We start from the raw sequence: 56,286 nt of genomic DNA on the forward strand, positions 1-56,286 counted from the left end.
GTTTACCAAGGAGTTTTCCGTTTCGAGTGCGCCGGAAGTGGGGCGAATTATAGACGTCCAGAATCTGCCGTCAACACTTAATTTAGTTTTTCTATCCTGACGGGTGTAGGCGGCCGATCAGGCACCCTAATCCGTCTGGTCCCACTACGCTTAATAGAGTCGACCCAACGAGCTCCCCGCCATGAAGATCTCCCTGAAGCTGGCCGTGTTCAGCATTGCGGCAATCCTGGTCTATCTCGGACTCGCCATTCTGGGACTGGGTGGCTTTACCGCGTTTTTCTCACATCCAGCCCTGGTGGTCATTGCCCTTGCGACGCTGTTGATGGTGGGACTTTCGCTGCTCAGCGAAGTCAACTTGAGTTCCGGGGTACGTGAAGACCGGGCCAACCGGTGGGTGCTGCCAGTATTTGGGGTGATTGGTCTGTTGTCCGCGTTCGTACCGGCCTATACCGATCGGATAGACGTCTGGACCTTTGATGGCGAAGGCATACGCTGGGTTGGCGCGGCACTATTCATCGCGGGTGGCGCATTGCGGATCTGGCCCGTTTTTGTACTCGGCAAACGCTTCAGTGGCCTGGTCGCCATTCAGCCCGGGCATACGCTGGTGACTGACGGTATCTACCGAACGCTGCGTAACCCGAGTTATCTCGGTTTGCTGATCAACGCGCTGGGCTGGGCGCTGGCCTTTCGCTCCAGTGTCGGGATCGTGCTCATCCTCCTGCTGCTCCCTGCCCTCATCGCCCGCATAAACGCCGAAGAAGACCTGTTGCGCAGTGAGTTTGGTGCTGAGTACGAGGCTTACTGCTCAAAGACCTGGCGACTCATCCCCGGGCTCTACTGAGATAAGCGCCCGGTACTTGTACAGCCGACGTTTATCTCTAGCCCGCCGACGCTCGCGTCATATCGCGCTGATAACGCTCGTCGACACGCTTGGCGAACCAGACCGTGGTGAGTTTTCGTGTGATTTTCGGGCTTTGCAACTGGATACCCGGCAGAACCCGCCCTGGACAGTGGTTTGCCCTCAGCCGTTTCCGCCAGCTCGAACACCTTCTTATATAGCTTGCTGTCTTCAAAGTAGCGGACTAAATGCGCGATGCGCCGGGGGAACAAGCACCTCGGTCAATCGGATCTAAACTGGATACACCCCTGTTCAGCGGGACTCTCGACCGAGGGCAACGACATGAACCGCAGCGATGTACTGATCGTTGGCGCCGGCCCCACAGGACTGGTCCTGGCGCTTTGGCTCAGCAAGCTTGGCATCCGGGTGCGCATCCTCGACAAGACCAGCGCACCCGGCACCACTTCTCGCGCCCTGGCGGTTCAGGCTCGTACGCTGGAGTTGTACCGTCAGCTTGACCTCAGCCAGGCCGTGGTGCAGAACGGCCACAAAGTACCGGCAGTAAATCTGTGGGTCAAAGGCGAACCGGTTGCCCGGCTACCCTTCGAGGATATCGGCAAAGACCTCACCCCTTACTCCTTCCTGGAAATCTACCCACAGGACGAGCACGAGCGGTTATTGATAGAACGCCTGGAGAAGTTCGGCGTGGTGGTCGAGCGCAACACCGAACTGACCGGCTTCAGCGAACATGGCGGCACTATCACCGCGCAGTTACTCATGCCCGACGGGCAGGAGCATACCTGTCAGACCTGCTACCTGGCGGGTTGTGACGGCGCTCGCTCTACCGTACGCAAGACACTCGACATTGGCTTCCCCGGTGGCACCTATCAGCAAGTGTTTTATGTCGCCGACGTCGAGGCCTCTGGTCCGGTGTTCAATGGTGAATTGCACGCAGACCTTGATGAGGCAGACTTTCTGGCGGTTTTTCCGTTGGCCAGCGAAGGCCATGCACGACTGATAGGTACGGTACGCGACGAACGCGCGGAACAGGCCGAAACCCTGAAGTTTGAAGATGTCAGCAGCCGGGCCATCGAACACCTGAAGGTTCAGGTACACAAGGTCAACTGGTTTTCGACCTACCGGGTCCATCACCGGGTGGCGGATACCTTCCGCTTCGGGCGCGCCTTTTTGCTCGGTGACGCCGCCCATGTGCACAGCCCCGCCGGCGGCCAGGGCATGAACACTGGTATTGGCGATGCGATCAACCTCGCCTGGAAACTCGCAGCCGTTCTCAATGGAGCAGCCAACGACAAACTGCTCGACAGTTATGAAGTCGAACGCATGGCCTTTGCCCGGCGACTGGTGGCAACCACCGACCGGGTGTTCAATTTTGTCTCTGCTGAAGGCCCAATGGCCGATCTGATACGCACCCGCGTTGCACCATTTCTGTTGCCCAAAATGGTCTCATTTGAACTGGCACGCGAATATCTATTTCGCACGGTGTCGCAAATCACCCTGAACTATCGCGGGATGCCCCTGAGCGAGGGGCATGCGGGCGATGTCTTCGGTGGTGATCGCCTGCCCTGGGCGCATGACAGTGAGACCGATAATTTCGACAGTCTGACAAGCCTCAACTGGCAGGTTCACGTGTACGGCGACACCAGCGAAGAAATGCTTGCCTGGTGCGCCGAGCATCACCTGGCATTGCACGTTTTCGACTGGCATCCGACCCACGAAGCCGCCGGGCTGGCGCGCAATGGCTTCTATCTATTAAGGCCCGACAGTTACGTGGCCGTCGCCGACCTGTCCGCCGATCCGAAAGTCATCGAGCGCTACTTCCGGGACCACGGGATCAAACCATTCCTCTGGTAACAACGGCACGCCAGCGCCTTAAATCCCGCTCAACGCCAGGTCCATCGCAAAGTAGGTGAAGATCAGGTCCGCACCCGCACGCTTGATCGCACCCAAACTCTCGCGCACCACGCGGTCCTCATCGATCGCACCGGCAGCGGCACCGAACTTGATCATCGCGTATTCGCCACTCACCTGATAAGCCGCCAACGGCAAACGCGACGCTTCGCGGATATCACGGATGATGTCCAGATACGCACCGGCTGGCTTGACCATCAGCGCATCGGCGCCTTCCTGCTCATCGAGCAACGATTCGCGCACCGCCTCACGGCGGTTCATCGGGTTCATCTGGTAACTTTTACGATCGCCTTTAAGCGCACTGCCGCCGGCTTCACGGAACGGACCGTAGAGTGCCGAGGCAAATTTGGTCGAATAGGCCATGATCGAAGTCTGGCTGAAGCCGGCTTCGTCGAGCGCCCGGCGAATAGCCTGGACCTGCCCGTCCATTGCCGCTGAAGGCGCAATCACGTCGGCCCCGGCCCGTGCGGCGGCGACGGCTTGCTTGCCGAGATTGATCAGGGTCTTGTCGTTATCGACTTCCCCCGCATGCATCACCCCGCAGTGACCATGATCGGTGTACTCGCAAAAACAGGTGTCGGACATCACGATCATTTCCGGTACCGCGTCCTTGCAGATCCGCGCCATACGCGACACCAGACCGTTTTCATTCCAGGTGTCGCTGCCACAGCCATCCAGGTGATGGGAGACCCCGAAAGTCATCACCGACTTGATACCGGCCCGCGCATAGCGCTCGATTTCGCCTGCCAGTTTCGACTCTGGAATCCGCCGCACGCCGGGCATGCTGGTAATCGGCACGAAATCGTCGATTTCTTCTTCGACAAAGATCGGCAGCACCAGGTCATTGAGGGTGAACTCGGTTTCCTGGAACAGGCTGCGCAATTGCGGATTGCGACGCAAACGGCGTGGACGGGCTTCGGGGAACTGGCTGGACATGGGTTTTCCTGGCTGGAGGCCAACGGCCTGGACAAGACAAAAGTCATAAAGGAAGGGAGCTTATGCCCCTCTCCCCCATCGACACAAACGTAAGTTCAGGAACAATTTGTTTCCGATTCGGTAACAGTTTGGCAGCGGGCAACGGGTTGCCCTTCAGTACAACACGGCTGAAGACATCCACTTGCTTGAAGTCATATCGAGACATTGCTCTTCCTTAAGCGTGGTTACGTCGAGGGGGTGGCATTGTTTGCCGTTACTTGGGAATTTCCAGCCCGCGAATCACTGCCGGCCGTGCCAGGAAGCGCTCCAGCACGCGCAATACATTCGGGAAGTTGTTGATCCCGACCAGATCCCCCGCTTCATAGAAGCCGATCAGGTTACGCACCCACGGGAACGTCGCGATATCGGCAATGGTGTAACGCTCGCCCATGATCCAGTCACGGCCTTCCAGGCGGCCGTCGAGCACTTTCAGCAAGCGCTTGCTCTCTTCGACGTAGCGATCACGCGGGCGCTTGTCCTCGTAGTCCTTGCCGGCAAATCTATGGAAAAAGCCCAACTGACCAAACATCGGTCCGATGCCCCCCATCTGGAACATCAACCACTGAATCGTCTCGTAACGTGCAGCCGATTCCTGCGCCAGCAGTTGCCCGCTTTTGTCGGCGAGGTAGATCAGAATCGCTCCCGACTCGAACAACGCCAGTGGCTGATCACCCGGCCCGTGGGGGTCCAGGATCGCCGGAATCTTGTTGTTTGGGTTCAGCGACAAGAATGCTGGAGACAGCTGATCATTCGTGTCGAAACCCACCCGGTGCGACTCGTATGGCAAGCCGGTTTCTTCGAGCATGATCGAGACTTTGACGCCGTTGGGTGTCGGCAAGGAATAGAGCTGTATCCACTCGGGAAACTGCGCAGGCCATTTCTCAATGATCGGGAATGCAGACAAATCGGTCATGGTGAACATCCAGTGACAGTTGAATGGCGACGATGGGGGTTGGTCTCGGCAGGTGCCCGGCCTTCAAGGCGGTTAGATTATAAGCACGACGCTGATTGGGCCAGGTCAATTCAGAAACATTCTGTCGATAACCTTTCCGTCAGCCAACCCGGTCCGCAGATAAAGTAATGCGCGCCGATTCGAATCGAACCAAAGGGCGCCCGTGGACTCCAAGGCTGCCCTTGCGTTAGACGAATCGACCCCACGACATGAAAAGCACTTGAAGCCGCGAGCTCCCGGTGTGATGTTTTGTCAGCCTTAAACGAATGCGCTGAAGAATAATAACTCAATGAAAAAGCTCCTGAACTTCGTTAAAACCCTGAAGCCGCGCACCCTGGTGTTCTGTGCGGCCTTGCTCATGACCTGCGTCCTGTTCCTGGCGCTGGAAGCCAGTGAGAGGCGCGCCCAACCGACTGACGGCACCCAGACCCTGGTGTTTTTACGCCACGCAGAAAAACCCGCCGGAGGTCTCGGTCAGTTGAACTGCCAGGGCCTGAACCGTGCGATCAAACTGGCAGAGCTACTGCCAGAAAAGTTCGGCAAGGCCAATTACGTGTTTGCCGCCAATCCGACACGCAATGTCGAGGAAGGCGAGTTCGACACCTCCTACAGCTACCTCCGACCGCTGCTGACCATCAGTCCCACCGCAATCAAACTCGGGCTGCCGGTGAACATCGAGTTCTCTGCCAACGACATCAGCGATCTGGCCGACGAACTGCTTCACGCCAAGTACCGCAACTCGATCATCTACACCGCCTGGTCCCACGGCTATCTGCCGGATTTGATCAACAAGGTGGCGCAAGAGGCCACCGGTGAAAAACGCCCCCTTCTCGACGACTGGCCCTCCAACGATTTCGACTCGCTGTATGTGCTGACTCTGACCTGGCACAACGGCAAGGTCACCTTGCTCAGTCATCGTTACAAGCAAGAGCTGAACAACGGCCCGCAGACGTGTCCGACATAACAGGTCGGCTTGTGCCCACCGTTTCCGGGCCTCTGGACTAAACTGCACTGGAGTATGATGCCCCACTGTCCTAATTGTCCGGAGCCTCTGTATGTCCAACTCCTTAGCGGTCCCCAACCGGGGCCTGGCGCTCTGGTGGAAACCCGCCCTGTTCCTGCTGGTTGCCTGTATCGGCCTCTACTACGTCAAGTGGTCGCCCTACTACCTCAAGGCATTTGTGGCCGCCGACAGCCACAGCATCGGCGCCTCGATCCTCAACGATGAACAAACCGCGCCACTCACCGCTGCACTGGTGTACGCCAGGGTGTACTTCCTGGCGATCTGGAAAGCGGCCGTACTGGCGGTGATTCTGGGTTCGCTGTTGCAGGTATTGATTCCGCGAGACTGGCTGCTGCGCTTGTTCGGCCGTGCCGGTTTTGCTTCAACCTTGCGCGGCGGCTTGTTCGCCTTGCCAGGCATGATGTGCACCTGCTGCGCCGCCCCCGTGGTGTCCGGCATGCGCCGTCAGAACGTCTCGGTGGGTGCGGCATTGGCATTCTGGATTGCCAACCCGGTACTCAACCCGGCAACACTGGTATTCATGGGTTTTGTACTCGGCTGGGGTTTTACCGCACTGCGGCTGGTGGCAGGGATTGTGCTGGTGCTGGGTGTTTCGTTGGTCGCCCAACGCATTTCGCGCCCTGAGTACATGCCGGAAGCGGCGCTGGAAGCCGTGGCCGAAGCGACCCGCACAACCGACGCACAATCTTTCCTGAGCCGCTGGGCGCGGACCTTGTGGCAATTGTTCTGGACCACTATTCCGATCTACGTGCTGGCAGTACTGGTTCTGGGCGCTGCCCGGGTCTGGCTGTTCCCGCACGTTGACGGCGCGATGGCCAACAGCTTGCTATGGCTGATACCGCTGGCCATCGTCGGCACGCTGTTCATGATCCCCACCGCAGCGGAAATCCCCATCGTGCAAACCATGATGACCCTGGGGTTGGGTACCGCTCCGGCCGTGGCGCTACTCATGACTTTGCCGAGCATCAGTCTGCCGTCACTGCTGATGCTGCGTAAGGATTTCGACACCCGGGTGCTGGTAACCGTGGCCGTGCTGACCATGCTGGTTGGCGTAATCTGCGGCCTGATCGGCGCGTTGGTGCTCTAAAGGGAATTGCAGGCGCTGGTTAACCAGCGCCTGCGTCTCGATCTTAACGATTACTGCGCTCACGCAAGTACTCGAGCACCGCAGCTTCCTCACCCACAAACTCGATTCGGTCGCCTTTCTTCTCGCGCTGGAAGGCGTACATCGGGTCGTAATACTCGTTCAACAAACCTTCGATCCAGCCACGGTGCAAGTCCACTGCACCGCTGCGTGCCTGCTCGGCCAACGCGGCCTCCATCAAATCGAACATGCGCTGATGACGCTCGCCACCCAGGCGCTTGCTGATATTGTTGAGGCTTGCCAGCAAACGCTCGGAGAACTGTGCAAACCCCTCGTCGCCATGTACAGCGATGAATTCGGCGCAGAGATTCACCACGTAATCGCGCAGGATCCGCTCGACCCGGTCTTGCAGGCTGTCTTCGAGCCAGACCATCGGGAAACGTTGCATGCCCTGATACAGCGGCAGTGGCAAGGCACAGCTACCGACCATACGGCTTTCATCTTCGAGCACGAACTGTTCGATGCCACGGGCACGCTTTTTCAGCACGTCGACGGCCAGGCGGTTCTCGAAGTCGATGTTAGTGGGCTGACCGGTCGCACGCTTGCCAAAGCTGGAACCGCGATGATTGGCGTAACCTTCAAGGTCCAGACCATTGCTCAAACGGGTGAGGACATCGGTTTTACCGGTGCCGGTCATGCCGCCGAGCAAGACGAAGTCGCACTGCTCGACCGCTTGATCGACCGTTTCCAGCAGAAAAGTCCGCATCGCCTTGTAGCCGCCACTGACCCGAAGGTAGTCGATGCCGGCCTCGTCCTTGAGCCATTGCTGGACGATCTGCGAACGTAAACCGCCGCGAAAGCAATACAGGTAACCGTCGGGGTTGGCCCGGGCAAAATCAGCCCAGGCCTGGATGCGCGCAGACTTTATCTCGCCGCGCACCAACTGATGCCCGAGCACAATGGCGGCCTGCTGACCGTGCTGTTTGTAGCAAGTGCCGACCCGCTGGCGCTCGTTGTCCGTCATCAGCGGCAGGTTGATCACCCCAGGGAACGACCCCTTGGTGAACTCGACTGGCGCGCGGACATCCATCATCGGCCGGTCGTTGAGGAAGATGTCGCGGTAATCAGTGAAATCGATAAGCATCAAATCACCTCTACCGCGTTGCTCTGTCGCTCAACCAGTTCACCGATCGGCGCCAGGTTCAGACCCAGCTCAGCGGCAACAGCGAGAAACTGCTCGTTGCCCTCGGGCGTCACGGCAACCAGCAAACCACCGCTGGTCTGCGGATCGCACAACACGCGCTTGTGCAGTTCCTGTACACGTCCAACCTTGTTGGCGTAGCTGTCGAAATTACGCAGGGTACCGCCCGGCACACAGCCTTGATCAAGGTAGTACTCGACGCCCGGCAAACGTGGCACACGATCGTAATAAATGCGCGCGGTCACAGCACTGCCATCGGCCATTTCCACCAGATGCCCCAGCAACCCGAAACCGGTGACGTCGGTCATGGCGGTCACGCCGTCGAGTTTGCCGAAACGGCTACCGGGTTTGTTCAGTCTGCACATCCAGTCACGGGCCAGGCCGACGTCGCTGGCGCGCAGCTTGCCCTTCTTCTCGGCGGTGGTGAGGATGCCGATGCCCAGCGGTTTGGTGAGGTACAGCAAGCAACCGGCGGTGGCCGTGTCGTTGCGCTTCATGTGGCGCTTTTGCACGAGCCCGGTAACCGCCAGGCCGAAGATCGGCTCCGGCGCATCGATCGAATGCCCGCCGGCCAACGGGATACCCGCCTCATCGCAGACCGAACGGCCGCCGCGAATCACTTCCCGGGCAATCTCCGGCGCCAGCACGTTGACCGGCCAGCCAAGGATCGCAATCGCCATCAACGGATCACCGCCCATCGCGTAGATATCGCTGATGGCATTAGTGGCGGCGATGCGACCGAAATCGAACGGATCATCGACAATCGGCATAAAGAAGTCAGTGGTCGATACCACGCCACGCTCGTCGTCGATGGCATACACCGCCGCATCGTCGCGCGATGCGTTACCCACCCAGAGCTTAGGGTCGAGATTCTGCGCGCCGCTGCCGGCCAGAATCACCTCCAGCACCTGAGGTGAAATCTTGCAGCCACAACCTGCGCCGTGGCTGTACTGGGTCAGGCGAATCGGCTCGCTCATGGGGGGCACCTCTGGAATTCAAGTTCAACAATTCTAACAGAGCACAGCGTAAGCGCTGACTGAGCCTGCCCCCGCTTTCGAGCAGACACGCTCGCCGAGGAGGCAAATTGCTAACCAAAACGTCAGCTAATTCACAAAATTCTCCTTTATTTCAATCGCCTGTTCCAAGTTGGTCCGCAACATGCAAACGTTTGCGTCAGTAACGTGAACGCTTGATCAATGCATGAGCGCTCACGTTCAGCCAACCACTGCACGAACAGGGATTTTCAATGCACGCCACTTCCAGACGCACCGCGTCCTGCCCCACTGTTGCTGTTTCCTTGCTACTAAGCGCCGTTACGGGACTACTCAGCTCCGCGACCCTGGCTCAAGAAAAAACCGTTGATGAATCCGCCCAAGGCGAGACGCTCAGCGCCGAAGCCAGCCCACCGAAAAAAGGCGCGTACTTGTCGGACTGGTTCAATCAGGACCTGACGCTGATTGGTAGCAAGGACATCAGCTTCGGCCCGCAACCGGCTGACGACGTTTACCTGGAATACGAGTATTTCGGGCGCAAGGGGCCATTCGAACTGTACGGCTACATTGATGCCCCGAAGATCCTCGGCATCGGCAACAGCCATGACAAAGGTGCCTGGGACCACGGTTCGCCGTTGTTCATGGAGCACGAGCCACGTATTTCCATCGACTACCTGGCCGGTCGCAGCCTGGCGGTCGGGCCGTTCAAGGAATGGTATGTCGCGTTCGACTGGATCTACGACCACGGCAGCAGCACCGCCAATCGCGCCAACACGCTTTACAGTGGCCTGGGCACCGACATCGACACCCATTCGCGGGTCAACCTGTCGGCCAACTTCTACGGGCGTTATCAGTGGGAAAACTACGGCGCCAGCAACGAGTACTCGTGGGACGGTTATCGTGCCCAGTTGAAGTACATCGTGCCCATCGACCGCTTCAGCAATGGCGCGTCACTGACTTACATTGGCTTCACCAACTTCGACTTTGGTTCGGACCTGCATAAAGACAATCCGGCGCGCACGGCCAACGCCACCGTGGCCACTAACGTATTGCTCTATTCATTCACGCACCTGCGCTTCACCCTGGTTGGGCGTTATTTCCATAACGGCGGTAACTGGGAGGATGGCAGCGAGTTGAACTTCGGTGAAGGCAGCTTCCGCGCTCGCTCCGATGGTTGGGGTTACTACGCGGGTGTCGGGTATCAATTCTGAGTGGCAAGCTGGTTCGTCATCAACATCTACCAAGGAGGTTCCATGCATACCTTTACACGCCTTTCTCTGTCCGCCGGTCTGGCCTGCAGCGCCCTGCTCTCTTCCAGTGTCTGGGCGGTAGAAGCGCCGATCGCGCCGAAAGTCATGCTGATCAGCATGTTCGCCCCGGAAGCGCAAACCTGGATCGATCGCCTGGAGCTCAAGCAGGAGATCCGCGTACCGGGGCTTTCCGCCGAGTACCCAAGCATTCGCTGCAATACACAGCAGGTGTGCCTGATGGTCACCGGCATGGGCCAGACCAACGCCGCGGCCTCCACGCTGGCATTGGCCCTGTCACCGAAATTCGACCTGCGCAAAAGCTATTTCCTGATCGCCGGAATTGCCGGCATCAACCCGCACCGCGGCACTATCGGCACCGCCGCGTGGGCACATTATCTGGTGGAGTTCGGCACGCAATGGGAACTGGATTCGCGGGACGCCCCCAAAGAGTGGCCGACCGGTTACATCGGCATCAACACCAAAGGTCCGAACGAAAAACCGCCGCTGGACTACAAGACCGAAGTCTTCGAACTCAACCCGAAGCTGCAAGCCAAAGCCTTCGCCCTGAGCGCGAAAGTTGCTCTGAGCGAAAGCCAGGAGTCCGCCGCGTGGCGGATGAAATATCCCTACGCGCCGGCCAATCAACCGCCGGTGGTCATTCAATGCGACACCTTGGCCGGCAATACCTGGTTTTCCGGAACACGCCTGAGCGAACGTGCCGAAGTCTGGACCCGTTTGCTGACGGACAACAAAGGCGTTTACTGCACGACTCAGCAGGAAGACAACTCGACGTATGAAGCGCTGTTGCGTGCCAGCCGTGAAGGTCTGGTGGATATCCAGCGCTTGGCGGTGGTGCGCGCCGGCTCCGACTTCGACCGTCCGTATCCGGGTTACAGCGAAGTCGACAACCTGCTCAAGTACGCCGATCAGGGTGGTTTTATGCCGGCCCTGGAAAACCTCTTCCGCACCGGCAACCCGCTGGTGCAGGAGATTCTGAAGAACTGGTCGGCGTGGGAGAAGGGTGTGCCTGAGGTGTAAATCTGCGCGGTCTTGATCGTTCCCACGCTCCCGCGTGGGAATGCAGCCCGTGACGCTCTGCGTCACAGGGGACGCGGAGCGTCCTTAGAGGCATCCCCACGCAGAGCGTGGGAACGATCAAAATCATCAGCTTCAAGGCAACAAAATCACCTTGTCGCCGCCGCCCTGATTCACCTCGGCATAACGCTCAAGCCCCTCGGCCAGTGGTGACTCCACCAGCCCTTCCGGCAACGGCAACAACCCGTCATCGAAGAACCGACCAAACTGCTCAAGCATCGCCGCGCAGGCTTCGACGCCGTACAGCAACGAGTTGATCCCGACCACCGAACCACCACGGCGATACAGCGCCAGCGCCGGCAGTTGCACCTGCCCGTCGACTGGTGCGGCGATGATTGCGATGCGGCCGAAGGTGGCCAACGCCGCTACCGACGCCGGCAGCCAAAAACCGGTGGTATCGAAAATCACGTCGGCACCGCCCGTGAAAATCGCATTGACCTGAGCGCCCAGCGCTTCCGGTGTTTCCAGTTGAATCGTGTTAAAGCCCTGGGCCTGCAAGGCCTTGACCTGCTCGGGACGTCGCGCCGCCGCCAACACCTGGGCACCGCGAATTTTTCCCAGCGCCAGCGCCGCACTCCCTACCGCGCCGCCACCGATCACCAGTAAACGGGTTTGCGCGGTCACCAGGCTGCGTTCCAGCGCATCCCACGCCGTGGTGTAGGGCACGCCAAGGCTGGCAGCCTGGGCAAAGCTCAAATGTGTTGGTTTGAGCGCGACGCCCTTGGCCGGCAGCTTCACGTATTGCGCATGGGAGCCATCGGCGAAAAAACCCAACTCGCGGCCCGTGCCCCAGACTTCCTGACCGATCAGCGCCTGCGGGCCTTCAATCACCACGCCGGCGAAGTCGCGGCCGGGAATCCGTGGCAGTGTGGTGTAGGGAAAACGTCCAAGCACGTTCTTCACGTCGCTGGGATTCAGGCCCGCAGCCTTGATCTGCACCAATACCTCGTTGGCGCCCGGAACCGGGGTGGGTACCTCAACGTAACGCAGGGCCGCCAGATCACCGGCTTTATCGAATTGCAGTGCTTTCATGGGAGTTTCCATCTGACAAATGAAGGGATTTCAGGAGATCCAGCCAGCGACCAGCTGCCGCCCCATCGGCCACAGCTGTTCTCCGGCCAACATGCCCAGCAACCCCACCAATGCTATGGCCGGTGGCGCGGGCGAACGAAAGTCCAGCGCGCCGTAGAACAGGCCGACGCCAAGACCAATAGCCACTGAAATGAGGTAGTTCATGCTGAGCTCCGTGTAATCGGGGATACACAGAGTCTAGAGAGTGGCCACCAAAGCGATCGGCCAAGTACTTCAGGATTTCGGCCAAATGCACTGCTACGGCGCGGAGCTGAAATCGCCTTCGCGGGAGAACTGCGAGGGTGGAACACCCAGCTCGCGGCGAAACATGTCGCTGAAGCTGCTCGGCGAATAGCCCAGTTCGCGGGCGATTGTGCTGACCGGCACGCCCTGGATCAGCTCGGCGACTGCGATCGCCAATTGCACCTGACGCCGCCATTCGGCAAAGCCCATGCCCAACCCATCCTTGAACAACCGCGCCAGGGTGCGCACGCTGGCGCCGGCATTTTCGGCGTGTCGCTCAAAGGGGATGTCCAGCGACGGTGCGGCCATGACCGCCTGACAGAGATTGACCAGCCGCCGCTCGGCGTTATCCGGCATGGGAATCTTCAACAGCGAACGCTTCGCCCGTTTCAACTCCAGCAACGCCAGCCCCACCAGCGCCTCATAGTAATCCGTCGGCCCACTGTCGCCCTGCTCCACCAACCCGAGAATCAACTCGCGCAGCAAACCGCCGACTTCGATCACCTGAACGCTGCTGTCCAGCGTCGCAGCCAATGCGGGGCGCAGGTAGATATTGCGCATCTGCAGGTCCGAGGCCACACGAATCCCGTGCACCACCCCCGGAGGCAACCAGACCGCCCGTTGCGGTGGTACGACCAATGCTTCGTCGGGTGTCTCGACCCACATCACACCGCTCATCGCATACAGCAACTGCCCCCAGACATGCTCGTGCGGCTCGATGTACCGGCCGCGCGGATAGGTGCGCGCCAACGGTTGCACCGGCACATCGGTGTCGCTGAGATCAGGTGGAGCGGCAAGGGCCATGGGCGGAATCGTGAAAAAGGGAGAAGGCCTCATGGTAACGAGCCAGCGCGATTGCCGCCAGTTGACACACCCGCTCGACGTGGAGCACAAACGGCTCCACGTTCAGGCAGAAGTTTTCAGCCGTGAGCGCCCTTGGCACATTGGCAACCTGCCGAGGTGCAGGCTTCGCCGTGTTCGTGATGCTTGGCGCAGCCTTCGCAGCAATAGTGTTTGCCGTGACGGACAATTGGGTGTTCACCCAGTTTGCAGTTACATTTTGGACAGTCGCAGGTCGTTGCTTTCATCTATCTGACTCCATGCGTGTGGTCGTCCAGAGGCGGCACCAATGCCACACCTGAAGCAATGACCGCACATTGAAAAACGGTTCCGATGACGTGACAGGCGGCCCTCGCTCATCTCTTAGGGTAGTCGATGCAACTTACGACCATGACTGCGATTGAGCGCTCAATTGCACCGCATCCCTGCCTGACTCGCCAGCATGCTCACTGGTCACCTGACCTCACGTCGCCTCTCGCGTACCCACTCACGATCGCACTGGAGTGATCATGGTTGGCCGTGGGATGATCGCCGCCACTGCGCGATTACCCCGGAGAGTTTGCATGTCGTTGAGTAAAAAAGCCGTTGTCCTGATCCTGACAGCGGTCACCAGCTTCGCTGCCGTGAACGTTTACGCTGCCAAGCAACCGGCCGCGAAAACCGCACCCGCACAAAAAATCTCGGCGCTGGGCGGAAAATTCGCGTTCACCCTGCCCCAGGGCTTCATCGCCAACCCACTGCCTGGTGGTGATGCCACCAAGGGCACCGCTGGCGCAACAGGCACCATGTACACCAATCAGGCGAGCAAAACCGTACTGATCATTGCTGAAAATACCTTGCCCAATGGCCTGAACGTCAAAGACAACGACACTGCGTTTCTGGACGAGTCAGTGTCCGGTTTCGCCACTCAGCAACGCGAAGCCTTGCCTGACTTCAACAAGCAGAGCGAAAAAAGCCTGACCGTCAAAGGTCTTGGCCTGCGCCAGATCGACAGCACCGCCACCCAGGGCGGCGGCCTGACGCTCGACACCAGCCTGCTGGCCGGCTCCGGCACACGCATGATGCTGATTCAGATCATCTCCCGCGCCGACGACAAGGCCGGGCATGCGGCACTGGTCAAACAGATCCTTGGCGATAAATAAGCCTTCAGGCTATTGATTGATCCGCAGCAACCAGGCGTTCAAATCCTGCATTTCGGTCGCACTGATGGTGTGGCCGATGCCCGGATAGGCATGAAACTCAGGTGTGAGCGCAATGTTCTGCAACAGGCTGTTGGCCTCGCTGCCATCGCTGTAGGGCAGTTTCAGGTCGGCCGTCCCGTGACCGATGAAAATCGCCAGCGGCTCAAGCGCCTTGTCGACCTTGAGCTGCGACCTCAACACGGGCAAAACCTTGCCACTCAACGCCGCAATCCCGCGCACTGTCTCGGGATGCCGTAACGCGACTTCATACGACATGATCGCGCCTTGGCTGAACCCCACCAGAAACACCTTATCGGCCTCGGTGTGATACTTCTTCACCGCCTGCGCCACGAAATCGACAATCAGCGCGTTGCTGCTATTCAGGTCATCGGTATCGCCGTCATAGGCGCCTTCACCCTTCTTGCGAAACCACTGATAACTATCCGCCCCCACCGCCTGCGGCGCCCGCACCGACAGGTACGTGTACTGCGCCGGCAACTCGTCCTTGATGTCGAACAGATCCTCTTCGTTACTGCCCGAACCGTGGAGAAAAATCACCAACGGCTGATTGCGTGAATCAGGATTGGACTGCTCAAGGTACGGCAACGGCAAATCATCGTTGAGCGCCGCATAGGCAACGGAAGACACCATCAACATCAACATAGCCAAAAAACGGAACATGGACCTTCCTTAAAAATACGACGAACTCGCACCAGAGCCTAACACCACAAACAGCGCTCCCGAAAACCGCCTCAACCACTCACGCCAAGATCAAAAGATCAAAAAATCGCAGCCTCCGGCAGCTCCACAGATTCACCCACCTGCAATGAAGTGGCGCGCCCCACCCACCACTCAACAGGCCGAGCGTTAGCTCGCCTGCCGCTGTTGATCTTGATCCACCCGCCCCTTCGGCAGGCCGAGTGGAGGTGTTCATCAGGGGGTGGACGCGCAGCGCAGTACGCCGGGGCGAAGCGTTTTGGTTCCTTTTTGGCGTTTGAAAAAGGGACTCGCTGTAAGAGCGAAACCGACAGCGGCCATCACCGCAGCAACGGATATGTACACCTGCAAGAGATTGGTCGGCTCTAAGGCCGCCATCGCGAGCAAGCTCGGCTCCCACAGGAGATGAGGCGGCCAGACCAGACTCAATCGTTGACCAACTTGCCAACCCGAATCGTTTCCCGTCCGGCCACCTTCGCCTGCCAGATCCCCGGCTGCGTATACCGCCCGCGATCCAGCGCAAACAACACCCCGCTGGTCCCGGCACACACCACCGTCAACCGATCACTCAACGGATCGACCACCTCAAACAACGCATCGCCCTTCTCGATCCACTCCCCCGCCTCACGCAGAAAACTCACCACCCCGTGATGCGGTGCAAACAGGTACTCCGTCCCCTCGAACGGCATCCCCTCACAGCACTCATCCGGCGCTTGCGGCCACTGCCCGGCAATAAAACCCTGCTCTGCCAGGAACCCGAGGATCGCCTCGCAATTGGCCTGAGCCTGATCAACCCGCGTGTCTCCCATACTCCCCAATTCCAGCGTCGTCGCCAGGTTGGCCGGTGGAATCGCCGCCTCTGGAAACGCCTTGGCCAGCCGCAACCACGGCGACGAACAGGACTCATCGAACGAACTGCCACCGGAGTCTTCGCACAACAACGCCACACCGGCCTTCAACCGCGCCGCCAGAGACCGCCACCGCGGCCAGTGTTGCGGCAGCGCATAAAGATGAATGACCGCCTCGAAATCGCAATGCAGATCCAGGGTGATCTCAGCCTCACAGGCATGCCGCAATAGCAAACGATGCAGGGCTTCCAGCTGTGAAGCCGGAGCCGGCAACCGGTCGAGGACCTGACCCATGGTCTGACGGATCAACGCGATGTTGGCCTCGGCGTCGTTGCCCAACTGCGAACCGATCAACTCCCCCACCGGCCCGCTTAGTTCATAGAACGCCCGGTTGAAATTCTTCCCGCTGCCCAGCTCGAAACGGCCCATGTGGGCGCTTTGCAGATGCTGATCCAGACCAATCGGGTTGGCCACCGGCACCAGTTCGATAACGCCGTTGAGCTGGGCCTGGGCTTCGAGTTCGGTGAGACGTTTTTTCAGTTCCCAGGCCGTGCGCATGCCCGGCAGCTCATCGGCGTGCAGGCTGGCCTGAATGTAGACCTTGCGCGAACCCGCGCCAAAACGAAACACACTGAGGCTGCGCTCGGTGCCAAGGTGGCCCCAGGGCAGTTGATGGTCGATACGTTGCATGGCGGGCTCCTGTGTTGAACTCGTTTGTCTTCAGACGTCTGTAACCGGCCTTCAGAAACGCCTCGTTTTCAGTCAAGATGCCACAGGTTCCGACGGAAAAGCCGACCGTACAACCCTTCGCCACCAGAGAGCCGCGCCATGCCCGAGCAATCGACCTCGCTGAACCTGATCCAACACCACCCCGCCGAAGGCCCGGGCGCCATCGATGACTGGGCCGAGTCCCGAGGGCTGACGCTGAAGGTGTTTCGCGCCGACCTAGGCCAGCTTCCGCCCGCAGGCGCCGCGCCGGTGATCATTCTGGGCGGACCTTACGAGGCGAATGCAGGTCCGCAATGGCTGGCAGAAGAGCGCAAGTGGCTGACCGCAAGCATCGCACAAGGCGCGCCGGTGTTCGCCATTTGCCTGGGTGCGCAATTGCTGGCCCTGAGCCTGGGCGGGAACGTGCGGCGAATGGCCCGGACCGAGACCGGCTGGACCCAGGTTACATTCGCTGACGGGCACGCACTGAACGTACTGGAATGGCATGAGGACGCGATTGATTTACCACCCGACGCGCAATTGCTGGCCAGCAGCACCCAGTGCGAGCAGCAGATGTATGCCGTCGGCTCGACGCGCGTGGGATTGCAGTTTCATCCGGAATGGAACGCCGAGTCGGTAGCGCTGCTCAATGCCCACTTTGGCAACGAGTCCCCCCTGCCCCGCGATCAGGACGACAGCGCCGCTTACCGCCTAGTGTTCGACTGGTTGCAGGCGACGCTGGATGAGTGGCACGCGGCCGCGTCCAGGGCCTAGCAATTCCCCTTGTGGCGAGGGAGCTTGCTCCCGCTCGATCGCGAAGCGGTCGCAATAAAGCTGATGCGTTTATCCTGAAAGAACGCACTGACAGGTTTATGACTGCTTCGCAGCCGAGCGGGAGCAAGCTCTCTCGCCACAAGAACTGACTCGACCATGTGTCGCGATCAGCACTCGCATCCGATTGCCGCACTGGCTGGCCGTTCAACCGGGTGGCTCAGTTCAAAGCCTTCATCCAGCCATCCGGTCACTCCACCGATCATCTCCTTGACCGGGTATTCCAGCGCCGCGAGCTTCACCGCAGCCTTGTTCGCACCGTTGCAGTGCGGACCGGCGCAATACACCACGAACAGGGTGGTTTTCGGGTAAGCCGCCAGGACCTCGGCGCTGATCAAGCGCCCAGGAATGTTGATCGCACCCGGCACATGACCGCGCTCGAACGCCAATGGCCCCCGTACATCCACCAGAACGAAGTCCACATCACCGGCCTGCTGGCTGCCAAAGACGTCGGAACAGTCGGTTTCAAAGGTCAGGCGATTGCTGAAATGCATCAGGGCAACGGCGGATGGGGCGGCAGGAATTTCGCGAACCAGACTGGTCATAGGTGCTCTCCAAAGCGTGTGTGGGCGTGAGAGGACTGTATCCAACTCGCCGATATCGCTACAGTGGCGCACAAGACACTCACTGGGAATTTTCCGCCAAATGCACACTGAACCCGGATTAGTCGCGATTCTGGCCTACGACGGTCTCTGCACCTTCGAGTTCGGGATTGCCGTGGAGATCTTCGGGCTGGCGCGGCCAGAGTTCGACTTTCCCTGGTACGAACACCGGATCGTCGCTGTCGATCAGGGACCGATGCGCGCCATGGGCGGCATTCGGGTATTGGCGGACGGTGGTATGGAACTGCTGGACACCGCGCGAACCATCATCATCCCCGGTTGGCGCAGCCGCAGCGAGCCGGTGCCGGAAGCGCTACTTTGCGCCTTGCGCCAAGCGCATGCCCAAGGCGCGCGGCTGCTGTCGATCTGCTCCGGGGTGTTTGTACTCGCAGCCACGGGGTTGCTCGACGGGCTGAGCGCAACCACTCACTGGCGTTATACCGAGGAACTGGCCGAGCGTTTCCCGAACATTCTGGTCGACCCCGACGTGCTGTATGTCGATGCCGGGCAGCTGATCACCTCCGCCGGCAGCGCCGCCGGAATTGATGCGTGCCTGCACCTGGTGGCGCGGGACTTTGGCACCCAGGTGGCCAACTCGGTGGCACGCCGGTTGGTCATGTCGCCGCAACGCACTGGCGGCCAGGCACAGTTCATTCCCGCCCCCGTCAGCCGCACCCCCCGCAGCGATTTGTCACGCGTCATGCAATGGGCCCGCGAACGCCTGCATGAACCGTTGGGCGTGCGCGAACTGGCGAGTCAGGCAGCGATGAGCGAGCGAACTTTTTTACGACGGTTCAGCGAAGCCACCGGTGCCTCGCCCAAATCCTGGCTGCAACAACAACGGTTGGCACGCGCCCGGGAACTGCTGGAAAGCAGCGCGCACAACACCGAGTCCATCGCGCTGCAATGTGGTTACCGTTCGGTGGAGAGTTTTCGGGTGGCGTTTCGCTGCGTGGTCGGGCTGCCGCCGTCGGTGTATCGAGAGCGGTTTGGTCGCGAGGTCAACGCGCTATCGGTGTGAGGGAAGACTGCAAATGCACTCACCCGCCAACGCAGCATTACTGTGTTGGCGGGTGAGCTATAGCGCCTGGATTCAGTGCCCGTTGCGCAGCATTTCTTTGGGCACGTATTTACCGATTTCAAACTTGCCGATCGCCGCACGGTGCACTTCGTCCGGGCCATCGGCCAGGCGCAGCGTACGTTGCATGGCGTACATGTAGGCCAGCGGGAAATCGTTGGAGACACCCGCACCACCGTGGATCTGAATCGCCCGGTCGATCACCTTCAGGGCCACGTTAGGCGCCACCACCTTGATCTGGGCGATTTCACTTTTCGCCACTTTGTTGCCCACGGTGTCCATCATATAGGCCGCTTTGAGGGTCAGCAGCCGGGCCATGTCGATTTCCATCCGCGAGTCGGCGATCTTGTCGATATTGCCGCCCAACCGCGCCAACGGTTTACCGAATGCGGTGCGGTTGATCGAACGCTTGCACATCAATTCCAGCGCGCGCTCCGCCATGCCGATCGAGCGCATGCAGTGGTGAATCCGGCCCGGGCCAAGGCGCCCCTGGGCGATCTCGAAACCACGGCCCTCACCCAGCAACACGTTCTCATAAGGTACGCGGACATTCTCGAACAGCACTTCGGCGTGACCGTGAGGCGCATCGTCGTATCCGAACACCGGCAGCGGACGAACGATCTTCACACCCGGAGCATCCACCGGCACCAGAATCATCGAGTGCTGCTGGTGACGCGGTGCGTCGGGGTTGCTCAGGCCCATGAAAATCAGGATTTTGCAGCGTGGATCGCATGCGCCGGAGGTCCACCACTTTTTACCGTTGATCACCCACTCGTCGCCATCACGCACCGCACGGGCGGCCATGTTGGTGGCGTCGGAGGACGCCACGTCCGGCTCGGTCATGGCGAACGCCGAGCGGATCTCACCGCGCAGCAGCGGCTCCAGCCAACGTTGCTTTTGCTCTTCATTGGCGTAGCGCACCAACACTTCCATGTTGCCGGTGTCCGGCGCCGAGCAGTTGAACGGCTCAGGCCCGAGCAAGGAACGGCCCATGATTTCCGCCAATGGCGCGTATTCCAGGTTGGTCAGGCCGGCGCCCAGTCCGGATTCCGGCAAAAACAGGTTCCACAAGCCTTCTGCCTTGGCCTTTTTTTTCAGCTCCTCCATGATCGCGGTTGGCTGCCAGCGATCGCCTTCAGCAACCTGGCGTTCGAACACCGCTTCGGCTGGATAAACGTACGCATCCATGAACGCAGTCACGCGTTCACGCAGTTCCTGGACCTTGGGGGAATAGGCGAAATCCATGGGCAGCTACCTTTTTTGACGAGGTGTTGAAGACGTTGTTGAGGTCATGAATCGATGCTAGATCAGCGTTGATAATTTACCTAGCCTATTCTCGGCGTGTATTAACATTCATCACCGATATATGATCGACTGATCGAGCCCCCTGCTCCAATAACAAAAGCCAAGAGCGAAACGCCATGAACCTAAGCAAGGTCGACCTCAATCTTTTCATCGTCTTTGACGCGATCTACACCGAAGCCAACCTGACCCGCGCCGGGCAGATCGTCGGCATCACCCAGCCTGCGGTGTCGAACGCTCTGGCCCGCCTGCGCGAGACCTTCAACGACCCGTTGTTCGTGCGTACCGCCCAGGGCATGGTGCCCACGCCCATGGCGCAGAACATCATCGGCCCGGTACGCAACGCGCTGTCGCTGCTGCGGGTATCGGTGCAGGAAAGCCGGATTTTCAACCCGTTGCAGGCGGTCAAGACCTATCGCATCAGCATGACCGACCTCACCGAAGCGGTGATCCTGCCGCCGCTGTTCCAGCGCCTGCGACGCCTGGCACCGACGGTGATCATCGAGAGCTTTCTGTCGAAACGCCGCGAGACCACCAAGGAGCTCGCCGCTGGCCGCCTGGACTTTGCCGTCGATGCGCCGCTCAACACCGATCCGCAAGTGCGCCACGTCAAGTTGATGGAAGACCGTTATGTGTGCGCCATGCGCAAGGGTCATCCGATGGCGAACAAGGAAAAATTCACCCTCGACGACTACCTGTCACTGACCCATGTGCACATTTCCAGCCGCCGTAGTGGCCTGGGTTATGTCGACCTGGCCTTGGGCAAAATGGGCATCCAGCGCAAGATTGCCCTGCGCTCGCAGCATTACCTGATGGCCTCCCAGGTGTTGCAGCAAACCGACATGGTGATGACCGTGCCGGAGCGTTTTGCCCGGCGTCATGACCTGCACGCCTTCTATCTGCCGGTCAATGATGTGCCGCCGGTGGAGACCCACCTCTACTGGCACGAAAGCACCGATCAGGACCCGGCCAACCGCTGGATGCGCGAGCAGATGATCGAGTTGTGTCAGCAAGTGACGGCGCATGAGAAGAAGCTCGACAAGCAGTTGGCTTGAGGAAGGTTAAAAGATTGCAGGCTGCTTGACGTTCACGTCAACCTGACATTAGCTTAGCGCCATGACCTTTTTGCGAGCGTGCCCATGAGCAGCCAGACCTACAGTATTTCCGACCTCGCACGCGAGCTCGACATCACCACTCGCGCCATTCGCTTTTACGAAGAGCAAGGCCTGCTCAGCCCCGAGCGTCGCGGCCAGGAACGTATCTACTCGCCACGTGACAAGGTCAGCCTGAAGCTGATCCTGCGTGGCAAGCGCATCGGTTTTTCCCTGGCCGAATGCCGCGAGCTGATCGAGCTTTACGATCCCTCCAGCGGCAATCAGAAACAGCTGCACAGCATGCTGGCGAAAATCACCGAACGCCGTGAACAGCTTGAACAGCAACTGCTGGACATCGAGCAGATGAAACTGGAACTCGACACCGCCGAAGAACGCTGTGTCCAGGCGCTGGAACAGACGATCAAGAGCCAGCAGGCCGTTTAGCAGGTCTACGCAATCCACTGTTGATCGTTCCCACGCGCAGTAAAGGAACGCAGCCCGTGACGCTCCGCGTCACAATCAAGAGCGGACGCAGAGCGTCCATTGAGGCATTCCCACGCAGAGCATGGGAACGATCTCATAACACACAGGTAGATATCCTATGTCCCTCCCCACCCACGTACGCCTGATCGAAGTCGGCCCACGCGATGGACTGCAGAACGAAGCCCAACCCATCAGCGTCGCGGACAAGGTGCAGTTGGTCGATGCACTGAGTGCCGCTGGCCTTGGCTATATAGAAGTCGGCAGTTTCGTTTCGCCGAAATGGGTACCGCAAATGGCCGGCTCGGCGGAGGTGTTCGCGCAGATCCAGCGCAAGCCCGGGGTGACCTACGGCGCACTGGCGCCGAACCTGCGCGGGTTCGAAGACGCGGTGGCTGCCGGGGTCAAGGAAGTCGCGGTGTTCGCCGCCGCGTCCGAAGCCTTCTCGCAACGCAACATCAATTGCTCGATCAGCGAAAGCCTGGCGCGCTTCGTGCCGATCATGGACGCCGCCCGGCAACACGGGGTCAGTGTGCGCGGTTACGTGTCCTGTGTGCTCGGCTGCCCTTACGAGGGTGATGTGGCGCCTGAGCAAGTCGCCCTGGTTGCGCGCGAGCTATACGCCATGGGCTGCTACGAGGTCTCTCTCGGTGACACCATCGGCACCGGCACCGCTGGCGCAACGCGCAAGATGTTTGAAGTGGTTTCAGCCGACGTGCCACGGGACAAACTGGCCGGGCATTTCCACGACACCTACGGTCAGGCCATGGCCAACATCTATGCCAGCCTGCTGGAAGGGATTGCGGTGTTCGACAGCTCCATCGCCGGCCTCGGCGGCTGCCCATACGCCAAGGGCGCCAGCGGTAACGTAGCCACCGAAGACGTGCTGTACCTGCTCAATGGGCTGGGCATCGAGACCGGCGTCGACATGGACAAACTGATTCTGGCCGGCCAGCAGATCTGCAACGTCCTGGGCCGTCCCACCGGTTCACGCGTGGCCAAGGCCCGTAGCGCCCAGTGATGTGTCGGGGGTGTTACCGCACCCGCAACAAAACGAGTAACACGGAAACAACCTGACCGAATTTTTATGAACGATTTGTCCTACAAAATGTTAATTGCTTGATTTTAAAGGACTTTAAAAAGTTGGCATGGCTTCTGCTATCTCTATGGCATAACAAGAATAAAAAGCAGCAAACCTAATAAAAATAAGACGTAACGACTCTGACATAACAAAAACAACACGGCAGAGACGCAGCTAACAGATTTTTTTGGAGAAGGTGTGCTTTTCAGGGTGCTGCTTGCAGTAACCCGCAACCGGGCAGAGAACAATAAAACTACCTTCAGGTAGCTCCCGAACTGGTTGGATCGCTTGGCGAAAAAGCAGATCAGCGCTCAAAAAAATACGTTTGCTCTTGACCCCGGATGGGGGTCGCCCGAAACAGCGGTAAAGGGTCACGGTTGCCAAAAACAACAACAGACCGCCCCTTAATAATAAAAAAAGAGCAGGCAACGACAAATTAAAGGGGAGCTTCGGCTCCCCTTTGTGCTGTCTGATGTTTGGGTTTTCGCCGCGCATCCTGTGGGAACGGGCTTGCTCCCACAGGATTGTCGTTAGCCTTTATTGGTTTTCAACTCCTCGATACTGATCTCGCGCATCCGGAACTTCTGGATCTTGCCGGTCACAGTCATCGGAAATTCCTCGACGAACTTGAAGTAGCGCGGCGTCTTGAAGTGCGCGATGCGCTCCTTGCACCAGGTTTGCAGCTCTTGCTCAGTGGCGCTGTGGCCCGGGTGAAACTTGATCCAGGCGACGATCTCCTCACCGTACTTCTCGCATGGAATGCCGACGATCTGCACATCCGCCACCGCTGGATGGGTGAAGAAGAACTCTTCCAGCTCCCGCGGGTAAATATTCTCGCCACCACGAATGATCATGTCCTTGTTACGTCCGGCGATGCAGACGTAACCGTCTTCGTTCATGGTCGCCAGATCGCCAGTGTGCATCCAGCCAGCCTGATCGATTGCCTCGGCCGTGCCTTGCGGGTTGTTCCAGTAACCGAGCATCACGCTGTAACCGCGGGTGCACAGTTCACCGATGGTCCCGCGGGGCACCAGATTGCCCGCCTCATCAATGATTTTGCTTTCCAACTGCGGCTGGGTGCGGCCAACCGTGGTGACGCGCAGTTCCAGATCGTCTGACGGACCGGTCTGTAACGACACCGGACTGGTTTCCGTCATGCCGTAGGCAATCTGCACTTCGCTCATGTGCATTTCGCTGATGACCCGGCGCATGACTTCAATCGGGCACGTTGCCCCGGCCATGATCCCGGTACGCAACGTCGACAGGTCGAACTCTGCACGGCGCGGTTGATCGAGCATGGCGATAAACATGGTCGGCACACCGTACAACGCAGTGGCTTGCTCTTGCGCAACAGTGGTCAACGTCAGCAACGGATCGAAGGCGTCGCTGGGATAGATCATGGTGCTGCCATGGGTGATGCAACCCAAGTTGCCCATGACCATGCCGAAGCAGTGATACAGCGGCACCGGGATCACCAGGCGATCATCGGCGGTCAGCCCGAGGCTTTCGCCAACCATGTAGCCGTTGTTGAGGATGTTGTAGTGACTGAGAGTCGCGCCCTTGGGAAATCCGGTGGTGCCCGAGGTGTATTGAATGTTCACCGCCTGGTCGAAATGCAGGCTGCTTTGCCGTGCCTTGAGCTGTTCAACCGGCACCCCGACGCCAAGATCCGCCAGTTGCGACCACGGCAAAAAGCCTGATGGCGGTTGCGCGTCGAGGCTGATCACGCCGCGTAAGTCCGGCAGGCGTTCGGACTGCAAGCGACCAATGGATTGCTCGGCCAACTCCGGCACCAGGCCTTGCAGCATGGCGTGGTAATCGGAGGTCTTGAACGAACCGGCACACACCAGCCATTGGCAGCCGGACTGCTTCAGCACGTACTCGAGTTCGGAACTGCGATAGGCCGGATTGATGTTGACCAGAATCACCCCGATCTTCGCGCTGGCAAACTGGCTGATGCACCACTGCGCGCAGTTTGGCGCCCAGATACCGAGACGGTCCCCCGTCTGTAAACCCAGCGCCAGTAACGCTCTGGCGTGCAAGTCGACAGCTTCAGCCAATTGCGCCCAGCTGAAGCGAAGTTGCTGATGGCGCACCACCAATGCCTCGCCCTGGGGGTACTTCGCGACGGTGTTATCGAACACCTGGCCAATGGTCATCGCCAGCAAGGCTTTGTCCTGTGAACCACGGTTGTAGCTGTACTGCGGGGGAGCACTGTGTTGATCCATGACGACCCCTATTGTCTTTATTTTAGGAGCGAGGCTGCCTGCGACAGGACTGCCCCGGCGTTACTGAAAGTCCGCGCTATCGTTCATCGCGAGCAAGCTCGGCTACTACAGAGTCGCGCAAGTTGACGTTAACGTAAAGGGTGATTGACAGCCATTCGTCACAGGCTTACGTTAACGTAAAGGTGACAGTCGTTTCGGCGCGCTGTGCAGACCGATTCTCCATTTATAAAAACAAGTTTGAAGGTGCCCCATGAGCTATCCGACCCTGAACTTTGCCCTCGGCGAAACCATCGACATGCTGCGTGACCAGGTCCGCGCCTTTGTCAGCAAAGAGATCGCCCCGCGCGCAGCACAGATCGATATCGATAACCTGTTCCCGGCTGACTTGTGGCGTAAATTCGGCGACATGGGGTTGCTGGGGATTACCGTTCCAGAAGAATATGGCGGCGCCGGCCTGGGCTATCTGGCGCACGTGGTGGCCATGGAAGAAATCAGCCGTGGCTCGGCCTCGGTCGCCCTGTCCTATGGCGCGCATTCCAACCTCTGCGTCAACCAGATCAACCGCAACGGCACCCACGAACAGAAAGCCAACTACCTGCCGAAGCTGATCAGCGGCGAACACATCGGCGCCCTCGCCATGAGCGAGCCGAACGCCGGCTCCGACGTGGTTTCAATGAAGCTGCGTGCAGATAAACGCGGCGACCACTATGTGCTCAATGGCAGCAAGACCTGGATCACCAACGGTCCGGACGCCAACACTTACGTGATCTACGCCAAGACCGACCTGGAAAAGGGTCCGCATGGGATCACCGCATTTATCGTCGAGCGCGACTGGAAAGGTTTCAGCCGCAGCAACAAATTCGACAAGCTCGGCATGCGCGGCTCGAACACCTGCGAGCTGTTCTTCGATGACGTTGAAGTCCCGGAAGAAAACATCCTGGGCGTGCTCAACGGTGGCGTGAAAGTGCTGATGAGCGGCCTCGACTATGAGCGCGTGGTGCTCTCCGGCGGGCCAACCGGGATCATGCAGGCCTGCATGGACCTCATCGTCCCGTACATCCACGACCGCAAACAGTTCGGCCAAAGCATCGGCGAATTTCAGCTGATCCAGGGCAAGGTCGCCGACATGTACACCCAACTCAATGCCAGCCGCGCCTACCTGTATGCGGTGGCCCAGGCTTGCGAGCGTGGCGAAACCACCCGCAAGGATGCTGCCGGCGTGATCCTTTACAGCGCGGAACGCGCCACACAAATGGCCCTCGACGCAATCCAGATTCTGGGCGGTAACGGCTACATCAATGAATTCCCGGCAGGCCGTCTGCTGCGTGACGCCAAGCTGTATGAAATCGGTGCGGGCACCAGTGAGATCCGTCGCATGCTGATCGGTCGCGAACTCTTCAACGAAACCCGCTAACGGAGCTGTCCATGGCAATCCTGCACACCCAGCTCAACCCCCGTTCAGCGGAGTTCGCGGCCAACAGCGCGGCGATGCTTGCACAGGTCGACGCGCTGCACACCCTGCTCGCTCAGGTCCGGCAAGGCGGCGGCGCCAAGGCCCAGGAACGGCATACCTCACGCGGCAAACTACTGCCCCGCGAGCGGATCAATCGCCTGCTCGACCCTGGCTCACCTTTTCTGGAAATCAGCCAACTGGCCGCTTACGAGGTCTACGGTGAAGAGGTCCCCGCCGCTGGAGTGATCGCCGGCATCGGCCGGGTCGAAGGTGTCGAATGCATGATCGTTGCCAACGACGCGACCGTGAAAGGCGGTTCGTACTACCCGCTGACCGTGAAAAAACACCTGCGAGCCCAGACTATCGCCCAACAGAATCGACTGCCGTGCATCTACCTGGTCGACTCCGGCGGCGCCAACCTGCCGCGTCAGGATGAAGTGTTCCCGGACCGTGAACACTTCGGGCGGATCTTCTTCAACCAGGCCAACATGAGCGCCATGGGCATCCCGCAGATCGCTGTGGTCATGGGCTCCTGCACTGCCGGTGGCGCCTATGTGCCAGCCATGGCCGATGAAGCGATCATGGTCCGTCAACAGGCGACGATTTTCCTTGCCGGCCCGCCGCTGGTAAAAGCCGCGACCGGTGAAGTGGTCAGCGCCGAAGACCTGGGCGGCGCCGATGTGCACTGCAAGATTTCCGGTGTGGCCGACCATTACGCCGGCAGCGACGAACACGCGTTGGCGCTGGCTCGGCGCAGCGTTGCCAACCTCAACTGGCGCAAACTCGGTGAACTGCAGCAACGCACGCCGATCGCCCCGCTGTTCGCCAGCGATGAGTTGTACGGCGTGGTGCCGGCCGACGCCAAGCAGCCGTTCGATGTGCGTGAAGTCATCGCGCGTCTGGTCGACGGTTCGGTGTTCGATGAGTTCAAAGCGCTGTTTGGTACGACGCTGGTCTGTGGTTTCGCACACCTGCACGGCTACCCGATCGCGATTCTCGCCAACAACGGCATCCTCTTCGCCGAAGCGGCGCAAAAAGGTGCGCACTTCATCGAACTGGCCTGCCAGCGCGGGATTCCCTTGCTGTTCCTGCAGAACATCACCGGCTTCATGGTCGGTCAGAAATACGAAGCCGGCGGCATTGCCAAGCACGGCGCAAAACTGGTCACCGCCGTGGCCTGCGCCAAGGTGCCGAAATTTACTGTGATCATCGGCGGCAGCTTCGGCGCCGGTAACTACGGCATGTGTGGGCGGGCCTACGATCCGCGGTTCCTGTGGATGTGGCCGAACGCACGAATCGGCGTGATGGGCGCCGAGCAAGCCGCGGGTGTGCTGGTTCAAGTCAAGCGCGAACAGGCTGAACGCAGCGGTCATCCTTTCTCCGACGCCCAGGAAGCCGAGATCAAGCAACCGATCCTCGATCAGTACGAAGAACAGGGCCACCCCTACTATTCCAGCGCCCGGTTGTGGGACGACGGCGTCATTGACCCGGCGCAAACCCGCGACGTGCTGGCCCTGGCCTTGTCTGCATCGCTGAATGCACCTATCGAACCGAGCCGCTTCGGCGTGTTCCGGATGTGATCTGGAGAAAACCATGAGCGACTTCAATACCCTCGAACTGCTGACCGACCCGCGTGGTTTCGCCACGCTGTGGTTGAGTCGCGAGGCGAAAAACAACGCCTTCAACGCTGAAATGATCCGCGAACTGATCCTCGCGCTGGACAAGGTCCAGAGCAACCCGAGCCTGCGTTTTCTGCTGGTGCGCGGACGTGGCAAGCATTTCAGCGCTGGCGCTGACCTGGCCTGGATGCAGCAATCGGCCGAACTCGATTACCACACCAACCTTGACGACGCTCGCGAGCTGGCTGAGTTGATGTACAACCTGGCCAAGCTGAAAATCCCGACGCTGGCGGTAGTCCAGGGCGCGGCCTATGGCGGCGCATTGGGCTTGATCAGTTGCTGCGACATGGCGATTGGTGCCGATGACGCGCAATTCTGCCTGTCGGAAGTGCGCATCGGTCTGGCGCCCGCGGTGATCAGCCCTTTCGTTGTGCAAGCCATCGGCGAACGGGCCGCGCGCCGTTATGCACTGACCGCTGAACGTTTCAGTGGCCAACGTGCTCAAGAAATCGGCCTGCTCAGCGAAAGCTATCCGGCCAGCGAACTGGAGTCGCAGGTCGAACAGTGGATCAACAATCTGTTGCTCAATAGCCCACACGCCATGCGCTCAAGTAAGGAGTTGCTGCGTGAAGTCGGCAACGGTTCCTTGAACCCGGCGTTGCGCCGCTACTGTGAAAACGCGATCGCCCGAATTCGCGTCAGCCCTGAAGGTCAGGAAGGCTTGCGAGCGTTCCTGCAGAAACGTCCGCCAAGCTGGCAGCCCGAATCCACTACCAAGGAGCTGCGTTGATGAGCGCCCCTGTTCTCACCACCTTGCTGGTGGCCAACCGTGGCGAAATTGCCTGCCGAGTGATGCGTACCGCCAAGGCATTGGGCCTGACCACCGTGGCTGTGCACAGCGCCACTGATCGCGATGCGCGGCACAGCCGCGAGGCGGACATCCGCGTCGATCTGGGTGGCAGCAAAGCCGCTGACAGTTACCTGCAAATCGACAAACTGCTCGCTGCCGCCAAGGCCAGCGGCGCTCAGGCGATTCACCCGGGTTATGGCTTTCTCTCGGAGAACGCCGGATTCGCGCGCGCCATTGAAGCCGCCGGCTTGATTTTCCTCGGCCCACCCGCTTCGGCCATTGACGCCATGGGCAGCAAATCCGCCGCCAAAGCCTTGATGGAAACTGCTGGTGTGCCGCTGGTACCGGGTTATCACGGCGAAGCCCAGGACCTGGAAACCTTCCGCGATGCCGCCGAGCGCATCGGCTATCCGGTGCTGCTCAAGGCGACTGCCGGTGGCGGCGGTAAAGGCATGAAAGTGGTCGAGGACGTCAGCCAGCTGGCCGAAGCCCTGGCCTCGGCGCAGCGTGAAGCGCAATCTTCGTTTGGCAATTCGCGGATGCTGGTGGAAAAGTACCTGCTCAAACCACGGCATGTGGAAATCCAGGTCTTCGCTGATCAGCACGGTAACTGCCTGTACCTCAACGAACGTGATTGCTCGATTCAACGTCGTCACCAGAAAGTCGTCGAAGAGGCGCCGGCCCCCGGCCTGAGCGCGGAACTGCGCAAAGCCATGGGTGAAGCGGCAGTCCGTGCGGCACAAGCGATCGGTTATGTCGGCGCAGGCACCGTGGAGTTTCTGCTGGATTCGCGCGGTGAGTTCTTCTTCATGGAGATGAACACGCGCCTGCAGGTCGAACACCCGGTCACCGAAGCCATCACCGGTCTCGACCTGGTGGCGTGGCAGATTCGCGTCGCCCAAGGCGAGCCGCTGCCCATGACGCAGGCCCAGGTGCCGTTGCTCGGCCATGCGATTGAAGTGCGTTTGTATGCCGAAGACCCAAGTAATGACTTCTTGCCGGCCACCGGACACCTGGCGCTGTACCGCGAGTCAGCCGCAGGCCCGGGCAGGCGCGTCGACAGCGGTGTCGAGGAAGGCGACAGCATTTCGCCATTCTATGATCCGATGCTTGGCAAGCTGATCGCCTGGGGCGAGGACCGCGAACAGGCTCGTTTGCGGCTGCTGAGCATGCTGGATGAGTTCGCCATTGGCGGGCTGAAGACCAATATCAGCTTTCTGCGCCGAATCATCGGACACCCGGCCTTCGCTGCAGCTGAGCTCGACACCGGATTCATCCCACGCCATCAGGAACAGTTGCTGCCAGCGCCAAACGAACTCAGCGATGAATTCTGGCAAGCCGCCGCTCAAGCCTTTGCGAAAAGCCAGGCACACCACGTACGCGCTGATGACCCGGGTTCGCCATGGGCCGTTGGCAGCGGTTTCCGTGCCGGGTTGCCGGCAGAAACCACGCTGCACTTAAGCTGCGAAGACCAGGACCGGGCCATCACCCTGGCACCGGCCGACACCCGTAACGCCGAGCTCGACGGTGAGCAATTGCTGGTCGAACATCACGGCGTGCGCCGTCAGCATCGCGCCATCCGTCATGGTGAAACCCTGTTTCTGCAATGGGAAGGTGAGCTGCGCTGCATCAAGCCTTACGACCCTATCGCCGCGGTGGAAGCCAGCCATAGTCATCAGGGTGGCCTGACCGCACCAATGAATGGCAGCATCGTCCGTGTATTGGTAACGCCAGGGCAAACGGTCGAAACCGGCGCGCAACTGGTGGTGCTGGAAGCCATGAAAATGGAGCACAGTATTCGTGCGCCCCATGCAGGCGTGGTCAAAGCCTTGTATTGCCAGGAGGGCGAGATGGTCAACGAAGGCAGTGCGCTGGTGGAGCTGGAATAATCGCGGCCTGATGACAGGTCCTACGCCGTAGGACCTGTTTGACTAGAACTTGGCAGTTGCCTGTACCACGACTCCGATAATTTGGCACTCGTCGGTAAACAAGGCTTTCGGATAGGTCGGGTTCAGCGGCACGAGATACCGTTGACCGCCCTCTTCGATCAATTTGCGGAACGTCGCTTCGGCGCTGTCTGGCCACTGCGCGATCACCAGTTTTCCGGGCACGGCTTCAACCGCCGGGTCGACCAGAATCAGCATGTCTTGCGCAATACTGATGCCACTCGGTGCAGTCATCGCATCGCCGACCACGACCAGCCAGAACGCCGGGCCTTGGGCGTGATAATCCGATAACTCGTGACGTCCCTTGGCATAAGCAGCCGGCGCAGCCTCGCGCACCTCACTGATACCCTGCCAGTCACTGACCGGATAACGGAAGTACGGGTTGTACTTTTGCGCCAGCGACACTTCGTAATCGCCCTCTTGCGGCTCGTCATTCGCAAGCTCGGGTTCCCTGATCACCAGGGCGACCTCGAGAAACCCCAGCCCCAACTCCCGAAGTACCCGGTTCATGTCCTCGAGGCTGGGCTGGCGACGCTTGTTCAGCCAATGGCCGACACCGCCCTGAGACATTGCGAGACGCTCTGCAAGCTTTTCCTGAGTGATTTTGAGCTCACTCATCTTGGCCTTGACCAACTCAATCCATTTATCCATGGGCGGAACAATACTTCGTGTAGTCGGACCCTCAACACACACATTGTAGTATTTAATTTCTCGTCATAAATACATATTGTACTAGGATTCGAGTTATTCAATCGCCCCACCCACGGAGCATTACCCGCCATGGACATCCCCCGCAAAGACACGACCGAACAAGACATCGACACGAACTTCACCTCGCTCAAGGGTTGTGCAGCAGCCCAACGCGCCCTGGACTATTACTTGAAACCAACTGTTTCAGAATTCGAAGTCGCAGAACGATTTTTCGATGTCAACCGTAACATCAGCAGCGAAGAGGCTCTGGTCCATGCATCGGACTTGCTGCGCTGTGCGGCCGCGACCGCTTATGAGTCGGCAGACAACCTGCATGGCGCAAGCCGCGATCTGGCATTTTCAGTGGTACACATGATCGACATGGCCAAGGCCATGGTGGACAGGTCCCTGGACGGTGACCAGAAAGATTGAACAGGAAAAACGATTAAAGAACGCTGCGATTTGAGTCAAGCCGCAGACGCTTGAGGACGCCACAGGAAAAAATTTGCCTATAGGCAGGATGAAAACATTTGACTTGCAAATGATAATAATTATTATTGCATGCAACTGATCGCGAGATCAGTCGATAGACCAAGAGACCTTAGGTCGGACTCCTGGAATATCTCCTCATCAGGCTAATCACGGTTTTTGACCCGGCTTTTTGCCGGGTCTTTTTTTGCCAGTTATTCTGGCTATGGCTTCAGGCTAATGAAGTCGGGTGCTGCTGAATTCGATGGCGCGGATGATATCAAAAGAGCATCTTTTTGCAACAGACCGCTCAAGCACGGGCTTAAGACCACCAAAGATAGTACTTGAGAATCAATCGCATAAACACTAAGCTGCGGCTGCGTCAAGGACGACGCCCCCCATTTTATCCCCCCGCAAATTGCCCTCGGCTTTCCCACCCTTGCGTGTAAAGTAACAGCCATAAAAATCATACTCAGGAATAGATTATGACCGTGGCTCACCGCTCCTTTGAGATCACTGCCAACTTCGACAGCGGCAATATCGAGGTGCTGGACCTCAGCAATCCATTGCAGGCCCTGCTGGCCATCAAACCCGACACCCGCAGTCAGCATTTCCAGTGGTTTCACTTCAAGGCCAGTGGTCTGCACGTCGGCCAGGAACATTGGTTTCGACTGAACAACGCCAGTAAATCCTCCTATCACAAGGCATGGGACGGTTACCAGGCGGTGGCCTCGTACGACCACGTCAACTGGTTCCGTGTGCCAACAATCTTTGAAGGCGACTGCCTGCGCTTCAGCCTCGAAGCCACCGAAACTCACGCCTGGTTCGCCTACTTTGAACCCTACAGCCGCGGACGCCACGATTGGCTGATCGACCAGGCGTTGAGCAAGGCTGGCACCGAACTGCTGGCCACCGGCAAAAGCGTCGAAGGTCGTGATATTCAATTGTTGCGCAAAGGCAGCGGCGCCGAGGGTCAACGCAAAGTCTGGATCATCGCCCAGCAGCATCCCGGCGAACACATGGCCGAGTGGTTCATGGAAGGTGTCATCGAACGCCTGCAACAACACAATGATCCTGAGTTGAACAAACTGCTGGCCAGTGCTGATTTGTACCTGGTGCCGAACATGAATCCGGACGGCGCCTTCCATGGTCACTTGCGGACCAACGCCATGGGCAAGGACCTCAACCGCGCCTGGCAGAGCGCGAGCCAGGACACCAGCCCGGAAGTACTCTTCGTTCAACAGCAGATGGAACAGTACGGTGTCGACCTGTTCCTCGATATCCACGGCGATGAAGAAATTCCCTACGTGTTCACTGCTGGCTGCGAAGGCAACCCGGGCTACACGCCGCGAATCGCAAAACTCGAAGAGCACTTTCGCAGTCATCTGAAACACCTGACCCGCGACTTCCAGACCACTCATGGCTACACCCGCGACCTCCCGGGCAAGGCCAACATGACCCTCGCCTGCAACAGCGTCGGCGAGAAGTTCGATTGCCTGTCGTTGACGCTGGAGATGCCATTCAAAGACAACAATGACGCACCGAATGCCCGCACCGGCTGGTCGGGCAAGCGTTCGATGCAGTTGGGCAAGGATGTGTTGTCGACGATTGCGGAGATGGTCAGCACCCTGCGTTGACGCCTCTCAATGGCAGCGTGCCGGTACGACGTGCAGCCATTTTTCACTCGGCGGCCGCGCTGTTCCATGGCTGGGCGCGGGGATCAACGCCGTGGCGCTGGTCCATTGGCTGCTGACACTGAAAAGCAGCGCACCTGAGCGATGCGCCGTGCCAGCCGATCAGTGATCCTTGCCATGCAGCATGCTGTGCAACACTCCATCACGGCGCACCCAGCCATGGAACAGCGCCGCCGCCAGGTGCAGCAGAACGGTCAGAAACAGCACGTACGCCAGATACCCGTGGGCCGTGCGCAGAAAGGCGAACAGCAGCGCATTCGCCGGCACAATCGAAGGTAATTGCCACGAACTGCCGAGCATCACCGGATCCCCGGCTGCCGAAATCATCGCCCAACCCAGCAATGGCAGGATCAGCATCAACGCGTAAAGCAGCCCATGTGACGCCTTGGCCGCCAGCACTTGCCAGCCCGGAAAGTCTGCCGGCAACGGCGGCTGGCGAGTCGAAAAGCGTACAAGCACACGCACGATCACCAACAGCAGAATTGCCATGCCCAACGGTTTGTGCAGATGGATCAGCCATTCATGGCGTTCGGACACAGACGCGACCATGCCGGCCCCGATAAACAACATGGCGATGATCATCACTGCCATCAGCCAATGCAGCAGCCGCGCCAGCGGAGTGAAATGATGAGGGTGCGCGCTCATTGTGGCGACTCCTGATTAGCGGTGGGCAACTGGCCGACTTCACTGGTTCGACGCAGGTAAGAACGGGCATAAGCTGCCGAACGTGCGGCCAGCAACGGGTCATCGGAACCCACGATACCGCTCGGCAAGACCAGCGGGTCGTAATTGATGTCGCGGCATTCGCCAGCGTTTTGCGCCTGGACGCTTTCCAGCACCAGCGTCCCGGCGTTCAGGACCTTGCGTTCCCCCAGCCAGGCCTTGCTGGCGTCGTTGGTCGGGTCAGCAGCCGTGGCCAGCGTGATGTTCAGTTGCCAACGCAACGGCCCGCTCTTCAAGCGCTGGAGCAGATCCTTTTCGAGAAAGTCCGCACCTTCAGGGGCGCTGGCGCCGACCGTATCTCGCACCACGGGGACCACACTCCAGCGCACCGCCTGACGCTGACCCGCGGCGTTGACCAGATAAAAAGCATTGATGCCGTTGTAGGTCTCGGTCACGTAACTGGCCGACGGCTTGGCGGTCTTGACCCATTGCAGGAAAGGCGTGGTTTCCGGGTGTGTGGCAAAAAATGCCGGGACGCTCGCAGGATTGGGTTTGCCGGTGGCTGGATCGGGAGTCTGGGCTTGCTGCAACTGATAGAACGCCTCGGGTGTGCCCACCGGGAACACCGGCATGCTGTTCATCCCCGTGCGCCATTGCTGACCGTTGGCCTGCTTGAAGCGCAACGCCAGGCTGCGGATCGGCACGCTACTGTCCGGCGCGTAGGGATTGCCGCTGGGCAACGCAAAACGCCCGACAACCGGCGTTCGTGCCGCACTGAAGACCTGAGCGGTTGAATACGGACGCGCCTCGCTGCTGCTTTCAAAATACCCGGCCACGCACACGCCTTTGGCGTGATTGCGCCGAAACCCCGGGTGTATGCCATTATTTTTCTCCAACACGTCGACCAGCGCTTTTGGTGTCAGACGCTGCGGGTCAAACGTGCCATTGACGTAGGCAAAGGCCCCGGCCAGTGCAGCGACTACCGCGCCGATACCGGCCAGGCGCAAGACAATGCTCGCGCTGCTCAGGGGGACTTTGTCGGGCCGCGGCGGTGGTGAACGATCAACCATGTGAACATCTCCAGGGCCGTGGGCCGCCGGTGGGAAGGATCAATCAGACGAAGCCCGCAGAGGTTTATTCCATGGCCCGGTATTTATTTTTCCAATGCTGGAATAACCTCCCCTGCCGAGCGTCTTCCTGATCCAAAGCGTAATGACTAGCCAGCATTCCATGAACGATCTCGACGAACCGTTACGTGAACTCATCCCCAGACTGCGGCGTTTTGCCGTGTCGTTGACGCGCAACCCCAGCAACGCTGACGATCTGGTGCAGTCGTGCCTGGAGCGAGCGCTGTCGGGATGGGGCGACAAACGCCCGGACGGCGACTTGCGCGCCTGGCTGTTTTCGATTCTGTATCGACAGTTTCTCGACGCCCATCGACGCTCAAGGCGTTATGCGCGAATGCTCGAGTTTTTCACCGGTCGCGACGACGCACAGCCCTCGGTCGAACGCACGGTGCTGGCGCAATCGACGCTGCAAGCCTTCGATAAACTGACCACCGAGCAACGCGCGTTGTTGCTCTGGGTCTCGGTGGAAGGCTTGAGTTACAAGGAGGTTGCCGAGATTCTCGGCGTCCCCACCGGCACCGTGATGTCTCGCCTGTCCCGCGCTCGCCAGGCCTTGCGCCAGCTCAGCGACGGCGAAATCACCAGCCCTTCTTTGCGGATACTCAAATGATCAACATGCCCCCAAGCGTCAGTGACCTGCACGCCTACGTCGACCATCAACTCAACGACGTGGACCGGCGACTGGTGGAAACGTACCTGGCGGCCAATCCGCACGTCGCCGAGCAGGTTCAGGCCTGGCAACAGGACGCCCAGCAACTGCGTGCAGCCTTGAGCGGCGCCTTGCAGCAACCGCCTAACCCGAACCTCGACCCCGGCGTGATTCGCCAGCGTCTGAAACGCCAGTCCCGCCGCCACTTGGCCAGCGCCGCCATGTTGCTGATCGCCGTCAGTGCTGGCGGCCTGAGCGGCTGGCAAGCACGGGAAATAACCATGGTGGGTGCAACACCACCAATGACCGACGCACTGCAGGCTTACCGGATGTTCGCCCAGCAAGGCATCCTGCCGGCCGACTACAAGGTCACCGATGACGGCGACATGCAGGGCTGGCTCGACCGTTATTTCTCCCGGGCCGATCGCTTGCCGAACCTCGCCAACTCGGGGTTCAAACCGGTCAGCGCACGGTTGCTGAGCACCGAGCAGGGTCCTGCAGCAATGGTGATGTACGAAGACCAGAGCGGCCGCAAGATCAGTTTTTACATCCGTCCGCCTGGCCCGAAGAACAACCTGCTGCCACGCGGCAGTCGCAGCGACGGCGAGTTACAGGCTCAATACTGGTCCGGGGCCGGGTACAACTATGCGATGGTCAGCGAAGCCCGGGATCCGGCGACGCCAATGCTCAAGCAGATGCAGAGGTTTTAAAGCTTCAAAGCTGAATGACAGGGTGTAACGCTGGCTGCCGGACGAGCCGCCGGGACCGTATCCGTCCCAGGGTTTGTTGCCCAACCCGCTCTACCACACACGTTTCAAACCGGTCATCGACCTGATCCAAGCGCGCATGCAGGTCATGGAAGTCGGCGGCCCTCACGATTACTGCAGCCAGTAGACGTCGGGCCGGCGCTATAAAGCGTCCAGCGCACTGGGTTTTGTCGTTATCATGGTGGCGCTTTTTGTAGGCGACATGCCGTTCTCTTCTCATTGGTTGGATGTGTTCATGCATACCCTTGCACAACTGCGGGCCGGCGCGCTTGCAGGGCTCAAACGTCTGGATCTGTCGTGCGGCCTGACCGAGTTCCCCCGGGAAATCTTCGACCTGGCCGACACGCTGGAGGTGCTCAACCTCAGTGGCAATGCCTTGAGCAGTTTGCCGGATGACCTGCATCGCCTGACACATCTGCGCGTGCTGTTTTGCTCGGACAATCAGTTCCGCGAGCTGCCGATCGGCCTCGGTCAATGCGCGCAATTGACGATGATCGGCTTCAAGGCCAATCGCCTTGAGCGAGTCCCGGCCGCCGCGCTGCCGCCGCTGCTGCGCTGGCTGATCCTGACCGACAACTGCATCAGCGAGTTGCCGAGCGAGTTGGGTGAACGGCCGCACCTGCAAAAATTGATGCTGGCCGGCAACCACCTGCAAAGCTTGCCCGCAAGCTTGAGCCAGTGTCATCAGCTGGAGCTGATCCGCATCGCCGCCAACCGCATGACCGAACTGCCGCAGTGGCTGCTGACATTGCCGGGGCTGGCCTGGCTGGCGTACGCCGGCAACCCGCTGGAAACCGAGGCCGATGCCGCCGCCCTCGAAGCCACGCCGAACATTCCCTGGTCACAACTGCACCTGCAACAACAATTGGGCGAAGGCGCTTCCGGGGTGATTCACCAGGCTGTATGGGAGCAACCGTCGCAGCCTGAGCGCAAGGTCGCAGTGAAACTCTACAAGGGGCACATGACCAGCGACGGTTCACCGCTGCATGAAATGAACGCCTGCATCACCGCCGGCATTCACCCCAACCTGATCAAGGTCGAGGGCCGGATCGTCGGGCATCCGCAGGCACAGGCCGGGCTGGTCATGCATTTGATCGAGCCGAGCTATCGCAATCTGGCGGCGTTGCCGAGCCTGGCGTCTTGCAGCCGTGATGTGTACGCAGAGGACACGCGTTTCAGTGCAGCGGTGGCGCTGCGGATCGCCAGCGGCATTGCCTCGGCGGCTGCGCACCTGCATCAACAGGGCATCACCCACGGCGACCTGTACGGCCACAACACATTGTGGAATGAGCACGGTGATTGCCTGTTGGGCGACTTTGGTGCCGCGTCCTTCCATGCCACGTCTGACACGCTTGAAACGCGCGCGCTGCAACGCATCGAGGTGCGGGCGTTCGGGATTCTGTTGGGTGAGTTGCTGGAGCGGATCGACTCAGGCTTGAGCGTTGAACGCCGTGAGCGCTTGATGGATTTGCAGAGTCGCTGCTGTCAGCCGGATGTGCTGGCGCGCCCAGGTTTTGAAGAAGTCGAAGCCGCATTGCGCGCGGCCTGAAACAAACGCGGGCATCGCAATGATGCCCGCGAAGACAGTCTGTCAGGCGACAGTAGCCGTCGGCTTAACCCGCCAACCCGACAAACATATCCTGCACGTCGTCGTGGTTATCGAGGCCTTCGAGGAAGGCTTCGACTTCTTCCATTTGCGCGTCGGTCAAACCGCTGACCGGGTTCTTCGGTTTGTAACCCAGCTTCGCCGACAACACCGTGAAACCCTGCTCAGGCAAGGCTTTCTGAACGGAGTCCAAGTCGGTGGCTTCGGTGATGAACAGCGTCGCGCCGTCTTCGCCCGGTTCGAAATCCTGTGCACCGGCTTCGATAGCGGCCATTTCCGGATCGGCATCCGGGGTGTCCGGGGACGCCTCAATCATGCCCACGTGGTCAAAATCCCAGGCCACGGAACCGGAAGCCCCCAGCTGACCTTTACGGAACGCAACGCGGATTTCCGCCACGGTACGGTTGATGTTGTCGGTCACGCATTCAACGATCAGCGGCACCTGATGCGGGGCGAAGCCTTCGTAAGTCACTCGGTGGTACTGTACGGTTTCGCCGAGCTGGCCCGAGCCTTTCTTGATTGCACGTTCCAGGGTTTCACGCGGCATCGAGGCTTTTTTAGCCTGTTCCACCACCAGACGCAGGTGTGCGTTGGTGCTGATATCAGCGCCGTTACGCGCAGCAATGGTGATTTCTTTCACCAGTTTGCCGAAGATCTTGCCCTTGGCGTTGGCTGCCGCTTCTTTGTGTTTAACCTTCCACTGTGCGCCCATTACTCACTCTCTTGATCTGTGGCGCCGAGACATCTATTGGCCGACGCTTTGTGCAAGTTTATACGGCAAAAAGTTGGCAATCGACCAAAAAGTGTTGTGAGCGATCGACATCTTCACAAGCTGTTGTAGGGCTTTTCTGAAAAACAGGTTTACGGTGACTATTGAGCGCCAGTGTTTCGTAACCTCTGTGCCCCGTACTTCAAGGCAGAAGAGTGTTTGATGCATATCGACATGGAAAGTCCCTTCATCCTGACGCTCACCGAGCTCGCCTTGAGTTTTCAGGTCCGACAGTTCAGCGGTCGCGAAGCCCTCAATCAGGTCTATTGTCTCGACATCGAAATGCGCGGCCCGCAGCCCGCGATGAGTCTGGATCGGCTGCTGCATCAACCGGCATTCCTCAGCCTGAGCCCCACCACCGGCATCCACGGCATCATCCACAGCGCCGGTTTGCAATACTGCGGCGCGCAGCAGATCGGCTACAGCCTGAACCTCGCACCCCGCCTGCTTGCGCTGGAGCAGCAGCGCTGTCGAAGGGTGTTCCAGCAGTTGAGCGTGCCCGATCTCTTGCGCCAGTTGCTGGCCGAGCATCAACTGCCGCCCGACAGCTACCGCTTCGAGTTACCGAACGGTGAATATCCGCCGCGCCCGTTTTGCATCCAGTACGACGAAACCGATCTGAACCTGCTGCAACGGCTGTGCGAAGAGGAAGGCATCCACTATCACTTCGAACATCAACACGACCGGCACGTACTGGTGTTCGCCGATGACAGCGACAGCTTTGCGCAGCGACCGGTCGAGTGCGCTTTTCACCCCGCCGCACCGGATGCCGGACAGCCGCGAATCAGCCAGCTCTTTCAATGCCACAGCCGACCGACCACCAGGCCGCAAACCATCTTTGCACAGCACGCCAGCACTGACCGCGCAACCCTCGCACCTGACACCTGCGCCAACCAGCCCTATCTCGACAGCCTGCACCCAACGGGTCGACCCGACCCGGCGCAAGCCCGTCGTAACCAGCTCGGCCGCCGCGAACTCGAGCGTCTGCGCAGCCTGCATCGTCTGGTTCAGGGCCACAGTACACTGCCCGAACTGCTCAGCGGCCGGCTGCTGCAAGTCACCGGGCATCCCGTCCCGGCATTCAACGATCAATGGTTGTTATGCGAAGTGCTGCACCAGGGCGAAACGCCCGGCGCGGACAAGGTGTTGTCCGCGCCAGTGGGTTATCGCAATCAGTTCAAGGCAATCCCTTGGTCGACCGCGTTCCGCCCGGCCCTGAAACATTCCAGACCGTGTATCAATGGTTACCAGATGGCGGAGGTCCTCGGCCCGCCAGGAATGCCGCCGCACCTCGACAAACACGGGCAAATCAACATCTGCCTGTGGCCTGACTCGCCATCCGATAGGCAAGGTTCCTCAGGCATCTGGTTGCCGATCGCCCATACGGGGACGGGGCACCCGACCTTGCCACTGGCCGGCAGCAAGGTGCACGTGAGTTTCCTCGACGGTGATCCTGATCGACCGGTGCTTTGCACGGGTTTCGCTGACGTACAAGCGGGCGAACCGCTGCCAATGGTTGCCGTTGAACAGGAGCCATCGGCGACGGGCTGGAGCGGCGAGATCTACTTGTTCGAGCGACCTCCCACCACCACCGAATGCCTGGCCGACACCACGTGGTACATCGTGCGCATGCCGCGTCCCGGGCTCAAGGAACTGGGGAGCCTCAACCGTGACGATGTGCTGATGACCGGTAAAAGCCAGGCACTGGGCAACCTGTCGCTGACGCTTGAACAAAAACAGCGCCTGGCCAGCGAGTTCGCCCGTACTCCCGAACAGCTCTGCCTGCTGTATCCAGGGCAATGCGTGGCGTTGGCCGATTATTTCCAGCAACACTGGAACAGCGAGCAACGCCTGAGCTTCATCGGCAACGCCAGCGCTCAGCGCCAACCGAGTGAGGCTCGTCTGCTGTTCGACTGGCTGGTAAATGGCCCGGAGGCCACGCCCTAGGGCCTGTTGACGTTTGGTGACGAAAGCCTGCGTTGATCACACATGCCCTACGCAGAATTCGGTGCAAGATCGAAAAACGCCTGAATCAAGCGCAAATCCCGCCGCCGCTCCATGCAGCCAATCATGTGCCGGTTGACCAGTCCGTCGCCAATAATCGGCACCGCCCGCACGCGCGGGTCGGGGCTGACTTCCACTGAAGACACCACGCCCACCCCCAGCTCGGCCGCCACTGCTTCGGTCACCGCCTCACGGCTGTCCAGCTCCAGCAACACCCGAGGACTGATCCTGGCCCGAGCGCAGACCTCATCGAACGTGCGACGGGTGATCGAACTCGGCTCACGCAACACCATGATCAGCTGGTCCAGTTGCTTGAGCGCGACCCCTTCGTGCAGCGTCGACCATGGGTGCCCCGCCGGCACCAGCGCGCAGATCCGCGACTCGCTCAAGGCTTGCAGGTGCAAACCTTTTCGCGGCTCGACCTCGGTCAGCACCGCCACGTCGGCGTGCTCGGACAATAATGCCGCAAGAGTTTCCTGAGCATTGCCCAGCCGCAAATTCACGGTGATACCTGGATACCGCGCACGCAGGCTGGCGAGCATCGGCATGACCAGGTGCGGGCCGTCCGCCGCCACTTCCAAACGACCGGTCAACAACTGCCGATTGGCCTCAAGCATTACTTGCGCCTCTTCAGCCAGACCGAACATCGCCCGGCACGGCAAACGTCTGATCATTGATGCCATGAGTTCATTCGGTGTACTGCCGATCGATGCTCGGCAAGTACCGTTCGACGCGTTGATCGCCGCCTCGGGTAAATGCCTGGAAGGCGTACCGGGAATGGGGTTCGTCTTTGCCGACAAAGCCGCCCTGGCAAATGCCGCCGGCAATTCCCACTCACTGGCGATGGACCTGTTCGATCAATACACCTACATGGCCAAGACCGGCCAATGGCGCTTCACCCCGCCGACCCACGTGGTCGCGGCGCTGCACGAAGCACTGCTGCAATACAACGAAGAAGGCGGCCTGCCAGCGCGGTATCAGCGTTACGCGAACAACTGCCAGGTACAGCTCGATGAAATGGCCAAACTCGGCTTGCGCAGTTTTCTACCCGCCGCGATCCAGGCGCCGATCATCGTCACCTTCCATGCACCCAAAGATCCGCGTTACCAGTTCAAAGCGTTCTACGAACGCGTGAAGGCCAGGGGTTTCATCCTCTACCCGGGAAAATTGACTCAGGTCGAAACCTTCCGCGTCGGCTGCATCGGCCACGTCAATCAGGCCGAGATGCGTGCGGCAGTGGCGACCATCGCCGAGGTGCTGCGCGAAATGGAAGTCCTCGACACCTGACTTCCCCCCCGTAGCAGCCGAACGCTGCCTCGCAGGCTCGGCAGCTGCTACGGGGCGAGTCATGGCTTTGCTTGCCATTCCCCCAATTACAGGATTTGAGACATGAACTACAACAACCCGACTCGGCTGCAAGCCGCCATCCTCGACCTGCCGGAAGTGATCGCCGACATCAACAAGCGCCTGGCCAACGGTGAGATGCCACAAAGCAGCTGATTAGCGCGTCAATTGCAAAAAGCGCCAGCCCCTGAACCGGGGCTGGCGCTTTTTTTCGGGTCCGTTAATCGGACTTCTTGCGAATCCAGTACAGATAGGTCCCGGCATCTTCCTGCTGTCCGACCAGTTCATGGTCCAGAAACACGCAGAACTTGGGAATGTCGCGACGGGTCGAAGGGTCGGTTGCGATCACCTTGAGCAGACCGCCAGGCACCAGGTCACGAATATGCTGGTGCAGCATCATCACCGGCTCCGGGCAATTGAGGCCGGTGGCGTCGAGGGTGCCGTCTACCGGCGTATCAATCATTTCACTCATGATTCACTCCTGAAACTGGCCGGCATTGTCGCGCAAAACCGGGTGTTTAGTCACTTCCAGCCCGATCGTTCCCACGCTCTGCGTGGTAACGATCAAGCGCGCGAATCCTGATGCATAGGTTCAACGCTTTTTTGGCTTGCTCACATCATGCCGGCGCAAATGGCAGGTCACTTCTTCGCGGTCGTGGTACAGCTGTTTGCAGCCGATATCGACCCGAATGCCACGCGCCTTGAAGCCTTCTGCAATGCGCTCAAGCAAGCGCTTCACTTCAGCATAACGTTGCTTCATCGGCAGCTTCAGGTTGACCACCGCCTCGCGGCAATGTCCCTCGCCAATCCACTCTTCCAGCATCGCCGCGTTGCGCGCCGGCTTCTCGACGATGTCGCAGACCATCCAGTCCACCGGCTGCTTGGGCTTGAAGGTAAAACCGTCCGCCATCAAGTGCTGAACCAGCCCGGTGTCCATCAGGCTTTCAGCCATCGGGCCGTTATCGATAGCGGTCACCAGCATGCCGCGATTGACCAGTTGCCAGGTCCAGCCGCCTGGCGCGGCGCCCAGATCAACACCGGTCATGTCGCTGTGCAGGCGCTCGTCCCACTGATCACGCGGGATGAAGTGGTGCCACGCCTCTTCCAGCTTCAGGGTCGAACGGCTGGGCGCTTCACGCGGGAACTTCAGGCGCGGAATGCCCATCGGCCACATCGCCGAGTTATTCGCCTCGGCCAGGCCGACGAACACTTCGCGGCCGCTTTTGAAGGTCAGCAGCAAACGTGGCTTGTTGGCGTCTTCCACCAGCTTGCCGGCGCCGGTCAGCGCCTTGCGCAGCGGGCCTTCGAATTTCTTGCAGAAGTTCGACAGCTCTTTGCCATCGTTGGTGTCGACCACTTCCAGCCACAGACTGCCGCACGTCGGGAAGCTCGCCAGATGGGCGAGGATCACGCTGATGCGGTCGGTTTCCGGCAGATCGATGAAGATCCCGCGCGCCCATTGGCGCGGAAAAATCAGCTCGGCGAAACGCTGGCCGCGCATCAGGCGCTCGGCGCCATCTTCTTCGGTGCAGACAAACTCGGCGCAGGCGCTGGCGGCTTTGGCCTTGGCATAACCGGCCACGTTCAGCCGCGCGGCGTGTTCGGAAATCTCGGAACAGACTTCGCCTTCGAAGCCCGGCCGGCAATGCATAAAGAGGGTGTTCATTCTTACTCCTGGGCAGATGGCGAGACATTCAACCACTGCGCGATGCCCAGACTTGCGTTGAAGCAAAGCCTGTCACGAAAACCGGCGCATGATAGCCGAGTTCGCAACGCCGGACTTGTCCATAGCGTCCGGTTATTAGCCTTAATGTCCAAACAGGGCTAGGTTAAGAACTCTGTCTGCCCCGCCAGTCCGTAGCCGTGCGGACCCAAAGGAGTCATTTCAATGCCGTCCCTCGATAGTCTGAAGACCCTTAGAACCTTACAAATAGACGACAAGACCTACCATTATTTCAGCTTGCCGGAAGCCGCAAAGTCCCTGGGCGATCTCGACAAGCTGCCGATGTCGCTCAAAGTGCTTCTGGAAAACCTGCTGCGCTGGGAGGACGAAAAAACCGTCACCGGCGCCGACCTCAAGGCCCTCGCCGCCTGGCTCAAAGAACGGCGCAGCGACCGGGAAATCCAGTACCGCCCCGCGCGCGTGTTGATGCAGGATTTCACCGGTGTGCCAGCAGTGGTCGACCTCGCGGCCATGCGTGCCGCCATGGCCAAGGCCGGTGGCGATCCGCAGCGAATCAATCCGCTGTCGCCGGTGGACCTGGTGATCGACCACTCGGTGATGGTCGACAAATTCGCCAGCAGCACGGCCTTCACCCAGAACGTCGACATCGAAATGCAGCGCAATGGCGAGCGTTATGCCTTTCTGCGCTGGGGCCAGAGTGCCTTTGATAACTTCAGCGTCGTGCCGCCGGGCACGGGCATCTGTCACCAGGTCAACCTGGAATACCTTGGCCGCACGGTGTGGACCAAGGACGAGGACGGCCGCACCTATGCCTTCCCGGATACGCTGGTCGGCACCGATTCCCACACCACCATGATCAACGGCCTCGGCGTACTCGGCTGGGGGGTTGGCGGCATCGAAGCGGAAGCGGCGATGCTCGGCCAACCAGTGTCGATGCTGATCCCGGAAGTGATCGGTTTCAAACTCACCGGCAAACTCAAGGAAGGCATCACCGCCACTGACCTGGTGCTGACCGTCACCCAGATGCTGCGCAAGAAAGGCGTGGTCGGAAAATTCGTCGAATTTTACGGCGACGGCCTCGCCGAATTGCCGCTGGCGGATCGTGCGACCATCGCCAACATGGCCCCGGAATACGGCGCCACTTGCGGCTTTTTCCCGGTGGACGAGGTGACGCTGGAGTACCTGCGCCTTTCCGGTCGCCCCAACGCCGTGGTGAAACTGGTCGAGGCCTACTGCAAAACCCAGGGCCTGTGGCGCCTGCCCGGCCAGGAGCCGGTGTTCACTGACAGCCTGGCGCTGGACATGAGCAGCGTCGAAGCCAGCCTCGCCGGCCCCAAACGCCCGCAAGACCGGGTGTCGCTGCCAAATGTCGCCCAGGCGTTCACTGACTTCCTCGGCCTGCAAGTCAAGCCTGCCCGCCCCACCAGCAAGGAAGAAGGCCGCCTCGAAAGCGAAGGTGGCGGTGGCGTCGCGGTCGGCAATGCCGACCTCGTGAGCGAGGCGGATTACGAGTACGAGGGCCAGACGTATCGGCTGAAAAACGGTGCCGTGGTGATTGCCGCCATCACCTCGTGCACCAACACCTCCAACCCGAGCGTGATGATGGCGGCCGGGCTGGTGGCCAAAAAAGCCGTGGAGAAAGGCCTCAAACGCAAACCGTGGGTGAAGAGCTCTCTGGCGCCGGGCTCCAAAGTGGTTACCGACTACTACAAGGCCGCCGGCCTGACCCAATACCTCGATGAATTGGGCTTTTCACTGGTCGGCTACGGCTGCACCACCTGTATCGGTAACTCCGGGCCGTTGCTGGAACCGATTGAAAAAGCCATCCAGAGCTCCGACCTGGCCGTGGCCTCAGTGCTGTCCGGCAACCGCAACTTCGAAGGTCGCGTGCACCCCCTGGTGAAAACCAACTGGCTGGCCTCCCCGCCGCTGGTCGTCGCGTATGCCTTGGCCGGCAGCGTGCGCATGGACATCAGCAGCGAGCCGCTGGGTGAAGGCAAGGATGGCAAACCGGTGTACCTGCGGGACATCTGGCCGAGCAGCAAGGAAATCGCCGACGCTGTGGCGCAGGTCGACACCGCGATGTTCCACAAGGAATACGCCGAGGTGTTTGCCGGAGACGCGCAGTGGCAAGCCATCGAAGTCCCGCAAGCGGCGACCTACGTCTGGCAGAAGGATTCCACCTACATCCAGCATCCGCCATTCTTCGATGATATTTCCGGCCCCCTGCCGGTGATTCAGGACATCAGCGGTGCACGCGTACTGGCGCTGCTCGGCGATTCGGTAACCACCGACCACATCTCCCCCGCCGGCAACATCAAGGCCGACAGCCCCGCCGGACGTTACCTGCGTGAACAAGGCGTGGAACCGCGAGACTTCAACTCCTACGGTTCACGTCGCGGTAACCATGAAGTCATGATGCGCGGCACGTTTGCCAACATCCGCATTCGCAACGAAATGCTTGGCGGCGAAGAAGGCGGCAATACGCTCTACATCCCGACCGGGGAGAAACTGGCGATCTACGATGCCGCCATGCGCTATCAAGCGGCGGGCACCCCGCTGGTGGTGATTGCGGGTCAGGAATACGGCACCGGCTCAAGCCGCGATTGGGCGGCCAAGGGCACCAACCTGCTGGGTGTCAAAGCGGTGATTGCCGAGAGCTTCGAGCGGATTCACCGTTCCAACCTGGTGGGCATGGGCGTGCTGCCACTGCAATTCAAGCTTGATCAGAACCGCAAGAGCCTGAACCTGACCGGCAAGGAGACACTCGACATTCAAGGGCTGACGGGTGTCGAGCTGACGTCGCGAATGAACCTGACGCTGGTGATCACCCGCGAGGACGGCAGCAGCGAGAAGGTGGACGTGTTGTGCCGGATCGACACCTTGAACGAAGTTGAATACTTCAAATCAGGAGGGATTCTGCATTACGTGTTGCGGCAGTTGATTGCTTCATAATGTCGCACTGACAAAAACACCGCCTTTGGGCGGTGTTTTTGTTTGCGTCGCGAACGTCCCTTTAACCGCACCGCTCCCACAGTGGATCGCGTCACACTGCAAAATCCCGGAAACAAGGACTTCACATGATTGCTCTGCCATGGCTCTACCTGGCACTCCTCTCCATCGGCTACGTACTGGCCCTGATCTACAGCCATCTTGGCTGGCTGGCGGCAATATCCGTCGGGTTGTTAGTGTTTGCCGGTTTTGCCGTTCGCCAACCACAGATCCAGGTCGGCCGCGTCCTGGGTCACGGCTTGTTCATTTTCCTGGCGGTGGCGCTGGCCATGCACTGGCTTCCCGGTTTCTACAACGGTCGCGGTTTCGGACCGGAACGCTTTACTGCCGATGCGGTGCCGTTTTCCATGTACCTGAATCTGGACAAACCACTGATTGGCTTCTGGCTGTTGCTGGTGTGCCCGTGGATTGTCGGGCGCCGCTCCCTGCGCCTTTCACTTTATGCCACTGCCGCGGCACTGACCTTGAGCGTGCTGACCGCGCTTGGTGGCGCGCTACTGCTGGGCATGATCAGTTGGGCGCCGAAGTGGCCCGATCAAGCCTGGCTCTGGGTACTGAACAACCTGCTGCTGGTGACGCTGGTCGAGGAGGCGCTGTTTCGCGGTTACATTCAGGGCGGTTTGAGTCGCTGCCTGCAACACCTGCGCTACGGCGAACACCTCGCCCTGCTTGGCGCCACAGTGTTGTTCGGTCTGGCGCACCTCGGCGCTGGCTGGCAATGGGTGCTGCTGGCGAGCCTTGCCGGGGCCGGTTACGGGCTGGCATACCGTTTTGGTGGGCTGGGGGCCGCCATCGCCACGCACTTTGGCTTGAATCTGCTGCACTTTGGCCTCTTTACCTACCCGATGCTGGCGGGTTGAAGGTCAAGGAATGTGCGCCAGCGCTGAATATTGAAAAATAACTTCAATTTATTCCTGGTGCTGCCGACACCCTGTCAAAGCCTTGCGGATTGAAAAAGCCATGCGTAATAACCAGCCCATTACACAACGCGAACGGACCTTTCCGGCTCAGCAACGGTTGATTTCCACGACCGACGCCAAAGGCGTGATCACCTACTGCAACGATGCTTTCGTCGAAATCAGCGGGTTTTCTCGTGAAGAGCTGATCCGTGCACCGCACAACCTGGTCCGTCACCCCGACGTTCCGTCTGCGGTCTTCGCGCACATGTGGGGCACACTGAAACAAGGCTTGCCATGGATGGGCATCGTCAAGAATCGCTGCAAGACCGGTGATCACTACTGGGTTAACGCCTACGTCACACCGGTATTCGACGGCAATCAGGTGGTCGGTTACGAGTCGGTGCGGGTCAAGCCCAGCGCCGAACAGATCCGCCGCGCCGAAGCGCTCTACCAACGCATCAATCAGGGCAAGTCGGCGATTCCTCAAACAGACAAGTGGCTGCCGGTGCTACAGGACTGGTTGCCGTTCATTCTGGTCAGCCAGTTGAGCTTCATGATCGGCGCCACGCTCAACTCGCAGTGGGGTTTTGCGCTGGCCGCCGGGCTGTCCGTGCCGCTCGGCCTGCTGGGTTTGAGCTGGCAACAGCGTGGCCTCAAGCGCTTGCTGCGCCTGGCCGAGCAGACCACGTCCGACCCGTTGATTGCGCAGATGTATACCGACAGCCGTGGCGCTCAAGCGCGCCTGGAAATGTCGATCCTCAGCCAGGAAGCCCGCCTGAAGACCTGCCTGACTCGCCTGCAAGACACCGCCGAGCACCTGAACGAGCAAGCTCGACAGTCCGACACCCTGGCACACAAAAGCTCGACCGGCCTGGAACGTCAGCGCGTCGAGACCGAGCAAGTGGCGACCGCCGTCAACCAGATGGCCGCCACCACCCAGGAAGTCGCCAGCCACGTGCAACGCACCGCTGACGCGACCCAGGAAGCCAATCGCCTGACCGGTCGTGGCCGTGACATCGCTGGTGAAACCCGTGACGCGATCCAGCGCCTGTCGGTGGTGGTCGGCGAAACCGGCCTGACCGTGACCCAATTGGCCAAGGACAGCGACGAAATCGGTGGCGTGGTCGACGTGATCAAAGGCATTGCCGACCAGACCAACCTGCTGGCCTTGAACGCGGCCATCGAAGCGGCTCGCGCCGGTGAGATGGGCCGTGGTTTTGCGGTGGTTGCCGACGAAGTAAGGCAACTGGCGCAACGCACCAGCGAGTCGACCGGGCAGATCCACACCCTGATCGCCAAGCTCCAGCAGACCGCCAGCACCGCAGTGCAAACCATGGAAGCGGGTCACCGTCAGGCTGAAGAAGGCGTGGCGCGGGTTCTGGAAGCCGACCAGGCACTGGTGGGCATCAGCGAAGCGGTGGCCAACATCACCGACATGACCACCCAAATCGCTGCGGCGACCGAAGAGCAAAGTGCGGTGGCCGAAGAGATCAGCCGCAACATCAGTACCATAGCGCAACTGGCTGACCAGACCTCGGAACAGGCACAGAACTCGGCGTTACTGAGTGAAGAGCTGACCAAAACCGCGAATACCCAGTATTCGTTGGTAGAGCGGTTTAACCGCTGACAGATGCGCCCCTACCGATCATTCCCACGTTCTGCGTGGGAACGATCACTTAACGGAGAAATTCGGCGACCTTTTTGGCTGCGGATTCCAAATGTTGATCATGGGTGAAGCCCGAAGCCTTCAACGGCTTCAAATCATGATCGCCAGCCGCCAGCCAGAACACCTCGATACTCGGCGACAACACGTAACCCTCGACTGCCTCACGATTCCCCAACGCATCCCTCTCCCCCTGCACAATCAGCGTCGGTGTCCTTAAACCGGCCAGATGCTCGACTCGCGGCTTCTCCGGTTTGCCCACCGCATAAAACGGATACCCCAGGCACACCAGCGCATCCGCCTCCAACTCATCAGCCAGCAAACTGGCCATGCGTCCGCCCATGGACTTGCCGCCAATAGCCAGACGCCCAGCGACATGGCGTCGCACCAGGGCATGCACTTCACGCCAGCATTCGAGCAATTTTGGCGCCGGATTCGGTGGACGCTTGCCACCGTCGATGCGCCGTTGCGCCATGTACGGAAACTCGAAACGCAACACGTTGACGCCAAGCCCGGCAAGGCGTGCGGCGATGTCGTTCATCCAGTCGCTGTCCATCGGCGCGCCGGCGCCATGAGCAAGAATCAGCGTCGCCGATGCCGGCACCGAGGCGGCATCCCACAGCCATCCGCGATCCTGCACGCACTGCGCCCATTGATCCCCGTCAATACTGGCCTTGTGCTGTTTGTCCATGCTTGCCTCGCTTTTAATCTGCCTATAACTCCAGGCGAAGGGAGCGTCATCGCCTCGCGCGAACGCGTTCACTTCGGCTGAACCGTGGATGGGGAACCATGAACACTTCTTTAAGTACCGCCTATAACTACAAGGTGGTCCGCCAATTCGCCATTATGACGGTGGTGTGGGGCATCGTCGGCATGGGGCTCGGGGTTTTTCTCGCGGCTCAATTGGTCTGGCCTGAACTCAACTTCAATTTGCCCTGGACCAGCTTCGGCCGTTTGCGCCCGCTGCACACCAACGCGGTGATCTTCGCGTTCGGCGGCTGCGCCCTGTTCGCCGCCTCATTCTATTCGGTGCAACGTACCTGCCAGACGCAGCTGTTCGCGCCGAAAATCGCCGCATTCTGCTTCTGGGGTTGGCAGTTGGTCATTGTCCTGGCCGCCATCAGCCTGCCGCTGGGCTACACCACTTCCAAGGAATACGCCGAGCTGGAATGGCCGATCGCCATTTTGATCGCCATCGTCTGGGTCGCCTACGGCGTCGTGTTCTTCGGCACGGTGATGAAGCGCAAGACCAAGCACATCTACGTCGGTAACTGGTTCTTCGGTGCGTTCATCATCACCGTAGCCATCCTGCATATCGTCAACCACGCCTCCCTGCCGGTGAGCTGGACCAAGTCCTACTCGGCCTACGGCGGAGCGACCGATGCTATGGTGCAGTGGTGGTACGGCCATAACGCGGTAGGTTTCTTCCTCACTGCCGGCTTCCTCGGGATGATGTACTACTTCGTGCCGAAACAGGCTGAACGCCCGGTGTACTCGTATCGCCTGTCGATCGTGCACTTCTGGGCACTGATCACCCTGTACATCTGGGCCGGCCCGCACCACTTGCACTACACCGCGCTGCCGGACTGGGCACAGTCGCTGGGCATGGTGATGTCGCTGATTCTGCTGGCGCCGAGCTGGGGCGGGATGATCAACGGGATGATGACGTTGTCGGGCGCCTGGCATAAGTTGCGCAGCGACCCGATCCTGCGCTTTTTGGTTGTGTCGCTGGCGTTCTACGGCATGTCGACCTTCGAAGGGCCGATGATGGCGATCAAAACGGTCAACGCCCTCTCCCACTACACCGACTGGACCATCGGCCACGTACACGCTGGCGCACTCGGCTGGGTGGCGATGATTTCGATCGGCGCGCTGTACCACATGATCCCGAAAATCTTCGGCCGCTCGCAGATGTACAGCCTCGGCCTGATCAACGCGCATTTCTGGCTCGCGACCATCGGCACCGTGCTGTACATCGCCTCGATGTGGGTCAACGGCATCGCCCAGGGCCTGATGTGGCGCGCGGTCAACGAAGACGGCACGCTGACCTACTCCTTCGTCGAAACCCTGGTGGCCAGCCACCCAGGCTACGTCGTGCGCCTGGTGGGCGGCGCGATCTTCTTCAGCGGCATGCTGCTGATGGCTTACAACACCTGGCGCACCGTGCGTGCCGCACAGCCAGCCGAAGTCGCCGCCGCGGCGCAGATGGCCTGAGGAGTCCGCCATGAAACACGAAACGATTGAGAAAAACGTCGGCCTGCTGTTGTTGCTGATGGTCTTCGCGGTGAGCATCGGCGGTCTGACCCAGATCGTCCCGCTGTTCTTCCAGGACGTCACCAACAAGCCGGTCGAAGGCATGAAACCTTACACCGCGCTGCAACTCGAAGGTCGCGACATCTACATCCGTGAAGGTTGCGTGCAATGTCATTCGCAGATGATTCGCCCGTTCCGCGCTGAAACCGAACGCTACGGGCACTACTCGGTGGCCGGCGAAAGTGTCTGGGATCACCCGTTTCTTTGGGGCTCCAAGCGCACCGGGCCGGACCTGGCCCGGGTCGGCGGTCGCTACTCGGAAGACTGGCACCGCGCGCACTTGTACAACCCGCGCAACGTCGTGCCGGAGTCGAAGATGCCCGCCTACCCATGGCTGGTGGCCAACGCGCTGGACAGCAGCCACACCGAAACCAAGTTGCGGGTCATGCGCACCCTCGGCGTTCCGTACACCGACGAAGACATCGCCGGTGCCACCGAAACGCTCAAGGGCAAGACCGAAATGGATGCACTGGTCGCCTACCTGCAAGTGCTCGGCACTGCAATCAAGAGCAAGAGGTGAGCCATGGCCATGTTCTTTGAAATAAGTAGTGGAATGATCCGAGGCCTGGGCACCGTCGTCGTCTTCGTAGCGTTTGTCGGACTGACGCTGTGGGTATTCAACGGTAAACGCAGCCCGGAATTCGCCGAAGCGCGCCTGCTGCCCTTTGCCGATGAACCGCAACCCGACGACACCGACACCAAAGAACCCGCAGCAACAAGGAGTACCCGGCCATGACCACCTTCTGGAGTACGTGGATCTGCGTACTGACCATTGGCAGCCTGATCGGTCTGACGTGGCTACTGATCGGCACCCGCAAGGGCGAAACCAAGGGCAGCGTCGACCAGACCATGGGCCACAGCTTCGACGGCATCGAGGAGTACGACAATCCGCTGCCGCAGTGGTGGTTCATGCTGTTCGCCGGGACCCTGGTGTTTGCCGTCGGCTACCTGATCCTTTATCCGGGCCTGGGCAACTGGAAAGGCGTACTGCCGGGCTACCAGGATGGCTGGACCCAGACCAAGGAATGGGACCGGGAAATGGCCAAGGCCGACGCCAGGTTCGGGCCGATCTTCGCCAAATTCGCGGCCATGCCCGTGGAAGAGGTCGCCAAGGATCCACAAGCGCTGAAAATGGGCGGACGCCTGTTCGCCTCCAACTGCGCGGTCTGCCACGGCTCGGATGCCAAGGGCGCGTTTGGTTTCCCCAACCTCACCGACAACATCTGGCGTTGGGGCGGCAGTGCCGACACCATCAAGACCACGATCATGGGCGGACGCATGGCGGCCATGCCAGCCTGGGGTGAAGTGCTGGGCGAAACCGGGGTGAAAAACGTCGCGGCCTATGTGCGTCACGAGCTCGCCGGCCTGCCGCTACCAGCCGACAGCGGCGCTGACCTGCAAGCCGGACAGCAAACGTTCAGCACCACTTGCGTAGCCTGTCACGGTGCAAACGGCCAGGGCACGGAACTGATGGGGGCGCCAAACCTGACGCAACCGGCAGGTTTCATCTACGGCACCAGCCTGACGCAACTGCAACAGACCATCCGCCATGGTCGCCAGGGTCAGATGCCGGCGCAGCACGAACTGCTCGGCAACGACAAGGTGCAACTGCTGGCCGCGTATGTGTACAGCTTGTCTCACAGCCCGAACGCCGAGCGTTTGCAGGCTGAAAGCAAAACCAAATAAATCTTCACCGCCCAACTGCTGCATTCACCCGAATGCGGCAGTTCCCTGCTCCTTTGCGACGCATTGTCGCACCCCTCAATTGGTCTGCCTTTCGGTTCGGTGGATTCGCGTCTACGCTTGCTTCGAAGCGGACTGGCAACAGCCGGTCAAAGGTCAACCGTACACGATGCGTTCGACGAATCTGTTCGATGACAGGCCGCAAAGGCTGGTAGATACCGGCTGTCGCGCAAATTGCCGTCTGTCACCTGCCCGCCTCGTTTGAACACACCCAGTTACACCTGACCCGACCCCCTCGCCTTTTTTGTCCGCCGAGACATTTTGTCCATGGGCAATTTTGTCCCTACGCGGAGCATGGAAAGGCCGCAGAATCAGCTTTTGAAAGCATTGACGCGGGTCATGGCGCGTTGCAATGACCCCCCGCTTTCTCCATACTTGCGACCGATTTTTATCCCTAATAAAACACCTAAACCGTGGAACCTTAGAATGAGCACAGCAATCAGTCCGACTGCTTATAACTATAAGGTAGTCCGCCAGTTCGCCATCATGACGGTGGTCTGGGGGATCCTTGGCATGGGGCTCGGTGTCTTCATCGCCTCACAATTGGTCTGGCCGGAGTTGAATTTCGGCCTGCCGTGGACGACGTTTGGACGCCTACGCCCGTTGCACACCAACCTGGTGATTTTCGCCTTCGGTGGTTGTGCACTGTTTGCCACTTCCTATTACGTCGTGCAGCGAACCTGCCAAACGCGACTGATTTCCGACAGCCTCGCCGCCTTCCACTTCTGGGGTTGGCAAGCTGTAATCGTTGGCGCGATCGTTACCTTGCCGCTGGGTTACACCACCACCAAGGAATACGCGGAACTGGAATGGCCTCTGGCTATCCTGCTGGCTATCGTCTGGGTCACCTACGGCCTGGTGTTCTTCGGCACCATCGTCAAGCGCAAAACCAAGCACATCTACGTCGGCAACTGGTTCTACGGTGCCTTCATCGTCGTGACGGCGATGCTGCACATCGTCAACCACGCCTCCTTGCCGGTCAGTTTCTTCAAGTCCTACTCGGCGTACGCCGGTGCGACTGATGCCATGATCCAGTGGTGGTACGGCCACAACGCGGTAGGTTTCTTCCTGACCACCGGCTTCCTGGGGATGATGTACTACTTCGTGCCGAAACAGGCCGAACGTCCGATCTACTCGTATCGCCTGTCGATCGTGCACTTCTGGGCACTGATCACCCTGTACATCTGGGCTGGCCCGCATCACCTGCACTACACCGCACTGCCGGACTGGGCTCAGTCGCTGGGCATGGCGATGTCGATCATCCTGCTGGCGCCAAGCTGGGGCGGCATGATCAACGGCATGATGACCCTGTCGGGCGCCTGGCATAAGCTGCGCACCGACCCGATCCTGCGCTTTTTGGTCGTGTCCCTGGCGTTCTACGGCATGTCGACCTTCGAAGGCCCGATGATGGCCATCAAGACTGTCAACTCGCTGTCTCACTACACTGACTGGACCATCGGCCACGTACACGCCGGTGCCTTGGGCTGGGTAGCGATGATTTCGATCGGTGCGCTGTACCACATGATCCCGAAAATCTTCGGTCGTGCGCAGATGCACAGCATCGGCCTGATCAACACGCACTTCTGGCTCGCGACCATCGGTACCGTGCTCTATATCGCTTCGATGTGGGTCAACGGCATCACCCAGGGCCTGATGTGGCGTGCAATCAACGATGACGG

The 56,286-nt window shown here is 59.8% G+C and carries 50 protein-coding genes and 4 pseudogenes (1 of these 54 only partly in view); 32 read left to right on the plus strand and 22 right to left on the minus strand.

The window, feature by feature from the left end:
- Positions 1 to 181: 181 nt before the first annotated feature.
- Positions 182 to 841: an isoprenylcysteine carboxylmethyltransferase family protein gene (locus FPT12_RS06860; protein WP_145015220.1), complete on the plus strand. Its 660-nt coding sequence runs from the start codon at positions 182 to 184 to the stop codon at positions 839 to 841.
- 37 nt (positions 842 to 878) lie between these two features.
- Here the strand turns inward: FPT12_RS06860 and FPT12_RS06865 are convergent.
- Positions 879 to 1,074: pseudogene (locus FPT12_RS06865) on the minus strand (DUF1615 family protein); the annotation flags it as partial.
- A 106-nt stretch (positions 1,075 to 1,180) separates the two neighbouring features.
- Between FPT12_RS06865 and FPT12_RS06870 the strand changes: the two are divergent.
- The gene (locus FPT12_RS06870; protein ID WP_145015221.1) at positions 1,181 to 2,710 is read left to right on the plus strand and encodes an FAD-dependent oxidoreductase; all 1,530 of its coding nucleotides are present in this window, start codon (positions 1,181 to 1,183) and stop codon (positions 2,708 to 2,710) included.
- A gap of 18 nt (positions 2,711 to 2,728) precedes the next feature.
- Here the strand turns inward: FPT12_RS06870 and hemB are convergent, their stop codons facing one another.
- Together hemB and FPT12_RS06880 are read right to left on the minus strand one after the other, a co-directional pair.
- Positions 2,729 to 3,703, minus strand: coding sequence for a porphobilinogen synthase (gene hemB / locus FPT12_RS06875; protein ID WP_145015222.1), 975 nt, complete (start codon positions 3,701 to 3,703; stop codon positions 2,729 to 2,731).
- A gap of 253 nt (positions 3,704 to 3,956) precedes the next feature.
- Positions 3,957 to 4,655 (minus strand): glutathione binding-like protein, encoded by a 699-nt coding sequence (locus FPT12_RS06880; protein WP_145015223.1) that lies wholly within the window; start codon positions 4,653 to 4,655, stop codon positions 3,957 to 3,959.
- A gap of 328 nt (positions 4,656 to 4,983) precedes the next feature.
- On the opposite strand from FPT12_RS06880, the gene FPT12_RS06885 reads away from it, so the two are divergent.
- Together FPT12_RS06885 and FPT12_RS06890 are read left to right on the plus strand one after the other, a co-directional pair.
- Positions 4,984 to 5,658, plus strand: a complete 675-nt coding sequence (locus FPT12_RS06885) for a histidine phosphatase family protein (RefSeq protein WP_145015224.1) — start codon at positions 4,984 to 4,986, stop codon at positions 5,656 to 5,658.
- 91 nt (positions 5,659 to 5,749) lie between these two features.
- Positions 5,750 to 6,805 (plus strand): permease, encoded by a 1,056-nt coding sequence (locus FPT12_RS06890; protein WP_145015225.1) that lies wholly within the window; start codon positions 5,750 to 5,752, stop codon positions 6,803 to 6,805.
- Positions 6,806 to 6,848: 43 nt separating this feature from the next.
- Here the strand turns inward: FPT12_RS06890 and mnmH are convergent, their stop codons facing one another.
- On the minus strand, positions 6,849 to 7,946 hold the full coding sequence (gene mnmH, locus FPT12_RS06895; RefSeq protein ID WP_145015226.1) for a tRNA 2-selenouridine(34) synthase MnmH: 1,098 nt from the start codon (positions 7,944 to 7,946) through the stop codon (positions 6,849 to 6,851).
- Complete coding sequence (gene selD / locus FPT12_RS06900) at positions 7,946 to 8,980, minus strand: selenide, water dikinase SelD (protein ID WP_145015227.1); 1,035 nt, start codon at positions 8,978 to 8,980, stop codon at positions 7,946 to 7,948. Before selD ends, mnmH begins: the two co-directional genes overlap by 1 nt.
- Before the next feature lie 269 nt (positions 8,981 to 9,249).
- Between selD and FPT12_RS06905 the strand changes: the two genes are divergently transcribed.
- Positions 9,250 to 10,206: a nucleoside-specific channel-forming protein Tsx gene (locus FPT12_RS06905; RefSeq protein WP_145015228.1), complete on the plus strand. Its 957-nt coding sequence runs from the start codon at positions 9,250 to 9,252 to the stop codon at positions 10,204 to 10,206.
- 42 nt (positions 10,207 to 10,248) lie between these two features.
- Positions 10,249 to 11,283 (plus strand): purine nucleoside permease, encoded by a 1,035-nt coding sequence (locus FPT12_RS06910; protein ID WP_145015229.1) that lies wholly within the window; start codon positions 10,249 to 10,251, stop codon positions 11,281 to 11,283.
- Between the two features lie 132 nt (positions 11,284 to 11,415).
- On the opposite strand, the gene FPT12_RS06920 is transcribed toward FPT12_RS06910, so the two are convergent.
- The 4 genes from FPT12_RS06920 to FPT12_RS06935 form a co-directional block, all read right to left on the minus strand.
- The gene (locus tag FPT12_RS06920) at positions 11,416 to 12,372 is read right to left on the minus strand and encodes a zinc-binding alcohol dehydrogenase family protein (RefSeq protein WP_145015231.1); all 957 of its coding nucleotides are present in this window, start codon (positions 12,370 to 12,372) and stop codon (positions 11,416 to 11,418) included.
- 30 nt (positions 12,373 to 12,402) lie between these two features.
- Positions 12,403 to 12,576 carry a DUF1427 family protein gene (locus FPT12_RS06925; RefSeq protein ID WP_145015232.1) on the minus strand — a complete coding sequence of 58 codons (174 nt, stop codon included), beginning with the start codon at positions 12,574 to 12,576 and terminating at the stop codon, positions 12,403 to 12,405.
- 93 nt (positions 12,577 to 12,669) lie between these two features.
- Positions 12,670 to 13,458 carry a helix-turn-helix domain-containing protein gene (locus FPT12_RS06930; RefSeq protein WP_145015233.1) on the minus strand — a complete coding sequence of 263 codons (789 nt, stop codon included), beginning with the start codon at positions 13,456 to 13,458 and terminating at the stop codon, positions 12,670 to 12,672.
- A gap of 116 nt (positions 13,459 to 13,574) precedes the next feature.
- Positions 13,575 to 13,742 (minus strand): metallothionein, encoded by a 168-nt coding sequence (locus FPT12_RS06935; RefSeq protein ID WP_123582880.1) that lies wholly within the window; start codon positions 13,740 to 13,742, stop codon positions 13,575 to 13,577.
- A 315-nt stretch (positions 13,743 to 14,057) separates the two neighbouring features.
- On the opposite strand from FPT12_RS06935, the gene FPT12_RS06940 reads away from it, so the two are divergent.
- Entirely contained in the window at positions 14,058 to 14,636 is a 579-nt protein-coding gene (locus FPT12_RS06940) for a hypothetical protein (protein WP_145015234.1), read from the plus strand.
- 9 nt (positions 14,637 to 14,645) lie between these two features.
- Here the strand turns inward: FPT12_RS06940 and FPT12_RS06945 are convergent, their stop codons facing one another.
- On the minus strand, positions 14,646 to 15,356 hold the full coding sequence (locus FPT12_RS06945; protein WP_145015235.1) for an alpha/beta hydrolase: 711 nt from the start codon (positions 15,354 to 15,356) through the stop codon (positions 14,646 to 14,648).
- A 461-nt stretch (positions 15,357 to 15,817) separates the two neighbouring features.
- Positions 15,818 to 16,930 (minus strand): succinylglutamate desuccinylase/aspartoacylase family protein, encoded by a 1,113-nt coding sequence (locus tag FPT12_RS06955; RefSeq protein ID WP_145015237.1) that lies wholly within the window; start codon positions 16,928 to 16,930, stop codon positions 15,818 to 15,820.
- A 138-nt stretch (positions 16,931 to 17,068) separates the two neighbouring features.
- Here FPT12_RS06955 and FPT12_RS06960 point away from each other — a divergent pair, with 138 nt between their 5' ends.
- Entirely contained in the window at positions 17,069 to 17,722 is a 654-nt protein-coding gene (locus FPT12_RS06960; protein WP_145015238.1) for a type 1 glutamine amidotransferase, read from the plus strand.
- A gap of 167 nt (positions 17,723 to 17,889) precedes the next feature.
- Here FPT12_RS06960 and FPT12_RS06965 read toward each other — a convergent pair whose 3' ends face one another.
- On the minus strand, positions 17,890 to 18,324 hold the full coding sequence (locus FPT12_RS06965) for a rhodanese-like domain-containing protein (RefSeq protein ID WP_145015239.1): 435 nt from the start codon (positions 18,322 to 18,324) through the stop codon (positions 17,890 to 17,892).
- Positions 18,325 to 18,424: 100 nt separating this feature from the next.
- Between FPT12_RS06965 and ftrA the strand changes: the two genes are divergently transcribed.
- Positions 18,425 to 19,402 carry a transcriptional regulator FtrA gene (gene ftrA / locus FPT12_RS06970; protein ID WP_145015240.1) on the plus strand — a complete coding sequence of 326 codons (978 nt, stop codon included), beginning with the start codon at positions 18,425 to 18,427 and terminating at the stop codon, positions 19,400 to 19,402.
- A gap of 72 nt (positions 19,403 to 19,474) precedes the next feature.
- On the opposite strand, the gene FPT12_RS06975 is transcribed toward ftrA, so the two are convergent.
- The gene (locus FPT12_RS06975; protein WP_145015241.1) at positions 19,475 to 20,704 is read right to left on the minus strand and encodes an acyl-CoA dehydrogenase; all 1,230 of its coding nucleotides are present in this window, start codon (positions 20,702 to 20,704) and stop codon (positions 19,475 to 19,477) included.
- Between the two features lie 176 nt (positions 20,705 to 20,880).
- On the opposite strand from FPT12_RS06975, the gene FPT12_RS06980 reads away from it, so the two are divergent.
- The 3 genes from FPT12_RS06980 to FPT12_RS06990 all read left to right on the plus strand — a co-directional run bounded on the left by FPT12_RS06980 (position 20,881) and on the right by FPT12_RS06990 (position 23,356).
- A complete protein-coding gene (locus tag FPT12_RS06980) occupies positions 20,881 to 21,816 on the plus strand; it encodes a LysR family transcriptional regulator (protein ID WP_145015242.1) in 936 nt (311 codons plus the stop codon).
- Between the two features lie 84 nt (positions 21,817 to 21,900).
- Entirely contained in the window at positions 21,901 to 22,299 is a 399-nt protein-coding gene (locus tag FPT12_RS06985) for a MerR family DNA-binding transcriptional regulator (RefSeq protein WP_145015243.1), read from the plus strand.
- 157 nt (positions 22,300 to 22,456) lie between these two features.
- Positions 22,457 to 23,356, plus strand: coding sequence for a hydroxymethylglutaryl-CoA lyase (locus tag FPT12_RS06990; RefSeq protein WP_145015244.1), 900 nt, complete (start codon positions 22,457 to 22,459; stop codon positions 23,354 to 23,356).
- Positions 23,357 to 23,946: 590 nt separating this feature from the next.
- Here the strand turns inward: FPT12_RS06990 and FPT12_RS06995 are convergent.
- Complete coding sequence (locus tag FPT12_RS06995) at positions 23,947 to 25,644, minus strand: AMP-binding protein (protein WP_145015245.1); 1,698 nt, start codon at positions 25,642 to 25,644, stop codon at positions 23,947 to 23,949.
- A 250-nt stretch (positions 25,645 to 25,894) separates the two neighbouring features.
- Between FPT12_RS06995 and FPT12_RS07000 the strand changes: the two genes are divergently transcribed.
- From FPT12_RS07000 to FPT12_RS07015, 4 genes are read left to right on the plus strand one after another with little or no spacing between them, the layout of a single operon-like run.
- Entirely contained in the window at positions 25,895 to 27,058 is a 1,164-nt protein-coding gene (locus FPT12_RS07000; protein WP_145015246.1) for an isovaleryl-CoA dehydrogenase, read from the plus strand.
- 11 nt (positions 27,059 to 27,069) lie between these two features.
- The gene (locus FPT12_RS07005) at positions 27,070 to 28,677 is read left to right on the plus strand and encodes a carboxyl transferase domain-containing protein (RefSeq protein WP_145015247.1); all 1,608 of its coding nucleotides are present in this window, start codon (positions 27,070 to 27,072) and stop codon (positions 28,675 to 28,677) included.
- Between the two features lie 13 nt (positions 28,678 to 28,690).
- Complete coding sequence (locus FPT12_RS07010; protein ID WP_145015248.1) at positions 28,691 to 29,506, plus strand: gamma-carboxygeranoyl-CoA hydratase; 816 nt, start codon at positions 28,691 to 28,693, stop codon at positions 29,504 to 29,506.
- Positions 29,506 to 31,455 carry an acetyl/propionyl/methylcrotonyl-CoA carboxylase subunit alpha gene (locus FPT12_RS07015; protein ID WP_145015250.1) on the plus strand — a complete coding sequence of 650 codons (1,950 nt, stop codon included), beginning with the start codon at positions 29,506 to 29,508 and terminating at the stop codon, positions 31,453 to 31,455. The genes FPT12_RS07010 and FPT12_RS07015 overlap by 1 nt, the downstream gene beginning before the upstream one ends.
- Before the next feature lie 42 nt (positions 31,456 to 31,497).
- Here the strand turns inward: FPT12_RS07015 and FPT12_RS07020 are convergent, their stop codons facing one another.
- Positions 31,498 to 32,163: a LexA family transcriptional regulator gene (locus FPT12_RS07020; protein WP_145015251.1), complete on the minus strand. Its 666-nt coding sequence runs from the start codon at positions 32,161 to 32,163 to the stop codon at positions 31,498 to 31,500.
- Between the two features lie 129 nt (positions 32,164 to 32,292).
- Between FPT12_RS07020 and FPT12_RS07025 the strand changes: the two genes are divergently transcribed.
- Both FPT12_RS07025 and FPT12_RS07030 read left to right on the plus strand, forming a co-directional pair.
- Positions 32,293 to 32,634, plus strand: coding sequence for a DUF6124 family protein (locus FPT12_RS07025; protein WP_145015252.1), 342 nt, complete (start codon positions 32,293 to 32,295; stop codon positions 32,632 to 32,634).
- A gap of 521 nt (positions 32,635 to 33,155) precedes the next feature.
- Positions 33,156 to 34,307, plus strand: coding sequence for a carboxypeptidase family protein (locus FPT12_RS07030; RefSeq protein ID WP_145015253.1), 1,152 nt, complete (start codon positions 33,156 to 33,158; stop codon positions 34,305 to 34,307).
- Between the two features lie 159 nt (positions 34,308 to 34,466).
- Here the strand turns inward: FPT12_RS07030 and FPT12_RS07040 are convergent, their stop codons facing one another.
- Positions 34,467 to 35,009: a cytochrome b gene (locus FPT12_RS07040; RefSeq protein ID WP_145015255.1), complete on the minus strand. Its 543-nt coding sequence runs from the start codon at positions 35,007 to 35,009 to the stop codon at positions 34,467 to 34,469.
- On the minus strand, positions 35,006 to 36,097 hold the full coding sequence (locus FPT12_RS07045) for a catalase family peroxidase (protein WP_145015256.1): 1,092 nt from the start codon (positions 36,095 to 36,097) through the stop codon (positions 35,006 to 35,008). Before FPT12_RS07045 ends, FPT12_RS07040 begins: the two co-directional genes overlap by 4 nt.
- A 160-nt stretch (positions 36,098 to 36,257) precedes the next feature.
- Here FPT12_RS07045 and FPT12_RS07050 point away from each other — a divergent pair, with 160 nt between their 5' ends.
- The 4 genes and pseudogenes from FPT12_RS07050 to FPT12_RS07065 all read left to right on the plus strand — a co-directional run bounded on the left by FPT12_RS07050 (position 36,258) and on the right by FPT12_RS07065 (position 39,119).
- Complete coding sequence (locus tag FPT12_RS07050; RefSeq protein WP_145015257.1) at positions 36,258 to 36,764, plus strand: sigma-70 family RNA polymerase sigma factor; 507 nt, start codon at positions 36,258 to 36,260, stop codon at positions 36,762 to 36,764.
- Positions 36,761 to 37,513 carry an anti-sigma factor gene (locus FPT12_RS07055; protein WP_145015258.1) on the plus strand — a complete coding sequence of 251 codons (753 nt, stop codon included), beginning with the start codon at positions 36,761 to 36,763 and terminating at the stop codon, positions 37,511 to 37,513. Before FPT12_RS07050 ends, FPT12_RS07055 begins: the two co-directional genes overlap by 4 nt.
- A gap of 58 nt (positions 37,514 to 37,571) precedes the next feature.
- A pseudogene (zapE, locus tag FPT12_RS07060) lies at positions 37,572 to 37,694 on the plus strand (AFG1/ZapE family ATPase); the annotation flags it as partial.
- A 111-nt stretch (positions 37,695 to 37,805) separates the two neighbouring features.
- Complete coding sequence (locus tag FPT12_RS07065; protein ID WP_145015259.1) at positions 37,806 to 39,119, plus strand: leucine-rich repeat-containing protein kinase family protein; 1,314 nt, start codon at positions 37,806 to 37,808, stop codon at positions 39,117 to 39,119.
- 64 nt (positions 39,120 to 39,183) lie between these two features.
- On the opposite strand, the gene FPT12_RS07070 is transcribed toward FPT12_RS07065, so the two are convergent.
- Positions 39,184 to 39,888 carry a YebC/PmpR family DNA-binding transcriptional regulator gene (locus FPT12_RS07070; protein ID WP_123426356.1) on the minus strand — a complete coding sequence of 235 codons (705 nt, stop codon included), beginning with the start codon at positions 39,886 to 39,888 and terminating at the stop codon, positions 39,184 to 39,186.
- 219 nt (positions 39,889 to 40,107) lie between these two features.
- Here FPT12_RS07070 and FPT12_RS07075 point away from each other — a divergent pair, with 219 nt between their 5' ends.
- On the plus strand, positions 40,108 to 41,892 hold the full coding sequence (locus tag FPT12_RS07075; RefSeq protein WP_145015260.1) for a type VI secretion system Vgr family protein: 1,785 nt from the start codon (positions 40,108 to 40,110) through the stop codon (positions 41,890 to 41,892).
- A gap of 47 nt (positions 41,893 to 41,939) precedes the next feature.
- Here FPT12_RS07075 and FPT12_RS07080 read toward each other — a convergent pair.
- A pseudogene (locus FPT12_RS07080) lies at positions 41,940 to 42,602 on the minus strand (LysR substrate-binding domain-containing protein); the annotation flags it as partial.
- Between FPT12_RS07080 and FPT12_RS07085 the strand changes: the two are divergent.
- Positions 42,595 to 43,236, plus strand: a pseudogene (locus FPT12_RS07085) (2-aminoethylphosphonate--pyruvate transaminase); the annotation flags it as partial. The pseudogenes FPT12_RS07080 and FPT12_RS07085 sit on opposite strands and share 8 nt — an antisense overlap.
- A 277-nt stretch (positions 43,237 to 43,513) precedes the next feature.
- On the opposite strand, the gene tusA reads toward FPT12_RS07085, so the two are convergent.
- Both tusA and rlmM read right to left on the minus strand, forming a co-directional pair.
- On the minus strand, positions 43,514 to 43,765 hold the full coding sequence (tusA, locus tag FPT12_RS07090; protein ID WP_145015262.1) for a sulfurtransferase TusA: 252 nt from the start codon (positions 43,763 to 43,765) through the stop codon (positions 43,514 to 43,516).
- 120 nt (positions 43,766 to 43,885) lie between these two features.
- Complete coding sequence (gene rlmM, locus FPT12_RS07095) at positions 43,886 to 44,959, minus strand: 23S rRNA (cytidine(2498)-2'-O)-methyltransferase RlmM (RefSeq protein ID WP_145015264.1); 1,074 nt, start codon at positions 44,957 to 44,959, stop codon at positions 43,886 to 43,888.
- A 222-nt stretch (positions 44,960 to 45,181) separates the two neighbouring features.
- On the opposite strand from rlmM, the gene acnA reads away from it, so the two are divergent.
- The 3 genes from acnA (at position 45,182) to FPT12_RS07110 (ending at position 50,515) form a co-directional block, all read left to right on the plus strand.
- Positions 45,182 to 47,932: an aconitate hydratase AcnA gene (gene acnA, locus FPT12_RS07100; protein ID WP_145015266.1), complete on the plus strand. Its 2,751-nt coding sequence runs from the start codon at positions 45,182 to 45,184 to the stop codon at positions 47,930 to 47,932.
- A gap of 125 nt (positions 47,933 to 48,057) precedes the next feature.
- Positions 48,058 to 48,849 carry a CPBP family intramembrane glutamic endopeptidase gene (locus FPT12_RS07105; protein ID WP_145015268.1) on the plus strand — a complete coding sequence of 264 codons (792 nt, stop codon included), beginning with the start codon at positions 48,058 to 48,060 and terminating at the stop codon, positions 48,847 to 48,849.
- 100 nt (positions 48,850 to 48,949) lie between these two features.
- A complete protein-coding gene (locus tag FPT12_RS07110) occupies positions 48,950 to 50,515 on the plus strand; it encodes a PAS domain-containing methyl-accepting chemotaxis protein (RefSeq protein WP_145015270.1) in 1,566 nt (521 codons plus the stop codon).
- A gap of 49 nt (positions 50,516 to 50,564) precedes the next feature.
- On the opposite strand, the gene FPT12_RS07115 is transcribed toward FPT12_RS07110, so the two are convergent.
- Positions 50,565 to 51,242, minus strand: a complete 678-nt coding sequence (locus FPT12_RS07115; protein WP_145015271.1) for an alpha/beta family hydrolase — start codon at positions 51,240 to 51,242, stop codon at positions 50,565 to 50,567.
- A 98-nt stretch (positions 51,243 to 51,340) separates the two neighbouring features.
- On the opposite strand from FPT12_RS07115, the gene ccoN (FPT12_RS07120) reads away from it, so the two are divergent.
- The 5 genes from ccoN (FPT12_RS07120) to ccoN (FPT12_RS07140) all read left to right on the plus strand — a co-directional run.
- Positions 51,341 to 52,765 (plus strand): cytochrome-c oxidase, cbb3-type subunit I, encoded by a 1,425-nt coding sequence (ccoN, locus tag FPT12_RS07120; RefSeq protein WP_145015272.1) that lies wholly within the window; start codon positions 51,341 to 51,343, stop codon positions 52,763 to 52,765.
- A gap of 10 nt (positions 52,766 to 52,775) precedes the next feature.
- Entirely contained in the window at positions 52,776 to 53,384 is a 609-nt protein-coding gene (gene ccoO / locus FPT12_RS07125; protein WP_145015274.1) for a cytochrome-c oxidase, cbb3-type subunit II, read from the plus strand.
- A gap of 9 nt (positions 53,385 to 53,393) precedes the next feature.
- The gene (locus FPT12_RS07130; protein WP_145015553.1) at positions 53,394 to 53,600 is read left to right on the plus strand and encodes a cbb3-type cytochrome c oxidase subunit 3; all 207 of its coding nucleotides are present in this window, start codon (positions 53,394 to 53,396) and stop codon (positions 53,598 to 53,600) included.
- The gene (ccoP, locus tag FPT12_RS07135; protein ID WP_145015276.1) at positions 53,597 to 54,550 is read left to right on the plus strand and encodes a cytochrome-c oxidase, cbb3-type subunit III; all 954 of its coding nucleotides are present in this window, start codon (positions 53,597 to 53,599) and stop codon (positions 54,548 to 54,550) included. Before FPT12_RS07130 ends, ccoP begins: the two co-directional genes overlap by 4 nt.
- A 483-nt stretch (positions 54,551 to 55,033) precedes the next feature.
- Positions 55,034 to 56,286: the 5' portion of a cytochrome-c oxidase, cbb3-type subunit I gene (ccoN, locus tag FPT12_RS07140; RefSeq protein ID WP_054593208.1), read on the plus strand. It continues 190 nt past the right edge of the window; 1,253 of the gene's 1,443 nt are visible here — the first part of the coding sequence; the start codon lies at positions 55,034 to 55,036; the stop codon falls past the right edge of the window.

Source organism: Pseudomonas sp. H3(2019) (assembly GCF_007713465.1).
GTDB lineage: Bacteria > Pseudomonadota > Gammaproteobacteria > Pseudomonadales > Pseudomonadaceae > Aquipseudomonas.

Excerpts from the sequence above, each read along its gene's own strand:
- FPT12_RS06860 (WP_145015220.1), top strand. The coding sequence starts at position 182 with ATGAAGATCTCCCTGAAGCTGGCCGTGTTCAGCATTGCGGCAATCCTG.
- FPT12_RS06870 (WP_145015221.1), top strand. The coding sequence starts at position 1,181 with ATGAACCGCAGCGATGTACTGATCGTTGGCGCCGGCCCCACAGGACTG.
- hemB (WP_145015222.1), bottom strand. The coding sequence starts at position 3,703 with ATGTCCAGCCAGTTCCCCGAAGCCCGTCCACGCCGTTTGCGTCGCAAT.
- FPT12_RS06880 (WP_145015223.1), bottom strand. The coding sequence starts at position 4,655 with ATGACCGATTTGTCTGCATTCCCGATCATTGAGAAATGGCCTGCGCAG.
- FPT12_RS06885 (WP_145015224.1), top strand. The coding sequence starts at position 4,984 with ATGAAAAAGCTCCTGAACTTCGTTAAAACCCTGAAGCCGCGCACCCTG.
- FPT12_RS06890 (WP_145015225.1), top strand. The coding sequence starts at position 5,750 with ATGTCCAACTCCTTAGCGGTCCCCAACCGGGGCCTGGCGCTCTGGTGG.
- mnmH (WP_145015226.1), bottom strand. The coding sequence starts at position 7,946 with ATGCTTATCGATTTCACTGATTACCGCGACATCTTCCTCAACGACCGG.
- selD (WP_145015227.1), bottom strand. The coding sequence starts at position 8,980 with ATGAGCGAGCCGATTCGCCTGACCCAGTACAGCCACGGCGCAGGTTGT.
- FPT12_RS06905 (WP_145015228.1), top strand. The coding sequence starts at position 9,250 with ATGCACGCCACTTCCAGACGCACCGCGTCCTGCCCCACTGTTGCTGTT.
- FPT12_RS06910 (WP_145015229.1), top strand. The coding sequence starts at position 10,249 with ATGCATACCTTTACACGCCTTTCTCTGTCCGCCGGTCTGGCCTGCAGC.
- FPT12_RS06920 (WP_145015231.1), bottom strand. The coding sequence starts at position 12,372 with ATGAAAGCACTGCAATTCGATAAAGCCGGTGATCTGGCGGCCCTGCGT.
- FPT12_RS06925 (WP_145015232.1), bottom strand. The coding sequence starts at position 12,576 with ATGAACTACCTCATTTCAGTGGCTATTGGTCTTGGCGTCGGCCTGTTC.
- FPT12_RS06930 (WP_145015233.1), bottom strand. The coding sequence starts at position 13,458 with ATGGCCCTTGCCGCTCCACCTGATCTCAGCGACACCGATGTGCCGGTG.
- FPT12_RS06935 (WP_123582880.1), bottom strand. The coding sequence starts at position 13,742 with ATGAAAGCAACGACCTGCGACTGTCCAAAATGTAACTGCAAACTGGGT.
- FPT12_RS06940 (WP_145015234.1), top strand. The coding sequence starts at position 14,058 with ATGTCGTTGAGTAAAAAAGCCGTTGTCCTGATCCTGACAGCGGTCACC.
- FPT12_RS06945 (WP_145015235.1), bottom strand. The coding sequence starts at position 15,356 with ATGTTCCGTTTTTTGGCTATGTTGATGTTGATGGTGTCTTCCGTTGCC.
- FPT12_RS06955 (WP_145015237.1), bottom strand. The coding sequence starts at position 16,930 with ATGCAACGTATCGACCATCAACTGCCCTGGGGCCACCTTGGCACCGAG.
- FPT12_RS06960 (WP_145015238.1), top strand. The coding sequence starts at position 17,069 with ATGCCCGAGCAATCGACCTCGCTGAACCTGATCCAACACCACCCCGCC.
- FPT12_RS06965 (WP_145015239.1), bottom strand. The coding sequence starts at position 18,324 with ATGACCAGTCTGGTTCGCGAAATTCCTGCCGCCCCATCCGCCGTTGCC.
- ftrA (WP_145015240.1), top strand. The coding sequence starts at position 18,425 with ATGCACACTGAACCCGGATTAGTCGCGATTCTGGCCTACGACGGTCTC.
- FPT12_RS06975 (WP_145015241.1), bottom strand. The coding sequence starts at position 20,704 with ATGGATTTCGCCTATTCCCCCAAGGTCCAGGAACTGCGTGAACGCGTG.
- FPT12_RS06980 (WP_145015242.1), top strand. The coding sequence starts at position 20,881 with ATGAACCTAAGCAAGGTCGACCTCAATCTTTTCATCGTCTTTGACGCG.
- FPT12_RS06985 (WP_145015243.1), top strand. The coding sequence starts at position 21,901 with ATGAGCAGCCAGACCTACAGTATTTCCGACCTCGCACGCGAGCTCGAC.
- FPT12_RS06990 (WP_145015244.1), top strand. The coding sequence starts at position 22,457 with ATGTCCCTCCCCACCCACGTACGCCTGATCGAAGTCGGCCCACGCGAT.
- FPT12_RS06995 (WP_145015245.1), bottom strand. The coding sequence starts at position 25,644 with ATGGATCAACACAGTGCTCCCCCGCAGTACAGCTACAACCGTGGTTCA.
- FPT12_RS07000 (WP_145015246.1), top strand. The coding sequence starts at position 25,895 with ATGAGCTATCCGACCCTGAACTTTGCCCTCGGCGAAACCATCGACATG.
- FPT12_RS07005 (WP_145015247.1), top strand. The coding sequence starts at position 27,070 with ATGGCAATCCTGCACACCCAGCTCAACCCCCGTTCAGCGGAGTTCGCG.
- FPT12_RS07010 (WP_145015248.1), top strand. The coding sequence starts at position 28,691 with ATGAGCGACTTCAATACCCTCGAACTGCTGACCGACCCGCGTGGTTTC.
- FPT12_RS07015 (WP_145015250.1), top strand. The coding sequence starts at position 29,506 with ATGAGCGCCCCTGTTCTCACCACCTTGCTGGTGGCCAACCGTGGCGAA.
- FPT12_RS07020 (WP_145015251.1), bottom strand. The coding sequence starts at position 32,163 with ATGGATAAATGGATTGAGTTGGTCAAGGCCAAGATGAGTGAGCTCAAA.
- FPT12_RS07025 (WP_145015252.1), top strand. The coding sequence starts at position 32,293 with ATGGACATCCCCCGCAAAGACACGACCGAACAAGACATCGACACGAAC.
- FPT12_RS07030 (WP_145015253.1), top strand. The coding sequence starts at position 33,156 with ATGACCGTGGCTCACCGCTCCTTTGAGATCACTGCCAACTTCGACAGC.
- FPT12_RS07040 (WP_145015255.1), bottom strand. The coding sequence starts at position 35,009 with ATGAGCGCGCACCCTCATCATTTCACTCCGCTGGCGCGGCTGCTGCAT.
- FPT12_RS07045 (WP_145015256.1), bottom strand. The coding sequence starts at position 36,097 with ATGGTTGATCGTTCACCACCGCCGCGGCCCGACAAAGTCCCCCTGAGC.
- FPT12_RS07050 (WP_145015257.1), top strand. The coding sequence starts at position 36,258 with ATGAACGATCTCGACGAACCGTTACGTGAACTCATCCCCAGACTGCGG.
- FPT12_RS07055 (WP_145015258.1), top strand. The coding sequence starts at position 36,761 with ATGATCAACATGCCCCCAAGCGTCAGTGACCTGCACGCCTACGTCGAC.
- FPT12_RS07065 (WP_145015259.1), top strand. The coding sequence starts at position 37,806 with ATGCATACCCTTGCACAACTGCGGGCCGGCGCGCTTGCAGGGCTCAAA.
- FPT12_RS07070 (WP_123426356.1), bottom strand. The coding sequence starts at position 39,888 with ATGGGCGCACAGTGGAAGGTTAAACACAAAGAAGCGGCAGCCAACGCC.
- FPT12_RS07075 (WP_145015260.1), top strand. The coding sequence starts at position 40,108 with ATGCATATCGACATGGAAAGTCCCTTCATCCTGACGCTCACCGAGCTC.
- tusA (WP_145015262.1), bottom strand. The coding sequence starts at position 43,765 with ATGAGTGAAATGATTGATACGCCGGTAGACGGCACCCTCGACGCCACC.
- rlmM (WP_145015264.1), bottom strand. The coding sequence starts at position 44,959 with ATGAACACCCTCTTTATGCATTGCCGGCCGGGCTTCGAAGGCGAAGTC.
- acnA (WP_145015266.1), top strand. The coding sequence starts at position 45,182 with ATGCCGTCCCTCGATAGTCTGAAGACCCTTAGAACCTTACAAATAGAC.
- FPT12_RS07105 (WP_145015268.1), top strand. The coding sequence starts at position 48,058 with ATGATTGCTCTGCCATGGCTCTACCTGGCACTCCTCTCCATCGGCTAC.
- FPT12_RS07110 (WP_145015270.1), top strand. The coding sequence starts at position 48,950 with ATGCGTAATAACCAGCCCATTACACAACGCGAACGGACCTTTCCGGCT.
- FPT12_RS07115 (WP_145015271.1), bottom strand. The coding sequence starts at position 51,242 with ATGGACAAACAGCACAAGGCCAGTATTGACGGGGATCAATGGGCGCAG.
- ccoN (WP_145015272.1), top strand. The coding sequence starts at position 51,341 with ATGAACACTTCTTTAAGTACCGCCTATAACTACAAGGTGGTCCGCCAA.
- ccoO (WP_145015274.1), top strand. The coding sequence starts at position 52,776 with ATGAAACACGAAACGATTGAGAAAAACGTCGGCCTGCTGTTGTTGCTG.
- FPT12_RS07130 (WP_145015553.1), top strand. The coding sequence starts at position 53,394 with ATGTTCTTTGAAATAAGTAGTGGAATGATCCGAGGCCTGGGCACCGTC.
- ccoP (WP_145015276.1), top strand. The coding sequence starts at position 53,597 with ATGACCACCTTCTGGAGTACGTGGATCTGCGTACTGACCATTGGCAGC.